We start from the raw sequence: 57,671 nt of genomic DNA, 5'->3' as shown, positions 1-57,671 counted from the left end.
AACCTTGATGATTGATGAAGATACTCACGGTTTAGTTGAGGTGACATCGGTGCAACAGTTATTGGAGAAGTATGTATGAATACCGAACCAAGACCAATTTATGGTGACGGTAACCCAGAAACGCATCCATTAACTTGGCGTTTAAGCAAGCAAGAGCACGTGCGTAATGCAGATGATTACGAAGCGCTAGAAGGTTATGCGGGCTTTAAGAAAGCGATTTCTATGCCGCCTAAAGATGTGCTTGAAGTCATTAAAGCTGCGACAGTAAAAGGTCGTGGTGGTGCAGGCTTCCCTGCAGGGATCAAATGGTCACTGATGGCGCCAAATGACAATTCTGGTCCACGTTACCTGATTTGTAATGCCGATGAGATGGAACCAGGTACTTTCAAAGACCGTTTGCTGATGGAAAAACTTCCACACCAACTGATTGAAGGTATGCTGATTGCTGCTTATACGCTTGAAGCAACACACGGTTATATCTTTATTCGTGGCGAATATATCGAAGCTGCACAGTACTTAAATGAAGCGATTGAGCAAATTCGAGCCAAAGGTTATTTGGGCGAAAACATTTTAGGTACAGGTTGGGGCTTTGAGCTATACGTGCACACAGGCGCTGGTCGTTATATCTGTGGTGAAGAAACTGCATTGATTAACTCGCTTGAAGGCCGTCGTGCTAACCCACGTACTAAACCACCATTCCCGCAAGTTGCAGGGGCATGGGGGCGTCCAACGATTGTCAACAACGTAGAAACCTATAACAACTTACCTGCAATTATGTTGCGTGGTGCAGAGTGGTATATCGGTTTATCTGCAGGCAAATCGAAAGATCCTGGCACAAAAATTTACGGTGCGTCAGGTAAGGTGAAATTCCCTGGTCTATGGGAACTTCCATTTGGTACGACTGCACGTGAAGTGATTGAAGACTATGCGGGTGGCATGCGTGATGGCTTGAAGCTAAAAGCATGGTTACCGGGTGGTGCGTCTACCGACTTCTTGGCGGCAGAACACATTGACTTGCCAATGGATGCAGAGAGCATCATGAAAGCAGGTTCACGTTTAGGTACGTGTTTGCTCATGGTAGTCGATGAAACTCAATGTATGGTTTCTGCAACCCGTAACTTAGAAGAATTCTTTGCGCGCGAATCATGTGGTTTCTGTACGCCATGTCGTGATGGCTTACCATGGGCTGTAAAAGCACTCAAAGCAATTGAAAATGGCGAAGGAAAAGAAGAAGACATTCAACATCTTCAAGAACTCACCAAAAAATTGTGGATTGGTAAGACCTTCTGTGCTCACGCACCAGGTGCGATGGAGCCATTAATGGGCGCACTCAAATATTTCCGTAGCGAGTTTGAAGCAAAAGTGGCAAATAGCCGTCCTGCTGCTCAAGCTAGCAACGTAGAACAAGCTTAAGGAATTCGACTATGGCTACAATTCATGTCGATGGAAAATCGTACGAAGTCAATGGCTCGGAAAACTTGCTGCAAGCATGTTTGAGCCTTGGGATCGACATTCCGTACTTTTGTTGGCATCCATCCTTAGGTTCTGTCGGTTCTTGCCGTCAATGTGCCGTGACCCAATATGCGAACCCTGAAGATACTCGTGGTCGCTTGGTGATGTCATGTATGACACCTGCTGCTGACAATACCTATATCTCTATTGAAGACAAGGAAGCGACTGAGTTCCGTGCTTCAATTGTAGAGTTCTTGATGACGAACCACCCACACGACTGCCCTGTCTGTGAAGAAGGTGGTCACTGTCATTTACAAGATATGACTGTAATGACGCAGCATGACCGTCGTCGTTACCGCTTCACCAAACGTACACACTATAACCAAGAGCTAGGTTCGTTCATTGCACATGAAATGAACCGTTGTATCGCATGTTATCGTTGTGTGCGTTACTACAAAGACTATGCAGGCGGTACAGACTTTGGCGTTTATGCCAACGCATCACGTGTGTACTTTGGTCGTCCTGAGTCGGGTACTTTAGAATCTGAATTCTCTGGCAACTTGACTGAAGTATGTCCAACAGGTGTATTTACCGACAAAACGCACTCTGCACGTTATAACCGTAAGTGGGATATGCAATATGCGCCAAGCGTATGCCAAGGCTGTTCTTCTGGCTGTAACATCTCTCCGGGTGAGCGTTATGGCGAATTACGTCGTGTAGAAAACCGCTTTAACGGTGAAGTTAACCAATACTTCCTGTGCGACAAAGGTCGTTTCGGTACAGGTTATGTGAACCGTGAAGATCGTCCACGTCAGCCACAGTTCCGTAATGGTGCGAGTGTAGAAACCATTTCTGTAGATACTGCACTTGATACGATTATTGCCAAAGTTCAAGGCAAAAAAGTTTTGGGTATTGGTTCGCCACGTGCATCGCTTGAATCAAACTTTGCTTTGCGTGAGTTAGTGGGTCAAGACAACTACTCAACAGGTTTATCGCAAAAAGAGCAAAACTTGGTAGAGCTTGCAGCTTCAATCATGCAAACCGAAGGTATTTACAACCCAGGTATGCGTGAAATTGAAGATTACGATGCTGTGTTAATTTTGGGTGAAGATTTAACCCAAACTGCACCACGTATGGCCTTGTCTGTTCGCCAAGCGGCGAAAAACAAAGCCAAAGAAATGGCTGCAGAGCGTCGTACCCCAGACTGGCTGGCTGAACCTGTACAACGTATCGCACAAGATGCAAAATCACCAATTTACATTTTGGCTGCAACGCAAACGCGTTTAGCCGATGTAGCAACCGGTGAAGTGGTTGCATCTCCAAACGACATCGCACGTTTAGGTTTTGCGATTGCAGCTGCAGTAGCAGGCGATGTAATCACTGGTTTAGATGACGATGCCAAAGCATTTGCACAAACTATTGCCGACACGTTAAAAGCTGCGAAAAAGCCATTGGTGATTTCAGGTACAAGCTTACAAGAAGCTGCCATTATGGAAGCGGCTGCACAAGTGGCACAAAACTTGGGTGAGAACGCAGGTTTAACCCTAACTGTGCCAGAAGTGAACTCAATGGGCTTGGCAATTTTAGGTGGTCAAAGCTTAGAGCAAGCATTTGCACAAGATTATGATGCTGTGATTGTGGTTGAAAATGACTTATACCGTCGTTTACCTGCGGCACAAGTTGATGCCGCTTTGGCAAAAGCACAAGATGTAATCGTGCTTGATCATGCTGAAACAGCAACAGTGCAAAAAGCCAACATCGTACTTTCTGCAGCAAGCTTTGCTGAAGGTGATGGTACTGTAGTGAGCCAAGAAGGCCGTGCTCAACGCTTCTTCCAAGTGTATGACCCAAGCTACTACAAACCTGAACTAGCAATCAAAGAATCTTGGCGCTGGTTACACGCACTTGAAACAGGCTTAAAAGGTAAAGCAATTTCTTGGACTGTTTTAGATGACGTGATTGAATCTGTTGCGAAAAATATTCCAGCACTTGAAGCAATTCAGGATGTTGCACCAGATGCAGGTTTCCGTGTACATGGCTTGAAAGTTGCGCGTGAACCACGTCGTTACTCAGGTCGTACTGCAATGCGTGCGCCGTTATCTATTCACGAGCCGAAACAACCGACCGATGTCGATTCTGCATTAACTTTCTCTATGGAAGGTTATGTTGGTAACCAAACACCATCGGCACTTGTACCATTTGCATGGTCTGCAGGTTGGAACTCACCACAAGCTTGGAACAAATTCCAAGACAATGTGGGCGGTCACTTAAAAGGTGGTGATTCAGGCATTCGTTTATTCGATCGCTTAGCAAAACGTCCTGCACGTAGCTATGTGGCACCAGCACCTGTGCTAGCTAATCCTGAAAGCTTCCGTTTAATTCCAATGCATCACATTTTTGCATCGGGTGAATTTACGGTGAAAACACCTGCAATGGAAACGCGTATTCCTGAAGCTGTATTTGCTGTAGGCACTCAAGATGCGCAGCGTTTGAATGTACAAGATGGTCAAACAATTACCGTACAAGCAGGTGAAACGTCTATCGTACTGCCAGTACAAGTGATTGAATATTTACCTACAGGTTATATTGGCTACCCAATTGGTCTTGCACCAACGGTATCTCTTGCAGAGCCTGTTTCAGTCGCGGTAGGAGTGTAATTCATGCAACAAGAATTAATCCGTCAGACGCCGCTGTGGGCTGAGAACTGGCCAATTGCCTATTCAGTCATTCAAGCGATTGTCATCTTACTGGTTGTAGTATTGATTGCTGCGCTCATGTCTTTTATTGAGCGTCGTTTACTGGGCTTATGGCAAGACCGTTATGGTCCGAACCGTGTAGGTCCAGGTGGTATGTTCCAGATTGTAGCCGACATGCTTAAAATCATGTTCAAAGAAGACTGGACACCTAAATTTGCCGACAAACTAACCTTCCGTATGGCACCAGCAGTTGCAATGGCAACTGCGGTACTGTCGTTCATGGTTATTCCTGTATCACCTTATTTAGGTGTTGCAGACATGAGCATTGGCCTGTTGTTCTTTATGGCAATGGCTGGTATTGCAGTCTATGCGGTGTTATTTGGTGGTTGGTCATCAAACAACAAATACGCATTGCTTGGTGGTCTACGTTCAGCAGCTCAAACCATTTCGTATGAAGTGTTCTTGGGTATTTCACTTATGGGTGTGGTTGCAATTGCAGGCTCATTCAACATGCGTGAAATTGTTGAAGCGCAACGTGATGTTTGGTTTGTGATTCCACAATTCTTAGGTTTCTTGATTTTCGTGGTTGCTGGTGTTGCGGTAACACACCGTCACCCATTTGACCAACCAGAAGCAGAACAAGAATTGGCAGAAGGTTATCACGTAGAATATGGCGGTATGAAATGGGGTATGTTCTTCGTTGCAGAATATGTCAACGTGGTACTGATCTCTGCGCTTATCGTGACTTTATTCTTCGGTGGATGGCTTGCGCCGTTTAACCTTGAAATTCCATTCATTCCAGCAGCTTTCTGGTTCATTATCAAAACAGCATTCTTTGTAATGATGTTTGTCTTGGCACGTGGTTCTTTAATGCGTCCACGTTATGACCAAGTGATGAACTTTGGTTGGAAAATTTGCTTGCCATTGGCGCTTGTTAACCTTTTGGTAACTGGTGCTGTGATTCTTATGAATCATTCGGCCTAAGACAGCAGGGAGAACAATATGTTTAAGTTTCTAGCTGGGTTTGGGTCAATTGTACGTTCACTGTGGATGGTTTTCTCACACGTGACACGTAAACGTGACACCATTTTGTATCCGGAAGTACCAGCCGAAGAAATTGTACCTCCACGCTTCCGTGGTCGTATTGTGTTAACACGCGATCCAGATGGCGAAGAGCGTTGTGTTGCATGTAACCTCTGTGCAGTTGCATGCCCAGTGGGTTGTATTTCACTACAAAAAGCAGAACAGGAAGATGGTCGTTGGTATCCGGAGTTTTTCCGTATCAACTTCTCACGCTGTATTTTCTGCGGTATGTGTGAAGAAGCATGTCCAACGACTGCAATTCAATTAACGCCTGACTTCGAGTTAGGTGAATATGTGCGTCAAGACTTGGTCTATGAGAAAGAAAACTTACTCATTTCAGGTCCTGGTAAATATCCTGACTACAACTTCTACCGTGTAACGGGTATGGCTGTTACAGGTAAAGACAAAGGTCAAGCGCAACGTGAAAGCGCACCTGTTGATGTACGGAGTCTATTACCATGATGTGGCCGTTTTATTTGATGGCACTAGTGGCCATTGTCTCTACGGTTCGTGTAGTCACTAACGCGAACCCAGTACATGCTTTATTAAGCTTGATCGTGTCATTGCTTGCAGTTGCAGGCATGTTCATGATCGTGGGTGCTCCATTTGCTGGCGCCTTGGAAATCATTGTTTATGCGGGTGCGATCATGGTCTTGTTCGTATTCGTAGTAATGATGCTAAACCTTGGTCAGCAAACCGTTGAACAAGAGCGTAAATGGTTGACTTCATCTGCTTGGGCATATCCAGCTTTGATGAGCTTCCTAATTGGTTTGGTTTTAGTGTGGTCATTAAGCTCAAACTACACCACACCAAGCGCTTTAATGGGCACTGAAATGGTTGGTCCAAAAGCGGTTGGTCAAGCACTCTTTACTCAGTACTTATTATTGGTTGAAGTTGCCGCAATGTTATTACTTGCAGCTTTAGTTGCAGGCTTCCACATCGGTAAACGTGAACCAAGTGCAGAAGAGGAAAAAGAATAATGGGCAACATCCCTTTAGAACATGGTTTGATTGTCGCGACCATTCTTTTTGCACTCGGTTTTTACGGTGTGATGGTGCGACGCAACCTACTATTTATTTTAATGGGCCTTGAAATCATGATGAACGCTGCGGCACTGGCGTTTGTTTTGGCTGGTAGTGCATGGGTACAACCAGATGGTCAGATCATGTTTATCTTGATCTTGACACTTGCTGCGGCAGAGGCGTGTATCGGTCTTGCGATCGTCCTTCAGTTCTATCATCGCTTCCATCATTTGGATGTGGATGCTGCTAGTGAGATGCGCGGATGAGTTATTTATATCTAACAGTATTGTTTCCGCTCATTGGTTTTATCCTTTTAGCGGCAGGGCGTAACAACTTACCTGAAAAAGTTGCTGCGATTATTGGCGTTGGCTCAGTGGGGCTGTCTGCATTATTCGCTTTAATTGCAGGCATGGACTTTGTGAACAATGGTTCGGTTGCAACAACTCAACACTTATGGACTTGGTTCAATGTAGGTGGTTTTGCGCCAGCAATTAGTTTGCACCTAGATGGTTTATCTTTACTCATGCTTGGCATGATTACGGGTGTGGGTTTCTTAATTCACATCTTTGCCTCATGGTACATGCGTGGTGAAGAAGACTTTGCACGTTTCTTCTCTTACTTCAACCTGTTCGTTGCGAGCATGTTGCTGTTGGTTTTAGGCGATAACTTAGCGTTATTGTTCTTAGGTTGGGAAGGTGTAGGTCTGTGCTCTTACTTGCTGATTGGTTATTACTACCAAAACCCTGCAAATGGTTTTGCGGCAATCAAAGCATTTACCGTAACACGTGTGGGTGACGTTTTCTTACTGATTGCATTGTTCTTGCTGTATCAACAATTCGGCACCTTGAATACGCAATACATCGTAGAAAATGCAGCCAATGTAATGACTCAAAGCTCATCCATCACCATTTGGACAGCGTTAATGTTGTTCTTAGGTGCTGCGGGTAAATCTGCACAAATTCCATTGCAAACTTGGTTAGCTGACGCGATGGCAGGTCCAACACCTGTATCTGCATTGATCCACGCTGCAACAATGGTAACTGCAGGTGTTTACTTATGCTGTCGTATGTTCAGCGTATTTGAACTAGCACCAGAAGTGATGTTGTTCATTTCTATTACAGGTGCGGTGACCTTACTAGTTGCTGGTTTTGCTGCATTGGTTCAAACCGACATCAAACGTATTTTGGCTTACTCAACTATGAGTCAGCTCGGTTATATGTTTATGGCGGTAGGTGCTGAAGCGTATCAGGCTGGTCTATTCCACATGCTAACTCACGCATTCTTCAAGGCATTATTATTCTTGTCTTCTGGTGCGGTGATTTTGGCTTACCATCACGAACAAAACATTTTCAAAATGGGCGGCTTGTTCTACAAGAACAAATTCCTATTTGCATGTTTCGCAATTGGTGGCGGTGCATTGGCAGCGATTCCATTCTTGACCATTGGTTTCTTCTCAAAAGACGCTATTTTGGCAGCAGTTTGGACGCAAAGTCATATTGCAGGTATTCCGTTATATAACACCTTATATTGGGTGGGTGTAGCTGGTGCATTCTTAACTTCAATTTATACATTCCGTTTAATTTGGGTTGTATTCTTTGGTAAAGAAAACACGCCATATCACGAAATCAAAGGCGCAACTTACTGGTTCCCATTGGCAGTGCTTGCAGTACTTTCAACTGGTTTAGCGATTGTATTAAAAGCGCCAGTGATGAGCATTCTTGATGCTGCAAAAATCCCAGCATTTGTGATTCCTGAAGCATTAGAAGCAGGCGCACATGGTGCAGAGTATGTTGCAATTGGTGTGGCTTTGGCTGGTTTAGCCGTAGGCGTGGTGTTATTTGCCTTCGCTTATAATGCTGTAAAAGGTTTTGCGCAAACTTCATTGGGTGCGGGCCTTGCCAACATTTGCCGTAATGCACTTGGTTTCGATGCGTTGTATGACATCGTATTTGTAAAACCATTCTTGCTGATTGCCAAACTATTAGGTCGTGATCCAGTTGATGGCATGTGGTTAGTACTGCCTGCACTGGTGAAAGGTGGTCATAGCTTCACAAGTTCACGTCAAACAGGTTCATTACGTGAGTACGCATCGAGTATGGCACTTGGTGTTGTGGTCTTACTAATGATCTTGATCGTGATTCAGGTCGTGGGGAAATAAGATGGACGCTCCAAACAATTTAATTCTACCCGCGCTGATCCTTGTTCCGTTCATTGCAGGTTTTATTTGCTGGTTGGTCGATAAACTCGACGATAAATTACCGCGTTACATTGCTTTAGTGGGTATGCTCGTAACTTTGGGCTTAACTATCGCATTGTGGCAAGGTGCCAGCTATAACTACGAATTAGGCGCTCAAGTTCCAACTTGGTCGGCTGAATTTATGTTGCCTTGGATTCAAACCCTAGGCATCAACATCCACTTAGCGGTGGATGGCTTATCTTTACTTATGGTCGGCTTAACTGCATTACTGGGTGTTTTGGCAGTAGGCTGTTCATTTGGTGAGATTCAAAAGAACGTTGGTTTCTTCCACCTTAACCTTTTATGGTCTTTGGGTGGTGTAATTGGTGTATTCCTTGCAATTGACTTGTTCCTGTTCTTCTTCTTTTGGGAGATGATGCTTGTACCAATCTACTTCCTGATTGCGTTATGGGGTCATAAAGGTTCAAATGGTCGTTCACGTGTTTATGCTGCAACCAAATTCTTTATCTACACGCAAGTTGCTGGTTTAATCATGTTGGTGGGTATCTTAGGTCTAGTGATCTATGGATACATGATGTCAGGTACGATTTCGTTCAACTACAACTATTTATTGGCTGTAGCGAATACGCTTGATGCACAGTTACCAGCAGTTGCTTATGCCTTCATGATCTGCTTATTCATCGGTTTTGCGGTAAAACTTCCTGTTTTCCCATTACACGGTTGGTTACCAGATGCGCATGCACAAGCGCCTACAGCGGGTTCTGTCGACCTTGCAGGTATTTTGATTAAAACTGCAGCGTACGGTTTACTACGTTTCGTAATTCCATTCTTCCCAGCGGCATCTGCTCAATTTGCAGACATTGCCATTATTTTGGGTTTAATTGGTGTGTTCTACGGTGCGTGGTGTGCTTTCCAGCAAACCGACATGAAGCGTTTACTAGCTTATACCTCTATTTCGCACATGGGCTTCGTATTACTTGCAATTTATGCAGGTAATATCCTGACTTACCAAGGCTTAATGATCATGATGTTAGCACATGGCTTGTCATCTGCAGCATTGTTCATTATGTGTGGCCAAATTTATGAGCGCGTACACACACGTGACATGCGTTTAATGGGCGGTATCCGTGGTCAATTCCAATACCTTTCATTCTTCCTTATGTTCTTTGTGGCAGCGTTAGTTGGTATTCCTGGTTTAGGTAACTTTATTGGTGAATTCCTGATTCTCATGGGTTCATTCGAGCAGTTCCCAGCCTTCACAATTATTGCGGCAGTGAGCTTGGTCTTTGCAGGTGTATACGGTTTAATCCTGATTCACAAAGCTTTGTTTGGTGTGCCAAATGAAGAGCAAAAACAGCACTATGCAAATCCGTTAAAAGATTTAAATGCACGTGAAGTTGTGATTCTTTTAATCTGTGCACTGGGTCTAGTATGGCTTGGTCTGTATCCACAAACCTTCCTTGATATTTCAAACTCAAGTATGGCGTGGTTAGCGAATAGCTACATCCCAGTTCAAGAAGTAGTTGAAGTTACTCATGAAGTAACAACTCAACTCGAAAATGTGGAGATCCAATAAGCCATGAACTTCACAATGTCATTTTCTGAGCTTATGCCTTTAGCTCCTGTGATGATCGTGGCCTTAACTGCGATTGTCGTGATGATTCTTACTGCAATTAAGCGTAATCATAACTTAATTGCAACGGCATCAGTTGTGGGTTTGAACCTTGCTGCTGCTTACCTTTTACTCATGATGTTTGGTGGGAATTTTGCGCCTGCCAGCGTGATGGGTATGTTTATGATTGATCCGTTCACCTTGTTGTATCAACTGGTGATTCTGATTGCAGCGTTGGCGTGTTCGACTTTATCTCATGCTTATATTGAGACCTATAAAGACAACCGTGAAGAACTTTACATCTTAATGTTGTGTTCGGTTACGGGTGCCATGTTAATGGTGTCAAGCTCGCACTATGCGTCGTTCTTCATTAGCCTTGAGTTAATGTCAATTCCTGTTTATGGCTTATTGGCATACACTCACCAACGTTCTAAATCTTTAGAAGCAGGCGTGAAGTACTTAGTCTTGTCTGCAACTGCATCTGCAATGTTGCTCATGGGTATGGCGTACATTTATGCATACACTGGTTCATTGTCTTTCTATGACTCTGTACAAGCATTAATGCAAAATATCCAACAGCCATTGGTAGTTTTAGGTCTAGGCTTAATTGTCTTTGCTGTTGCATTTAAATTGTCGTTGGCACCATTCCACAAATGGACGCCAGACGTTTATGACGGTGCGCCTGCACCAATCGCAACCTTTCTTGCGACTGCAGCAAAAGTAGCAACCATTGGTTTGTTTGTACGTTACATTTTGGGTTCAGGTGCAATCCTGATCGACTCAATTGTAACCATCATGACCATTATTGCTGTGCTTTCAATTTTGGTGGGTAACTTCCTTGCTGTACGTCAAGTTAACTTGAAGCGTATTTTGGCTTACTCATCTATTGCGCACTTTGGTTATTTGTTGATTGGTTTAATCAGCATGACCTATGCAAGTTTGGGCAATGTCAGCGTATATGTGATCACTTATGTATTGACCACCATTGGTGCGTTCGGTGCAGTGGCATTAATGTCTAGCCCGTATAACAACGTAGCTGAAGCAGAAAGCTTAGCAGACTACCGTGGTTTGTTCTGGCGTCGTCCTGTATTGACTGCTGTATTAACTGTCATGATGCTTTCTCTAGCAGGTATTCCACTCACTGCAGGCTTCATTGGTAAGTTCTTGGTGGTGATGGCTGCTGTTACGACTCAGCACTGGTTCTTGGCTACTATGATCATTGTGGGTTCAGGTATTGGTTTGTACTATTACTTACGTGTAATGGTGGTGATGTACATGACGCCACCAGACGAACCAAAAATGGATGCGGTCGATCACTGGGGTCAAAAAGTGGGTGGTATTATGGTTTTAGCTGCTGCATTGGCGGTATTGGTGATTGGTGTATATCCAGATCCAATTATCAAAATTGCGCTTGAAGCTGAAATTCTATCTCCAATCCATTTCATGCTGACTCAGCAATAATTTAAAAGAAGTTTAATCTTCAGTCAAAAAGCCTCCATAAATTGGGGGCTTTTTGGTTTAAATACCGTATAAAAACAGCATATAATAAAAAGCTATTTGCTTTTATTTCCTTTTAGGTGTTCTCCCGTGGCTATTCATGAAATTCGTCATCCACTTATTCGTCATAAATTAGGGCTGTTACGTCGTGCCGACATCAGCACCAAGAACTTCCGTGAATTGGCGCAGGAAGTCACCATGTTACTGACTTATGAAGCAACCAAAGATTTACCAATGGTTGAGCATGAAATTTCAGGTTGGAATGGGGCAGTCACTGTAGACCGTATTGCAGGTAAAAAGATCACAGTTGTGCCAATTTTACGTGCGGGTATTGGTATGTTGGATGGTTTCTTAAACCTGATTCCAAGTGCCAAAGTGTCGGTTCTAGGTTTAGAGCGTGATGAAGAAACTTTAGAAGCACGTACTTACTACAAAAAATTAGTACCCGATGTGCAAAACCGTATTGCGATGATTATTGACCCAATGCTGGCAACGGGTTCATCATTAGTGGCAGCTATTGATTTATTGAAAGCCAGTGGTTGTAAAGACATTCGTGTGATGGTGTTGGTTGCTGCGCCTGAGGGGATTCAGCGTGTTGAAGCTGCCCATCCAGATGTCATTATTTTCACTGCCTCTGTAGATCAGGGCTTAAACCAAGATGGCTATATTGTGCCGGGTTTGGGCGATGCGGGCGATAAGATTTTTGGTTCAGTACAAAAAGATTAACCTAAAATACAGCTTAGATTCTCAAATAAAAAAGAGGTATGGATAGCCTCTTTTTTTTATGTGCACTGTTCTAGCTTAAGCATACTAATGATTCGTTAAACAGCACATTCGAGTGATATACCTGAATCAAAAAGAGATAATAGTTTGGTTGATAAAACTACAATGCACAAGCAGATAAAATGACATCATTGATAAGGCATGGGCAGATCAACAACCCATGCCATAAGCGATTTAATTAATTGAATCATCTAAGTTTGGTGCTAACCAACGCTTGGCTTCATCTAAACTCCAACCTTTACGCTGTGCATAATCTTCAAGCTGATCTAGAGATATTTTACCTGCGTTAAAGTATTCTGAAGCAGGGTTGGCATAGTAGAAGCCACTGACAGAAGAAGGTGGCCACATTGCAAAGCTACTGGTGAGCTGTGTGCCAATCTTTTCAGTTGAACCTAACCAGTTAAACAAGGTAGCTTTTTCTGAGTGCTCAGGGCAAGCAGGGTAGCCTGGTGCAGGACGAATCCCTACATATTTCTCTTTAATTAACTCTTCATTGCTAAGTTGTTCGGTCGGTTGATAGCCCCAGAACTCTTTACGAATGCGCTCATGCAAATGTTCTGCAAACGCTTCTGCAAAACGGTCACCCAACGACTGTACCAAAATGGCAGAATAATCATCACCTTTGGCTTTAAACTCATTGGCCATTTCTTCTGCACCAAAAATGGATACGGTAAAGCCGCCCAAATAATCTTGTGCTTGGTCTGCAGTTGCTACAAAGTCTGCCAAAGACAAGTTTGGTTTGCCAGTCACTTTGTCTGACTGTTGGCGAATATGGTGGAATGTATGCGTCACTTGATCACGTGCTGCATCATAAACCTGTACCGAATCTGCCGCAGAACGGTTAGCTGGGTAGATACCAAATACCGCACGTGCATCAAAACGATTGTTGGCAATAATATCTTTGAGCATGGCTTGCGCTTGGTTATACAAATCAGTCGCAGCTTCACCCACTACTTCATCTTCCAGAATTTTCGGGAATTTGCCCGCTAAGCTCCAAGAAATAAAGAATGGTGTCCAGTCAAAATATGGCAACAAGGTTTCAAGAGGGTAGTTGGTAAGCACTTGCGTACCAATGAAATTTGGCACCGCAGGTGTATAGTTGGCCCAGTCAATTTTTAAACCATTGTCGATGGCTTCAGCATAAGACAATTTTGCGGCTTTCGGTTGCTTGTTGGCGATACGTTCACGAATTTTAGAGTATTCTGCACGATGCTCTGCAACAAAGGCCGGTTTCATTTCTGGAGAGAGCAAGGTTGTTGCAACACCCACGGCACGCGAAGCATCGGCAACGTAAATCACTGCATCATTTGAGAACTGTGGATCAATTTTAACTGCTGTATGTGCTTTAGATGTGGTCGCACCACCAATCAATAATGGAATATTAAAGCCTTTACGCTGCATTTCTTTGGCAACAAAAACCATTTCATCTAAAGATGGGGTAATCAGGCCAGACAAACCAATAATATCGACTTTTTCGTCAATAGCCGTTTGCAGGATTTTTTCTGCAGGTACCATCACGCCTAAATCGACAATATCGTAACCATTACAGCCTAACACCACGCCCACAATGTTTTTACCAATGTCGTGAACGTCACCTTTTACCGTTGCCATCAAAACTTTACCTTTAGACTGACCTTCGGTTTTTTCAGCTTCAATGTACGGGTTGAGCCATGCAACGGCTTGTTTCATCACACGGGCAGATTTCACAACTTGAGGCAGGAACATTTTACCTGCACCAAACAAGTCACCCACAACGTTCATGCCGTCCATTAATGGGCCTTCAATTACATCTAAAGGACGTTTGGCTTTCAGGCGTGCTTCTTCGGTATCTTCATTAATGAAGGTGGTGATGCCTTTGACTAAGGCATATTCAAGACGTTTTTCGACAGATTCATTACGCCATTCCAAGTTTTCTTCAGCTTTTTGCGCACCTGCTTGACCACGATATTTTTCGGCCACTTCCAGCAGTTTTTCTGTGGCGTCCTGACCAGTTTCACCTTGGTTTAGGTTCAAAATAACGGCTTCAACCGCTTCTTTAAGTTCTTTTGGAATGTCATCGTAAATGGCCAACTGACCTGCGTTGACAATCCCCATGGTCATGCCTTGCTGAATTGCGTGGTAGAGGAATACAGCGTGAATGGCTTCACGTACAGGTTCGTTACCACGGAAAGAGAAGGATACGTTCGACACACCACCCGAAATCATGGCGTGTGGCAAGTTTTGTTTAATCCAGCCTGTGGCTTCAATGAAATCAACAGCGTAGTTGTTGTGTTCTTCAATACCAGTAGCAACTGCAAACACGTTCGGGTCAAAAATAATGTCTTCGGCAGGGAAGCCAACATCATTGACCAACACATCATAAGAGCGTTTACAAATTTCACGTTTACGTGCTGCTGTGTCGGCTTGTCCTACTTCGTCAAAAGCCATCACAATAACGGCTGCACCGTATTGGCGACAGAGGCGGGCTTTTTCGACAAACTCATCATATCCTTCTTTTAAGGAAATGGAGTTAACAACGGCTTTACCTTGTACACATTTTAAGCCTGCTTCAATGATTTCCCATTTAGATGAGTCAATCATGATGGGTACGCGAGAAATATCAGGCTCAGAAGCCACCAAATTCAGGAAGTGCACCATCGCACCTTCTGAATCGAGCATGCCTTCATCCATGTTGATGTCGATGATTTGTGCGCCACTTTCGACTTGCTGACGTGCAACATCCAAAGCTTCGGCAAAATTTTCTTCACGAATTAAACGTAGGAATTTTTTAGAGCCTGTGACGTTGGTACGCTCACCCACGTTCACAAATAAAGAGTCGTCATAAATGTTAAATGGTTCTAAACCACTTAAACGACAGGCAGGTTTAATTTCTGGAATTTTACGTGGTGGAATGTCTTTTACTGCATTGTAAATTGCACGAATGTGGTCAGGCGTTGTACCACAGCAACCACCTGTAATATTGATGAGACCACTTTCTGCAAATTCTTTTAAGAAGGCTGCAGTTTGTTCAGGGGTTTCATCATAACCACCAAAGGCATTTGGCAAGCCTGCGTTCGGGTGGGCTGAAACAAATACATCGGCCACGTCTGAAACAGTTTTGACGTGCGGACGCATGGTATCTGCACCCAAAGCACAGTTAAAACCAATTGAAAGTAAATCACCATGACGTACCGAGTTCCAGAACGCTTCTGCAGTTTGACCCGTTAAGGTACGGCCTGAAGCATCAGTGATGGTGCCAGAAATCATTAATGGCAACTCACGACCGAGTTGTTTGAATACTTCTTTAACCGCAAAAATGGCAGCTTTACAGTTTAAGGTATCAAACACAGTTTCAATGAGCAGAATATCTGCACCACCTTCAATTAAGGCATGCGCAGCTTCAATATAATTTTCTTTGAGTGCATCAAACGTAATGTTACGGAATGCAGGGTCATTTACATTGGGTGAAATTGAACAAGTACGAGATGTCGGGCCGAGTACACCTGCCACAAAACGTGGTTTGTCTGGGGTTGAATATTTTTCGCAGGCCGCTTTGGCCAAACGTGCTGCTTCACGGTTAATTTCAGGAACTAAATCTTCCATGTGGTAGTCAGACATAGAAACCCGAGTGCCGTTAAAGCTGTTGGTTTCAATAATGTCTGCGCCTGCATCTAAATAGGCTTCGTGAATGCCCTGAATAATTTGCGGTTGGGTCAGTACCAATAAGTCATTGTTACCTTTAAGGTCATGTGCCCAATCTGCAAAGCGTTCACCACGATAATCGGCTTCTTCCAATTGATGGCGTTGAATCATAGTACCCATGGCACCATCGATAATTAAAATTCTTTGGGCAAGAAGCGCTTTCAGGGTGGTAAGCGTGGACATAAAAAACCCTTTATGACTGAATCCGAAATGAGCGCTATTTTAGCAGAGTTCGCTACGCTTTCGTGCACTTGAAACAGATACAGAGACAGGAAGTCTGAAAAATTGTGTATAAAGCAGTGATTTTGCAATTTTGCTTGGCTTTGAATTTGAAATACTTGAATAAAAGTGTTGATGAATCGCATTCCAATTTAGATTTCGTATTGAATCGTCATGGATTTGTCATATTGCTCAGGCAAAATTGGCTCACCATGAAATTTGTCTGAATTTTTAGACAAATATGACAACCGTGTAACAATCTAAATTAGAGGGAATGTCATAAGAAAAGTAGGTTTATTTAGTCTAAGTGTTTAAATTTAAATATTTATTTTATATTTATACACAAAAAACACAGTTTAAAATGTGAAAATAAAGTATGAAAGTTGCTTTATATAGCAGCTCTTTGTCATATAATTGTCACAATTTAATTGAACAATAAGGGGATTTTAAATCCTCTTTTCTGCTTGCATGAATTCTAATCCAACTCCTGTAGATTCAGCACACAAGTCGACCACTAAATCGACCAATGTTCATGTGCCTACACCGAAATTTTTTATGCCGGTGTTTTTAACGATCATCGTTTCTACCCTTATTTATATTGGTTTCCAATTGTCTGCGGACTTATCCCATGTACCTGCGTTAAGCATGTACTCGGTGATTTTATTGGCAACCGCTTTATTCATTGCTTTAGGCTTTGAATTTGTGAATGGTTTCCATGACACAGCCAACGCTGTAGCAACAGTTATTTATACCAATGCCTTATCTGCACCTGTGGCAGTAATGTGGGCAGGTTTCTGTAACTTCCTTGGGGTTATGGTGGCCAGTGGGGCAGTTGCCTACGGTATTATTGCTTTACTTCCAGTCGAGCTGATTATGAATGTCGGTTCGGGTGCAGGTTTTGCCATGGTGTTCGCCATGTTGATTGCTGCAATTGTTTGGAACTTGGGTACGTGGTTCTTTGGTATTCCTGCGTCAAGTTCACACACTTTAATTGGTTCGATTTTAGGTGTGGGTATTATGAACTACTTGCTCAATTCAGGAGCGGGTGCCAGTGGCGTAGACATGGAACAAGTGATGAAAGTCGGTAAGGCTTTATTGTTCTCGCCATTAATTGGTTTTGCCTTTGCTGCGATTTTGTTCTTCTTGGTGAAAAAAATCTTCAAGAAACAAATGGAATTGTTCCAGCCGCCTGAAGGCAATAAACCACCACCACCACTAATTCGTGCCATTCTTATTTTTACCTGTACAGGGGTAAGTTTTGCGCATGGTTCAAACGATGGTCAAAAGGGCATGGGTTTAATCATGTTGATTTTGATCGGGATTGTACCTTTGGCTTACTCGTTGAATAAAGAGTTAGACCAAAACCACATTCAATCGTTCCAACAGCTTTCAACTCAAACGGCCGATGTGATTTATACACAGCATGCAGATATGCCAGATGAGAAAGCACGTCAGATTATCACCAGTTATATTCAGACCAAAGAAATCACGCCTGAAGTGGTGCCTGCTTTGGCAAGCTTAACTGATCACTTGGGTGAGCGTGTTGGTCAGTACGGTAACTTAAAAGATGTGCCTGAAGCTGAAGTGGCAGAAATGCGTAATGACATGTATTTAAGTACCACTTCGTTCAAACGTTTAGACAAAGCCAATGCTTTGCCTGAAATGACTGATGAACAAAAGAAAGTGGTTAAAAGCTATCGCAGTCACTTAGATTCATTCTTACAGTACATTCCAACGTGGGTTAAAGTTGCAGTTGCTTTGGCACTGGGTCTAGGTACGATGGTTGGTTGGAAACGTATTGTGGTCACTGTGGGTGAGCGTATTGGTAAGCAACACATGACTTATGGTCAGGGGATGTCTGCCGAGCTTGTTGCAATGTCTACCATTGCTGCTGCAGATGGTTTGGGTATGCCAGTTTCGACAACACACGTATTGAACAGTGCGGTTGCAGGTACAATGGTTGCCAATAAATCAGGTCTGAATTTCCAAATGGTTCGCACCATTCTTTCTGCATGGATTTTCACGCTACCTGCAACGATTTGCTTATCGGGTAGCTTGTTCTGGTTATTCCTAAAAGTGTTTAACTAATATCAAACATTTGAGTGTTAAAAAAGCGCTGTAACGATACAGCGCTTTTTTTGTGCTTACAGATCAATTAAATGAAATATCTACAAGCAAGTTTTTAAAGTGAGGTCTCTGCTTTACTTTTTAAACTTAGCGATGACTTTGTCTAGCGGTAATTTATCTGCAGCAAAACCATATAGCGCAGCAAAAGGCAGTGCAGTGCGGGCTAAATATGCCACACGCCATAATCCACCGTGGTTAGCACCTTCCATCATCAATTGAAGAGGATGCTCAAGTTGCACAGCAGGGTTAGCCGCTGAATCCGGATTACGCAAGTCATGAATCCATAAGGCTGCCATAATGGCATTGGTGGTTTCAGGGCTAAACGCTTCTACATCAAACAAACTAGCACCGCTAAATGCAGCTTTCAGTAATGGATTTTTGGTGACTGAATGTGTGGTGGTTGAAGGTGCAATATTGATGCTGACACGCTGACCGTTATGACGGGATAAGATTGCGCGCCATTGTTGGATGCGTTTAGCTAAGGCATAGTTTGGGCCTTGTTCAACCACCAAACAGTCTGCAATGCCATAATGCTGCCCGTTGTCTGAAGCAATTAAATTGTGCAGATTTTTTTGGAAGAAATGACTGCGTGATATAGTGGAAATACTTTTGGTCAGTAATTTTTGCCCTTGAGAGCGTTGCTTAAACTTCTCTGCCGATGCGCTAACCACTTCTTCAGGCACAGCATAGACATCGGTTGGGGTGCACATAAACATCAGGCTGGTATCAGGCTTTTGTGCACTGACGTATTGCATTATAGCATCCATTGCCATGGCAACACGCACGTGTTTTTCACCATCTAAATAAGCAATCGCAGCAAGATCGAGTGTTTCAGATTTTTGCGCTAACCAATGCGCAATTTCTGGAGTTTGGGTTAGTAAGTTTGCCCCCAGTTTTTCCTGTAAAATATTCAACGGACTATCTGTTGGCAATGGCTCGGAACTAGGTGCATACAAGGTGGCATTACCTTGCTGAACCGTGGTTAAAATTTTGTTCCATACACGGCTATTGGGTAAATCGACCGCAATGATATTGGCTTTCCATTTGGCTAACCATGTCAGTGGGCCAGCTTCAGAAGCTGCACCAAATAGCACCGTATTACGGTCTGACAAATCAAACCATTCGGGATGCGCCACAGCTGCATTTAACGCAGCAGCATGACTTGGTTCAATAATCCCTGCAGCCAACCACGCTGCAATTTGATCCAACAAGGCTTGACCTTGTAATTTCTGCCCATGATAAGGCACATACCATTCAGGCTCAGCCTGACTAGTCCCTTGTAATTTAAAGGTATGCAAATTTTCAGTAGGCAGTTGCATGGCATCTTTCAGCACATGTTTTTGGCCATGACGATAAAACTCAAAACTTTGATGTGCTTTTCTTAAACCATCTTCTGCAATTTGAATAGGGTTGTGCTGGCTACGAATACCATGCTCGACCAAAGCTTTAAAATATTGCGGGTAGTGTTTACGCCAGTTTTTTTCAGCCAAAGCTTTGTTTGAACTTTCATGATCTACCGTGGCTAATGCTTCGGCAATAATTTGCTTACCAGTGCCTGATGTACTGGGTTTGTGATTTTCAGGATGAATTGGGAACTGTAGGCCATCGTAAGAAGTGGACATGCAAAAACTCGCAAACTAAATTGAAATTAATATACAGATGTATACATTATCTATGCCAAATTGCGAGTTTGGGTGGCATAAACTACCAAAATTGTATGAATTCTAAAGTAAAATTTGCATAAAAAACCTTCGTGGAAACGAAGGTTTTTAGCGAAGAACTTTTGGAAAAGTAGTAGTTTTTGAAGAAATGGCAGATTGCTTCAGCAAATTAACAGCGTCCTTTTTTAGCCTGACCAGGTGGGCAGAAGTCACCATTTGTATGTGGATGGCGGTGCGGAGAATAGCCTTTCGGATAAACGCTCCGATCTGGATCGACCACAATACTCCCTTCAGGGGTATGTACCGCACAGGCGCCTAAACTTAAACTGAGTAATATACTGCTCAGAAGTGCAATTTTTTTCATGCCACACTCCTTTTTTGTTTTATGTGTATTCAGTATAGGCTGAGGCTGGGTTACAGCGTGTTATTGCTTATCAGTATTATTGTGCAAAGAATGATCGGTTTATTTTGCGTAAAAAGCGACTCAATGCATATACATAGAGCCGCTGTATGCTGCGATGTGAGGTGACTAGAAAGGCAATTGAGCCAATTTATTCAAGAAATGTGGCAAGATGCGAGGCTCAATTAAAATAGTGACAACCACACCATAAGCTGCGCCCCATAAATGCGCACTGTGGTTAATATTAGAATTGCCTCGTTTACCTGACCAAATGCTATATGCCACGTACAGCACTGCAAAAATAATAGCCGGAACTGGAATGAAGAACACAAAAATCAACTTCCATGGCTCAAATAAAATATAGGCAAATAGCACTGCAGATACCGCACCCGAAGCGCCTAAACTGGCCCAGCGATGGTCATTTTTGTGTTTTAAATAGCTTGGAATAATTGCAGCAATTAAGCCGCCTAAATAGAACAGCACAAAGCCTAGATCATACAAATATTGACGATAAAAGCTTTCAATAATGCTCCCGAAGAAAAACAGCGTGATCATATTGAACAGCAAATGCGTACCATCGGCATGCACAAAGCCATGCGTGATAAAGCGGTCATATTGCCCACGTTGCATGGCAGGTGGCCAAAAGATCAGTCGGTTCATCAATTCTTGTTTGGAAAATGCCAGCAATGAGACAATGACCGTAATGATGATCAGAGTTACGGTATGATTAATGGGTAAATCGAGCATAAACGCCTATTCTTTTAATTGAATTCTGCTGTAATAATGCATCAAAACCAAGTTTGAGTCGAACTTTGTGAATAAATCCGACAATTTTGGTTGATTTTTTTTTATTACCCCGCATCTTCAGTTAAAATAGCCACTTCAGCTTGAGGAAATTATTGTTATGTCGACTGAGAACAGCAGCACAGCAGTTGTAGATGAAATTCCAAACTTATTGATTACGCCAACTGCTCAAGAGTATTTGAAGGATTTATTGGCAAAGCAAAACACACCGGGTATTGGTGTACGTGTTTTTGTGGAAAATCCTGGTACACCGCGTGCTGAATGTTGCATGGCTTATAGTGCACCTGATGAAGTTGTACCAACAGATTACAAACAGGAATACCCAGACTTTCCTGCATTTATTGACACACCGTCTATTCCATATTTATTGGATGCTGTGATTGATTACAACAAAGACCGTTTTGGCGGTCAGTTGACGTTTCGTGCACCGAATTCAAAAGTGCCACGTGTTGGCCCAGATGCTTCGGTAGAAGAACGTATTACTTATGTTTTACAGTCTGAAATTAATCCGGGCTTAGCAGGGCATGGCGGTAATTGTGCTTTGGTAGAAGTTGTGGAAGATGGAGAACATGGTTTAACAGCAGTGTTGAAATTTGGTGGCGGTTGCCAAGGCTGTTCAGCAATTGATGTGACTTTAAAGCAAGGTGTTGAAACTACTTTGAAGCAGCATGTACCAGAATTAATGCGAGTTGTGGATCAAACCGACCATAGCCAGTCTGACGGTGCTTACTTTAAATAAGTTGCTGATTTGAAAATAAAATAACCTCCTAAAACAGGAGGTTATTTTTTTATCTGAAATTAGAATTTAATTTGGTTGATCGGTTGGAAGGTTTAAAATTTGTTGTGCTTTTTCAGAATAATAAAACTTTTCTAAATAGTGACGTGCACGTTGTCTTAAATATTGCTCTGCAATCATTTTTTGAATAATTGGATACAGTAGGTTTTGCAATTGCTGCTGCACCAAAGCTTCATCAATATTCAAATCACGTAATAACAAGTCAAAAGGGCGAGCCTGATTGCGGACATACCATGCATAAACGCCGTCATGTACTTGTTGTTTTAAGTAATCACTTTGACGCAAATGATCCCAGATTTCATGCCCAAGATTCACGGTTTGGGGGAGGTCTTGAATCTCGATATAATTTTTTAAGGTCGAAAGTGGTAAATCTTTAATTTTATGCCATAAATTTGCCTGAAAATGATACAGCTTTTCATCATCAAAATGCTGATTAAGCACTGACTCACTCATTTGTGTCAGTTTTTGCACATTTTTTTGCAAATAATGCTGAATAGCATGATCCAAATTGGTATCGGTCACACTTTCTAAAACAGATTTACCCATTTTCATAAAGCGCGAAACACCAGGAACATTTTTGGCAATTACAGAGTTATCCAAATAGTCCTGAATTGAGTGCTGAATGAGTTGGGTAATCATGGCGGCAAAGGCAGGATTATTTACCACAGTTTTAATTAGGCGTTGGCGATGCCCACTTTTACTGGCAACGTATTGGGCAATTTTATCTATGGTCAAAACTGGGATGACATCGGAAATTTTGCTGTTGTCATTCGCAGGGTGTACCAAGGCAAAGCGGATATGCTCTGCAATTTGTTCAATTAAAAATGAGCTAGCTGGGGTATTTAAAATTTGTTGTTGAATAAGTGCGTAAATTGCTTCCGAGCGCCATAAGTCCTGTAATGTTTGTTTGCGGAACCATTGGTAAAATTGCACAAATTCCATTTGCACAGTTTCGGCTTGAGCAAATTCCTGATCCAAAAAATCTAGGTGAGCATCAATCAGTTGCTCAATCATCGAATGTTTTTGCATGATGGTTGATATAATAATTAATTTAAAGGAATCAGTTTATCAGCAAGTGGGTTTTTTAGGTTCTGTGTTTTAGACAGAAACGGCAAATAATATTGTGCTACTTGTTTTTCTGCTTCCAGTAAAGGCATGTGCCCGACATTATTCAAAATAACAGGTGTTTCCGCACGTTTTAATAATGATTGTAATTCTTTGGCCACTTCAACATTAATGATGCGATCTTGCTTACCCCACAAAATTAGGGTGGGTGCTTCGATAGATGCCGTTAAACGGGCAAAAGAGTCGGGGGTATAAATGCGGTTGAGTTTGACAATTTGCTCAATTGCTTTACGGGTTTGCGCTGAGCGAGAAATCAACACTTCTTCTTGTGCATGCTGAATTTGTGATGACATTGCAGGCGGGTTTTGCATGACTTGTCTGGCAACATCAGCTAAGTCCCCATGCTTGCTCACAATTAAATCATTTAAAGATAAAGGATTTTTGGCATAAGGCGTATTGGCATGTTTATAAATGCCTGCACTGTTGAGTAAAAATAGGCTTTGCGTGTCAAAAGGGTATTGTGCTGCGTAGACTGTTGCAATGGAGCCACCTAAAGAATGACCCGCAACGTGTAAGTTTTCTTCACAATCAATCGCTTCAATAAACTGACGTAATTGCGAGGTGACGTTGGGTACAGAATTGTCAAAATGTGATGGGGTTTTGGTGTCACCGCTATTGGGTAAATCTGGAATAATCACATGATAATCTGGGGTTAAAAATTGTGCCACACGGTTCCAATTGTCACGTGTGCCAGCTAAACCATGAATCAGTAAAATGGTCGGTTTGCTGCGTGAACCGCCCTCGTTATAGCTCCAGACCACATCGCCCACGCGAATATTTTTAGCGGTGAGCCCAGCTTGTTTACGCTGTTGCTGAAAGTGTTGCTGTAGCAATTGTAATTCGGTGCTGTTGGCACTGATTGAATTGTTGGTATTTACAGGAATGTTTTTATTTTGATTGGCACTTTGAGCGAAGCAGGACGCGCTTAGACCCAAAGTGAGCAAAGCCACTTGTAGATAGCGTGATCGTAAAAACTGCAACATGAAAAGTCTTCCCCTGACGAACCCAAACAGGCTCCAATGATTAAGGCATTAGATCTTAGGTCTAATTGCGAAAGATTATTGCTTTTATTGTAGATATTTCACCTAGAAAGTCACCCCTTACTTTTTTGATGGTATGGAAACAAATGGTAGAAAATGTGATACATCTCAAGAAAAATGGAAAAAATTTATAACAAAAATCATGAAATAAAAAAGCATAAGCTAATTTTTTGGCAAGTGACATTCACCCAGTCTGGCTTTAGAATATTGCAACTTCAAAGATCGGTGGTAAATCAAGAATGCTAACAGCTCAAGAAGCTTTAGAACGTCTTAAACAAGGAAACCAACGTTTTGTTTCTGGTGACACCAAACATCCTAAACAATTGTCGCACCAACAGCGTGCAGAAATGGCAGAAGACCAAAATCCATTCGCGATTGTTTTAGGTTGTTCAGACTCACGTGTACCAGCAGAAATGGTATTTGACCAAGGACTGGGTGATCTTTTTGTAATTCGTGTTGCGGGTAACGTGGTTGCGCCATCACAAGTGGGTAGCGTTGAGTTCGCAGCAGAGCGCTATGACTGTGCGGTTGTCGTGGTTTTAGGACACAGTCATTGTGGTGCGATTCAAGCCACAATTGATACTTTAATGTGCCCAGATTGTCCACCATCGGCAAATTTAATGTCGATTGTAAACCGTGTTCGTCCTTCAGTTGAAACCTTAATGCAGACTGAACTGAAAAATGACTTAGCAAAATTATCTAAGCATGCTGTACGTTCTAATGTGTTCGCATCGGTGAATCAATTACGTCATGGTTCAGCAGTTTTAGAAAATTTGATTGAACAAGGTCAGCTCAAAGTAGTGGGTGCAGAATATTCACTCGAAACAGGTGAAGTGGTCTTTTTTGATTTTTAATTAAAGCATCACAGCAAACAGATTGTTCTCAAAGGCGCTTACAAAGCGCCTTTGATATATGGATAAGCATTTTTGAGTAATATTGGCTGAGCTTTGGCATTAGGATGAATTAAGTCTTTTTGCATCAACAGTTTATTTCCTGCAACACCCTCTAAGAAAAACGGCAGTAGTTTGATTTTATACTGCTGACTGACCACTTTATAGTTGTTTTCAAAAGCCTTGCCATAGGCTGTGCCATAGTTTGGTGGCATCTTCATGCCAAAAATCACCACTTTTGCCTTAGCTTTTTGGCTGTGCTGAATCAGACTGGCTAAATTTTTTTGAATCATTTGTGGTGGCTGTCCACGCAAGCCATCATTACCGCCTAACTCAATCACCACAACGTCTGGACGATGGGTCTGCAGCAATTTAGGCAGGCGAGCCAAAGCGCCACTGGTGGTTTCGCCACTGACACTTGCATTGACCACTTTATGCTGTTTCGGATACTGTTGGTCTAAACGTTTTTGCAATAAGTGAACCCAACCTTGTTGTGGTTGTATGCCGTAACCTGCACTTAAACTGTCGCCCACAATCATAATGGTTTTTGCAGACAGCGTGAGCGGACTTAAGCATAGCCCAAGTAGTAGCACACGAGAAAGAACACGACTGTTTAGATTGCGATTTTGCATAATGGGAAACGTATGACTCAAAATACCGAAGAATCTAATATCATGCCACAAACCATCATTTCTGCCCAAAATTTGACACAAAAGATACAACTTGCACAAAAACAATTGACCATTTTTGAGAATTTAAACCTTGATATTCAGGCAGGCGAACAAGTGGCCATTACAGGTCGTTCAGGTTCAGGAAAATCAACCTTATTGGGTATTTTGGCAACATTAGATCAGGCCAGCAGTGGAAAATTGGTGGTGTGTGGCGAGTCGATTGCTGAGTTAAATGAAGAACAACGTGCACTTGTGCGTTTAAAGCATATTGGTTTTGTGTTCCAGTCATTTCAGTTATTGCCGCATTTGACAGCATTGGAAAATGTGATGTTGCCGCTACGTTTGCAGGAAAAATTTAAATATGCAGAAGCCGAACAAAAAGCCCTCAACTTGCTTAAACGTGTGGGTTTAGAACGACAGGCACAGCAAACACCGAAAGTACTCTCGGGTGGAGAGCAGCAACGTGTTGCCATTGCGCGTGCTTTAATTCGTGAACCCAAAATCATTTTTGCTGATGAACCAACTGGCAACCTTGATGGTGAAACTGCAACTGAAATTGAACAATTGTTATTTGAGTTGAACCGTGAATTGGGCACCACTTTGGTTTTGGTGACGCATGACCCTAAACTTGCTGCACAATGTCAGCGTCACTATGCCTTGATAGATGGTCAATTAATTGACCAGTCGGGAGGATGAAATGAATGCGCTGTTTCATCCTTTACTCAAGCAAAGCTTTAAAAGCAGCGGTGTGTATTTACTGATTATTGCACTGACTTTAGCTATTAGTGCGACGACTGCTTTAAAATTTAGTAATGAACAAATTCAAAATGCGGTGGCTTTACAGGCTGCTGAAATGTTGGCGGGTGATTTAGTCCTGAGTGACAATGAACCGATTGCACAAGACTGGCAAGATCAGGCCACAGCACAACGCTTACAACAATCGCATGTAACTGTTTTTAGTTCGATGGCACATACCCAAGACCAATTTGTGATGGTGAATGTAAAAGCCATTGATTCGAGCTTTCCGTTACGTGGTGAGTTAAGGGTGAGTCCTGCATCGGGCAAAATTCAGTCGGGTGAAATTTGGCTAAGTCAGCGCGCTATGGATTTGCTACAGGTCAAATTGGGTGAAACTGTAAATATTGCCGATGCTAGTTTTATCATCACTGCAAAAATTGAACATGACTCCAATCAGGAATTGGGCTTTTCAGGTTTTTCACCTACAGTAATTATTACACAGGCAGATGTGGCACGTACCAATGCAATACAAGTGGGTAGTCGTATTGATTACCGTTTGTTATTGGCAGGTGCAGCCCAAGATACCCAGCGGTTTGAACAGTATTTTAAAGCACATTCAGAACAAGCAGATCAGAACGAGCAGATTGAAAATACTGCTCAAAATATGGAAGAACCGAGCAGCTTAAGATTGCGTAATGCCAGTGAAGGCAACACCCGTTTAATGCGTCCAATTGCCAATTTAGATACCTTTTTGCAATTGGCCAATATCCTCACTATTTTACTGTGCGGCATTGCAATTGGTTTGACTAGTCAGCGCTATGTGCAACAAAATCAGGATCATATAGCCTTGTTACGTTGTATTGGTGCGAGTAAAAAGCAAATTTTAACAGCATATCTAGCTTTGCTTGGTTTGGTCTTACTTATTGCAATAGGTATTGGTAGCGGCTTGGGCATCGCTTTGGGTTATACTTTGCTGCAATTGATGTTGCAACTGATTCCACATTTACAGATTCAATTTTCTGCTTTGGCGATGTTGCTAGGACCATTGCCGATTGCCATGCTAACCAGTGCCGTCGTGCTGTTTGGTTTTGTTTTACCAAATTTACTGCAATTACTGAATACTGCACCAATACGGGTGATTCGTCAGCAAGACAAAAATATGCGTGCATGGTGGTGGATGCTGCTTACAGGCACACTCAGCCTGATTGTATTCTGTGTGGTGCTGACCGAGAGTTTATTGCTGAGCGCATGGGTGATTGGGGCAATTATTGGTTTGTGTATCCTGTTATATGCAGTGGTATGGGGAGTGTTAAAACTGCTGCGTAGTAGTAAGGGCAAAATAGCGGCTTATATTCGTGCACCTGCGACAACAGCATTTCAAATTACTGCATTGGCATTAGGACTCAGCTTGATTACGGTACTAGCGGTGTTACGTACCGATTTGCTCGATCGCTGGCAGCAACAGTTACCTGAAGGCACCCCAAATCAGTTTGTTTACGGTTTACCGCCTTTTGATATGCCTGAGCTAAAACAACAATTAGAGCAGCATCAATGGCACAGTACACCATTGTATCCAAATGTGCGTGGGCGTTTGGTCGCCAAAAATGATCAACCTTTTGCCGAAGCATTAATTCAACAGAGCAATACCTTAAGACGTGAACTGAACTTGACCCAATCAGACAGCTATCCTGCCGACAATATCATTGTAGACGGGCAGGCAGATTTCAGTGCTGTCGGACAGGTGTCGGTCGAGGCCAATACTGCAGCAGAACTTGGCATCCAAATTGGTGATCAGCTCAGTTTTAATTTGCCTGAAGGTATCCTACAAGCCAAAGTCATTAATCTGCGCACGGTGGAATGGGAAAGTTTTAGCCCTAACTTTTTCTTTATTTTTTCACCACATAGCATGGATGAAAATGCAGGTAGTTATTTGGGCAGCTTTTATGTGCCCGAGGCCGATAAGCCTAAACTGATTCAATTGATTCAGCAGTTTGCCAATACAGTTTTTATTGATGTCAGTTTAATTTTGGATGAAATCAAACGTATTGTGAATGTGTTGGTACAGATCATCACGATTTTAGCAATTTTGGTGAGTGTGTCCGGGCTGTTGGTTCTGGTGGCTTGCTTAAATTTACTGATGGATGAACGCAAACGCGAAGTTGCTTTGCTACGTTCTTTTGGTAGTTCTAAACAAAAACTGAAACGTATGCTGAGTTTGGAAATTGGCTTTATGGGCTTTATTGCGGGAATTGTAGCGTGTTTATTTGCCGAAGTGATTAGTGCCGTTGCCAGTTACCGTATGGATTTAATGCTACAACCACACTGGGAAATCTGGCTAATTTTACCTGTATTTATGACTGTGCTTTGTGCTGTGATTGGACGCTATCGTTTAAGTTATTTATGTGATATTCCACCACTGCAAAGTTTGAGGGAGATGAATCAGTCCTGATTCATCTCTTATTTGCCATTTCAGATTGCAATGTCGCTTATGTTGAACCTAAGCTGCGCTGCATCATGCTAAGCAACTCTTGCCAAAGTGGTTGAAGCGGGTCAATCAATTGTTGGCAATACCAATAAAAGACAGCACAAGCCACGAAGGCAATCAACATGCCAAATACTGTAAAGAATGTATTCTGTTGAGTACGTTGCCCCATGTGCCAAAGCAATGCCATTGCTGCGCCCATGAGCATGCCACCAATATGGGCAGCATTATTAATGCCGCTAATCATAAAGCCCATGCCTAAGTTCAGTGCCATCACGATGACCAAAGTTTTACGATCTAGCAAAAACTTTTGCCGTGGTAATTTTGGCAGTAAAGCGAATATAGTGAGTGCTGCTCCAAGCCCCATGACTGCACCAGAAGCACCTGCACCTACGCTAGGTAAAAGTTTAGGATTGGCAACACCTTGTTCAAGCAGGGTGTAACTGTCTTGAATACTGACATAGCCACTGAGCAGACTACCCATCAGCCCTGCGCAGAGATATAAAACTACGAAATAGGCACGCCCAAATAACTGTTCGCTGACGCTGCCAAAAATATACAACGCCCACATGTTTAACATTAAATGTACTAAACCAAAATGAAAAAACATACTGCTGAACAGGCGAATGGGTTCCGCCAAAAAGGTTAAAGGTGCATAATCAGCACCCCAGCGTATTGCATCTTGCGGGCTTGGATTGCTAATGTTCATACCGTTGAACACTTGCCATGCAAACAAAGCCACATTGACTGCAATCAGCAGTGCGGTAAACCACCACAAATGAATTTCAGGTTTATGCCGTACAGCAATCGGGGGATGTTGGGACATAGGCTTAAATAGGCTGTCAATAATTCTAAGCTTAACACGAAAAAATCACGCTTCAGGAGCAATGCACTGACATGAAAGCTTTTTTGATACGAACTTTGTTAATTCTTGTCAGCGTGGTGCTTTTGGTTCAATTATGGATTTTTACCAGCTTGGCATGGTGGCGTACACAGCCAGTGCAATCGACCATGATGATGCGCTTGGATTATTGGGCTGAACCAAGTAAACCGATCAAACACGAATGGCGTGACTATGACCAGCTCAGTGATAATTTAAAACGTGCTGTGGTGACTGCAGAAGATGGTAAGTTTATGCAGCATCATGGCTTTGACTGGGAAGGTATTCAGACTGCATTAGAGCGCAACAAAGACGAAGGTAAAGTTGTTGCGGGTGGATCGACTATTTCGCAGCAGTTGTCTAAAAATTTATTTTTATACAACAAGCGCTCTTTTTTGCGTAAAGGGCAAGAAGTGGTAGCCACTTGGATGATGGAACGTATGTGGTCAAAGCAGCGAATTTTGGAAGTTTATTTAAATTCGGTAGAATTTGGCGATAATATTTATGGTGCTGAAGCTGCGGCACAGCATTATTTTGGAAAAAGTGCCAAAAGTTTAAGTCGTGATCAGGCAATTTTCTTGGCGGCTATTTTAACCAATCCTAAATATTTTCAGGAACACCGAAATGCAGGTGCGCTAAAAGCCCGCAAACGTATGGTACAACGCTATATGCGCTATGCGGAAATTCCTTAAACAGCTCACCATTCAAATATAAATTGTGAAAATATCTATAAAGCCTAATTTTTTAGGCTTTTTTTATGAAAATGTCACAAAATTGAAGCATACTTGTAGCAATGCCAAACATTTTATAAAAGCATAGGTGGGTATGAATACGGCAACTGGCGCGACTCCTGCGCAAACAGAATATACATATAATGATCGCTACATTAACCGCGAACTTTCTATTTTAGACTTCCATTTGCGTGTGCTTGAGCAAGCTGTAGATCCATTGCATCCATTATTGGAGCGCATGAACTTCCTGTTGATTTTTTCGCGCAACCTAGATGAATTCTTTGAAATTCGTGTAGCTGGGGTCATGGAACAATTGGATTTGGGCAATGAAAGCCGTAGTCCAGATGGTTTAACACCAAAGCAGGTGTTAGATCAAATTTCTAAAACCGCACATGCTGCCATTGAGCACCAGTACCGTATTTTAAATCAGGAAATTTTGCCAAAATTACGTGAAGAAGATATTTGTTTCTTGCGTCGTGGTGAGTTAACCCCAGCACAATCGGCTTGGGTGAAAAAATATTTCCAAGAACAAGTTGCGCCTGTACTGACTCCAATTAGCCTAGACCCAGCCCACCCATTCCCACGTTTGGTCAATAAAAGCCTGAACTTTATTGTGACGCTTGAAGGGAAAGATGCGTTTGGTCGTCAAATTGATTTAGCGGTTGTGCCTGCGCCACGTTCATTACCACGTGTTGTACGCTTGCCAGATGAACTTACAGGCGGTAAAGAGCATCACGTGATGCTTTCTGCGATCATTCATGAACATGTGTCAGACTTGTTCCCGGGCATGACAGCAACAGGTTGCTATCAGTTCCGTGTGACACGTAATGCAGATTTGGCTTTAAATGAAGATGTTGAAGACTTGGCCAAAGCTTTAAAAGGTGAATTGAACTCACGTCGTTTTGGTCGTGCGGTGCGTTTGGAAGTCACACACAACTGCCCGAAACCAATTTACGAATACTTGCTGAATGAATTCGATCTTGAAGAAGAGCAACTCTATAAGGTCGATGGCCCAGTGAATTTGGCACGTTTACTGTCTAATTTTAAACGCCCACATTTACGTTATGATTCACATACACCTGCCATTCCAAAGGTGCTAAAAAAGTCTGAAAATATTTTTTCAGCAATGCAAAAACAGGACATCCTGCTACATCATCCGTTTGAATCTTTTGCACCAGTGATTAACTTGCTGCGTGAAGCCGCACGTGACCCTCAAGTACTAGCGATCAAACAAACCTTATACCGTAGTGGAGCAGACTCAGAAATTGTGCAAGTCCTTGCAGAAGCTGCACGTAATGGTAAAGAGGTTACTGCGGTGATTGAGTTACGTGCACGTTTTGATGAAGAATCTAACATTGCCGTGGCCAATGTACTCCAAGAAGCGGGTGCTGTTGTGGTATATGGCATTGTGGGCTATAAGACTCACGCCAAAATGATTTTGGTGGTGCGCCGTGAAAACAACAAATTGGTGCGTTATGTGCATTTAGGCACAGGTAACTACCATGCAGGCAATGCGCGTATCTATACAGACTATGGCTTACTGACCACAGACAAAGAGCTGTGTGAAGATGTGCATCGTATTTTCCAAGAGCTGACAGGCATGGGCAAAATGGCAAAACTGAAAAAGTTATTGCACGCACCATTTACCCTGCATGCACAATTGGTCAATTATATTGATGAAGAAATTGCCAACGCCAAAGCGGGCAAACCTGCACAGATTATTGTGAAAGTGAATGCATTGACCGAAATGCAACTGATCAATAAGTTATACGAAGCGTCTCAGGCGGGTGTGCAGATTGATTTAATTATTCGTTCAATTTGCTGTTTGCGTCCAGGTTTACCAGGGCTTTCTGAAAATATTCGTGTGCGTTCAATTGTGGGGCGCTTCCTTGAACATACCCGTGTATATTATTTCTCAAATAATGGTAATCCACGTATTTATTGCTCAAGTGCGGACTGGATGGATCGCAACCTCTTTAACCGTGTCGAAGCATGTTTCCCGATAGAAGATCCTGCATTGAAAAAGCGTATTTATGAACAAGGTTTGCTGACCTATATGCAGGATAATCAACAGGCATGGTTATTACAAGGCGATGGTACTTGGGTGCGTGCTCAACCTGCAGAAGGTGAAACGCCTCACAATGCGCAGCGCTTACTCACTGACAGTATTGTTTAATTCAAAACTTTAAATCAAAATCTGTAAAAAGAGCGATGTTGAACATCGCTCTTTTTTGATCTGAAATTATTTTTATTGGCTCTAGTAAATTGATCTACATTTCAAATATAAGTTTAAGCAAAACAGCAAGTGGCATCATCCACGTTCATGATTTTACGATAAATGCTTTTGACGTAACCATGCACTAATTGTTCTGAGGCATTTAAATTTTCTGCCACTTGTTGTGAGGGCATACCCTGACCAGAAAGCGCTAAAATATCATGCTCAGTTTTAGACAGTGCTAGGGAATGACCCAGAGAAATGATGTGCTGTTCGCATGCTAAGATTTCATTTGCAAGGGTGCGATCAAGCGGAGAGCCGCCCCGTAAGATGGTACGAATCTGCATTTGCATTTCTGCAAAACTCTGATCACAAAAGACATAGGCAGAAATACCTAAGTGAATCGCCTGTAACAATTGTTTGGGCATATTCGAGGGTAATACGGCAACCACTAATGTGTCTTTACGAAAGTGTTTTAAGTTTTGAATAAACTCAATATCTGCTTTTGACCAATCTTGCAGATTAATAAACACAATATTGGGTAAGTGATGCTGCACCATGAGAGTTGCATGCTGTAAAGAAGTACTGCTTAACAGTAATTCTTCTGGGTAGCCAAAATTCATTAAAATATCGCTTAAGTCGTTTAACTGCTCGACGGAATGATCAATCAGTAAAACAGGCACAGGCAAAATCAGATCTCTATGAATCATTGCAAGTACTCCTGTTTTGCTCAATGAAAAAATCTTGATTCTTAATTAACGCTATTTTGCAAAATATTAGGGAGTCTGAATATCCTTGAATATAGTGATTTTTAGCAAAAAAGGTAAATATAAATAATTGTTGTTGCGTATGTTTTTCTAAATATTGTAATTATGTGAGTTGTGTAACAATAATAGGATTCCTTTTAAAGATTTGCACCTAAATATGCAAAAATCAATAAAACAGCAATTTTTTATTTTATTTATATTTTTAAATCACTTAAATCCATAAAAAGGATTGGTGTTTGATAGGTATTATAACGAAGAATAAAAAAGGAGCCGTTTAGGCTCCTTGATTACAACAGCATTTTTATATTGTAGTTTGAGTGATCTTTTGTAAAATTTGTAGCAAAACGTCAAACTCACTGTGTAACGGTGTGCTTTTACGTGTTACCAAAGCTAAAGTACGGCTTGGTGCGGCTTCAATGCTTTTGATTTGTAAATCTGGATTCGATTTAATCATGGCATTATGAATTGCAATTTCAGGTAATAGGGTAAAACCTAAATTTGCAGATACCATTTCAACCAAGGTTGGTAAAGAGCTGGCTTTTAAACGGTGATCATTTTTGCGCTCACCAATTGGGCAGGCACTTAAAGTGTGGTCACGTAAGCAATGGCCTTCTTCAAGCAACATGAGGCGTGATAAATCCAGATCATCTAAAGAATTGGCCTGAGCTGATTTTTGGTCACCCTTGTGATAAACCAAGAATAAGTCTTCTTTCGAAATTTCAGCGACTTTTAAACCACGCGTATCGAATGGTAGTGCTAACACCACCATATCTAAATTGCCATGTTCCAGTTTTTCGACAATTTTCTCGCTTTGAGCTTCGTGCAAATGTAGCTGAATTTTAGGCAGTTGTTTATGCACTTCATCTAACAACTGCGCCAAAATAAACGGAGCAATGGTTGGAATTACACCGAGGTGTAAATCACCCGTGAGGGGTTCACTCATTTCACGGCTTAAACGCATTAAGTCCTGTGCATCTGCGAGCAGAACACGGGCGCGTGCTACGACTTGTTCACCCAATGGGGTTAAACGTACATTCTGTCGATCACGTTCAACTAAAACGCCGCCAAGAAGGCGCTCTAGTTCCATGATCCCGCCCGACAAAGTCGACTGAGTTACAAAAGAACGGCGAGCCGCTTCTGTGAAATGTAACGTTTCAGACAGTGTAACGAGGTATGACAGCTGTCTTAAAGATGGTAATGCAGCCATAGTGTCCTAATGATTATGATTTAAAGTGGTGAGCAAACAGTCCACTAAGATGAGGAATAAAGTGTGGGGGAATATCATGCCCCATTCCTTTAATTAACTCAAACTTAGCGCCCGGAATCGCTTTCGCAACAGCTTTACCATGCCCTGGTGGGAGCAAACGATCCTGCGAACCATGTACCACAAGGGTAGGGTGCTGAATTTGTTTGTCCAGTTGTAGCAACGAGCCTGTACATAATATTGCTAAAAACTGTTGAAGTACACCCGCTGGATAATAACTTCGTTGATATAATTTACGTGCGGTTTGCATGGCTTCGAGTTGGTTCACGTAGCCAGGTGAGCCTATCACCTTAAATAGTTTCAAACTATGATCAACAATACCATTTTCATCCTGCGATTTTGGTCTTTCTAGCAGACTGAACAGTTGTTTAGGAAAGGGTGGTGGTAAAAAAGGCTGATTGTTGCTGGTAAATAATAAGCCTAAATTATTCACTTTATCTGAATATTTTGCTGCAAGGATTTGCGCAATCATGCCGCCCATTGAAGCACCGATGACATCAGTCTTTTCAATGCCCAAGCGCTCTAAAAGTAGCGCTGCATCTTCCGCCATGTCATATAAATTATAAGGCGCGCCTTGGTTTTGTAGCCCTAAGCTAAAACGCCCCATCATTTTATAGGTATTTAGGCGTGGGCCTTTGTGGCGAATTTTAGATGACAGGCCAATATCACGGTTGTCATAGCGGATCACCCGATAACCCTGATCAATCAGAGATTTACAGAAAAAATCGGGCCAATACAACATTTGCGCACCTAGCCCCATGATCAGTAAAATTGGCGGATCTTCAGTTTTACCGCCAATTTCGACATGCAACTCAATTCCATTGCCTAAATCGACCTTGGTTTCGTGCATAAATGCCGTATAAGGCGAAGTATTAAACTGAAGTGCGCTATTCATGTTGTTGTCCTCATTCAAGGCAAAGCCGAAGCCTTGCCCTTATTATTATTTTATTCTGTTATTGGCAATAAGTCTGGCACTAATTTAGTCAAACTCAAGCGTTGTTTAGCCGCAGTTGCTCCTAAAAGTACAAAGCCACGCAGGGTGTCAGTTTGGTCATAAGCTCTAGCAATCATGCCATCATCAAACTCTTCAGTATGCCAGTTCACATCTACCCCAAGTGGTGCAGGTAAAACAGTGAGTGGTGCTGCTGGTGTTTTAACCGCAACAGGCATGGCAGGGTAGTGCACCTGTGTGGTTTCACCATTTAAGGTTTTAGCTAAGGCACGTGCCTGCTGCATAATTGGCATTACATATGGCAAAAGAATTCCATTCACTTCGGCACAGTCACCCACTGCATAGATATCAGCTTGGCTGGTTTCGAGTTGTGCATTGGTCAATACACCACGGCTGGTTTCAATGCCTGCAGTTTTTGCCAGTGCAATATTCGGTTGTAAGCCAATTGCAGACAGAACGACATCGGCAATTAAAGATTGACCGCTGGTAATCGTCACTAAATAGTCGTCATTTTTAATTTTTGAAACTTTTTCAACAGTTGTGCCAAGTACAAAGTGAATGCCTGTTTCTTCTAAATTTTGTTTAAATGCGCTGGCAACATAATCAGGTAGTAAACGCCCAAGAGGTTGGGGCGCAAGGTCAATCACCGTGACTTGATGACCTGTTTGCTGTAAGTCGTTGGCAAATTCACAGCCAATTAAGCCTGCGCCTAAAATCACGACACGTTTGTCTTGGCGTTGTTCGAGCTGTTGGCGGAATGCTGTGTAATCACTTAAGTTATTTACAACATGAATGTCATCGCTGCCATCACCTGCAATGGCTAAACGTACAGGGTTAGCGCCCACTGCTAAAATCAGTTTGGAATAAGGCTGACGGCTGCTTACACCATCTTTTTCAATTTCGAGTACATGTGCTTCTGCATCAATCGCTTTTACCCAAGTCTGCGTTGCAATGCGCATATTGAGTTGGCTTGCCATTTTCTCTGCATCGCCCAAGGCAATTTGTGCAGGTGCTTTATTGCCTGCCAAAGCATTAGACAAGGTTGGTTTCGCATAGTTGGTGGCATCGTCTGCGCAGATCATGAGTAATTCATGTTCTGTATTGAGTTTACGGAATTCGCGAGCAACAGTATAACCTGCCATGCCTGAACCAATAATAACGATAGGATGCATAGGGTGTACTCCAAATTAGGGCATAGAAATAGGCGTTAAAAAAAGACCATGCGGCATGGTCTTTTAATGGTCTTAAACTTCAATCATTTCAAAGTCAGCTTTTGAAACGCCGCAGTCTGGGCAAGTCCAGTCATCAGGGATATCTTCCCACAATGTACCTGCCACAATACCGTCTTGAGGCCAGCCTTCTGCTTCGTCATAAATCCATCCACAAACGATGCATTGATATTTTTTCATTCAATTCTCCATAAACCGATCTTTAAATTTCTAGATCAGCAAAAACTTATCTACGACCAGATACATGATATGACTTTTAGTATATCTATTTGATTAAATTTTTACGCAGTTATACGGCTAAAGTAAAGTAAATAAGCGATTTTAATGTGCTGCACAGCAGATTGAATAGCAGCTGAGGACAAAACTCGACTGAAAAAGCCTGACTTACCTTATTTTCTACAATGAATCAGGGGGGTATCGTGGAAAATTCATCTTATTCGGATTTTTGTGGCTATTTAAGACCTTGGTCGTACAGAATATTAAGCGTAATTTTGATATTTTATAATAGAATTTCTATATGTTTAAATCTTTAAAACAATATATATCTAATTAAATCAATAATTTGTTTCTTTGTTTGGTGCTGTGAGTGCTTGTCTTGCCGATTTGATCACTAGCCTTAATTGAAAATAAACGTTAAAATTCAACCATTCTTTAGTCACATTTCTGATCTTCCATGAGCAATTTGTCTACTTTTTTGTGGTCGCATATTCGTACTGTTCCTCATTTCCCAAAACCAGGCATTGATTTTTATGATTTAACGCCGTTGTTTATGAATAATTTGGATTCATTAACAGATGCGTTAATTGCCAGTATTCCTGCAGAACAATTGGCCGAAGTTGAAAGCTTTATTGCAGTTGAAGCACGTGGTTTTGTGTTGGCAAGTTTGTTGGCACAACGTACAGGTAAAGGTTTAGTACTTGTACGTAAAGCGGGTAAATTGCCGCCTCCAGTGGTAGGTGTAGGTTATAGCTTAGAATACGGTTTAGACCGTTTAGAAATGGCTGCCGATGTAAAATCACAAAAAGTGATTATTGTAGATGACGTACTGGCGACTGGTGGTACTTTAAAAGCAGTAAAACAATTGGCAGAAAAATGTAAGCATCAAGTATTGGGTGCAAGCATTTTCCTAGATTTACCAGATTTGCATAAAGATTTAGGTTTAGAGATTTGGTCTGTGTTAGACAACAAATCTAAACCTGAGCAAGCGGTGGCGTAATAGAAATAAGCATCGCTGCATTTTTTAAGTCATACCGTACTTAAAATGACAGAAAAAAGCCTGATCACTTTATTGGATCAGGCTTTTTTATGGAATCAATGAATAAAAAAGTTATAGCAAAACTATTTGCCCAAATAAGCTTGCTCAATTTGCTGAATACAAGGGTTGATATTTTCTGGATGCAATAAACGATGATGCCCTGACTCGAAGGTAGAGGTCTGCATATAGTTTTCTAAAAATTCTTGTGCTGCGTGCATATCCAGAATTTCATCGCCCAATTCCAAATAAGCCACTTGCGGAATATCGTGTTGTAAATCTGCATCGGAAATTGCAGGGTAATCATCACGAAAGCTTGGCGCTAAACTTGGATTAGCCACCACGCAAGGGATGTGATGGAACAAGGACATTTTGAGTGCCCAGTAGCCCCCTAAACTATGCCCAACCAGAATTTCAGGTTTAATTTTTTGGATGATGTTGTGGTAAAAATCTGCCACTGTTTGATAATTCAGGTTGCGATAATCGACGTTGATGCAAAATTTTTGTTCTGCATCAATGGCATGGAATTTAGTCGATTCCCGAGAGGAATCTAACCCATGTAAAAACAAGACTTTTAAAGCACATGTATTCATTGCCAGATTCACATAGTCGATTATTTTCATAGAACAGATTTCGTAGTACAGATCGTGATTTTTAACTCGGTTTGGCTGAAACTAAAAATAGCGACCAAAAACGATCTTTTTCATCTATTTTCTGATCAATATTGTAGTGCGCTCGGGCAAAGAAAGAAGTTAGCTTTTGGTCTAAGTCAACAAAAAGCTATAAAAGCAAGGGGCAATTAAAAAAATATATAGACCGAGTTAGAGAAGGCATACGAAATCGTGTCTAAATCTGCTATTCTATTGAACTTCTTTTTTTAGTAATTATTCGAGGCAGAGATGACGCAACATAACGCTCAATCGACTTCTGAACCCATTATTTCCGAAAACGATTTAATTGCGCAGCGTCATGCCAAGTTAAAGCAAATTCAAGAACAAGCGCAGGCGAAGGGTACTAGTCCTTGGCCAAATACATTCAAGCGCGAACATTATGCAGAAGACTTACAGGCCCAATTTGCAGAAATTTCTAAAGAAGAAATTGAAGCAGGTGAAAAAGTTTATGTGTCTGTAGCGGGTCGTGTGATGCTGAACCGTGGTTCATTCATCGTGATTCAGGACATGACTGGACGTATTCAGTTGTATGTGGCACGTAAAGAACTCAGTGCTGAAACCTTAGAGACTATTAAAAGTTTAGACCTTGGCGATATTATTGCAGTCAAAGGCTATATTGGTCGTTCAGGTAAAGGTGATTTATATGTTCATATCGAACATTTTGAATTGCTTACCAAATCATTACGCCCACTTCCAGACAAATACCACGGTCTAAGCGATACTGAAGCAAAATACCGTAAGCGTTATTTAGACTTGATCGTAAATGAAGATACACGTAAGACTTTTGAAATTCGTGCCAAAGTGGTTTCGGGTATTCGTGCATTCTTAACCGAACAGCGTTTTATGGAAGTTGAAACGCCAATGATGCATGTGATTCCAGGCGGTGCATCTGCGCGTCCATTTGAAACGCATCATAATGCTTTAGATATGCCATTATTCTTGCGTATTGCACCTGAACTATATTTAAAGCGTTTAGTGGTTGGTGGCTTTGAGCGTGTGTTTGAAATTAACCGTAACTTCCGTAATGAAGGGGTGTCTACGCGTCATAACCCTGAATTTACCATGATCGAATTCTATCAAGCTTATGCTGACTATAAAGACTTGATGGCATTGACTGAGCAAATGCTCGAAAAGTTAGCTTTGGATATTTTGGGTACTACAGATGTGCCATATGGCGAAGAAGTGTATAGCTTCAAAGGTCCATTCAAGAAAATTTCTATGTTTGATGCCATTCTTGAGCATAACCCTCAGTTTACGCCAGACAATGTCAATGACCGTGAATTCTTGGCAAAATTTGTGCAGGAAGAATTAAAAGAGCAAGTGAAACCAGGTTTTGGTTTGGGTAAACTGCAAACCATCGTGTTTGAAGAAACGGTGGAAACACAATTACGTCAGCCGACTTTCATTACTGAATATCCTGCAGAAACTTCGCCTTTGGCACGTCGTAATGATGATAATCCACACATTACCGACCGTTTTGAGTTCTTCATTGGTGGTCGTGAATTGGCAAATGGTTTTTCTGAGTTAAATGACCCGATTGACCAAGCTGAGCGTTTCCAAGCACAGGTTGCAGAAAAAGACGCTGGTGATGATGAAGCAATGCACTACGATGCAGACTTCGTTGAAGCATTGGAATACGGCTTACCACCAACAGCGGGTGAAGGGATCGGGATTGACCGTTTGGTTATGTTGTTTGCCAACGCTGCCAGTATTCGTGATGTGATTTTATTCCCGCACATGCGTCATAAAAACTAAGTCTTAGAGTGTTCTTGTCCAGATAAAAAATAACCTGCTGAAAAGCAGGTTATTTTTTGATTACAACTTAATAATTAAGCGCTTGCCACCAATTTTTTAATCGTAGGGCGTTGACGTTGGCTTGCAAGCCATAAATCATGCTGCATTTGTAAATTCAGCCAAAACTCTGGTGAGGTTTCTAAAGCTTCACTTAAACGAAGGGCCATATCTGCAGAAATTCCAGTATGACCATTCAAAATACGAGATAGGTTTGCACGCGTCACTCCAAGTGCTTGAGCCACCTCAGTCACAGAAGTTTCACCAATATATTCGCGTAACATTTCACCTGGATGAGGTGCATTAAACATCATATTCATCTTTGTACTCCTGCGCTAGAAGCTTAGTGATAATCCAAATAATCTACGATGTAGACATCACCATCTTCAAATTTAAAAATTACTCGCCAATTACCATTTACTGTTAGTGACCACTGATCTTGTAGATTCCCACTCAATTTATGTAAACGCCAATTGGGTGGGGTGCGCAAATCATTCACTGTAGATGCAGCATGTAATGCTGCAAGTATTAAACGTAATTTTGTAGAATGCGCTGCTTGAATACCTGCTGTTGAACCAGTTTGGAAAAAAGCCTGAAGACCTTTATGTTTAAAACTCTTAATCAAGCCTTAGTATCCAAGTGTATTATGTATATGCACAGTATACATTAATTCCGAGTTTAATCAACCAACCTGTTCAGGGCGGTCTTGGTGTACTGTGAGTGATGTGCAGAATTTTAAAGTGAAGAGGCTTATAATAGTGCCGTCTGAATCCGTACTTTCATGTCTAAAGCTTGTTGCAAAATATGCGCTTTCATCCAAGCCACTTGTTCGCCCATGGGGTTGATTTTCATGGCTGTGTTTAAAAAGTCGAGTTTCTGCTGCGTAAATAATTGCGTTTCAATGGCTTGGTATAGTTCTGCTGTGGTCGCATTTAAAGGCATTTCCACCAAATAAAACCCTTTAGGGTAATTATAAAAAGCATAGATCAGGTTAAAGGCTTTTTGGTCGGCCTTTAAATTACCTGCACCAATTTCATAACTGCGATCTTGGTTACTGTGCGTGATACCCAATAAAAAGGAAAGCTTATCTGCATGGCAGCGTAAACCAAATTGTAGGCCAATTTGATCTGCGCTGAGTTCGTGTTGCACAAACACGTTGAGCATGGAACCATCATCATTCAGTGGTTCCTGAAAAATCAAAAGCTCAGGGCTGTGCTGATAGAAAAAACCAGCCAATTTTGCCTGTTCAAGTTTGGATTTAATGGGTTCAATATGCGGCATGGGAGAATCTTAAAACTAAAAATATGGCTTTACTTTAAGCATTTTTTTAGCGGGGTAGAAGCGTTAGATTAGATGAATAATCTATTAACTTATTGGAAAAAGTGAGGCTAAAAAGTATAAAATTGACTGTGTTAATTTATTTCATTGGCATTAAAATTTGTGGCCATAAAAGAATAAATTACTGATTAAATAAAACTTATACTGCTTATTGGTTTTCTTTTATATGAGCTTTTTGCATATAAATATAATAAAACAAGCAATAGTTAGCATAACTAAATCACTATAATCAAGATCAAATTTTATCTGTGTTATTTGGACACAAGTTTAAGTATATCCGGTGTGATCAATGTCAATAAATCAGGAACGACTTACTCATCTTAAACAGCTTGAAGCTGAGAGTATTCATATTATCCGTGAGGTTGCAGCTGAATTTGAAAATCCAGTCATGCTGTATTCGATTGGTAAAGATTCTGCGGTAATGCTGCATTTGGCTTTAAAAGCATTCTACCCTGCAAAACTCCCATTTCCACTGTTGCATGTCGATACAGGCTGGAAATTCAAAGACATGATCACTTTCCGTGACAACATGGCAAAACAGCACGGTTTTGATTTAATTGTCCATCAAAACCAAGAAGGGGTAGATGCCAACATCAACCCATTCGATCATGGCAGTTCTAAATATACCGACATTATGAAAACCCAAGGCTTAAAACAGGCATTGGATAAATATGGTTTCGATGCCGCTTTTGGTGGTGCGCGTCGTGATGAAGAAAAATCACGTGCCAAAGAGCGTGTTTATTCATTCCGTGATGCCAAACACCGTTGGGACCCTAAAAACCAGCGTCCTGAGCTATGGAATTTGTATAACGGTAAAGTCAACAAAGGCGAGAGCATTCGTGTGTTCCCATTGTCTAACTGGACTGAATTAGACATCTGGCAATACATTTACCTAGAAAGCATTCCTTTAGTGCCATTGTACTTGGCTTCAGAACGCCCTGTGGTTGAGCGTAGTGGTACTTTAATTATGGTTGATGATGAACGTATGCCTTTACTCGAAGGCGAAGTTCCACAAATGAAATCGGTACGTTTCCGTACTCTGGGCTGTTATCCGCTTACGGGTGCAGTCGAATCAGCAGCAAATACCTTGCCTGAAATTATTCAGGAAATGCTATTGGCAACCAGTTCAGAACGTCAGGGTCGTATGATTGACCACGATGAAGCTGGCTCGATGGAAAAGAAAAAACAGGAAGGCTACTTCTAATTCATCTCTCTTCAAGAAATCCTCCTTTCATAGCAGGAGGATTGAGCGAGATGAAAAACTGGTTTCTAAAGAATATGTGGAGCTTTGAGCAATGTCTCATCAATCGAATTTAATTAGCCAAGACATTTTGGCGTACTTAAAACAACACGAAAACAAAGATCTACTGCGCTTTTTAACTTGCGGTAACGTAGATGATGGTAAATCGACCTTGATTGGTCGTTTGTTGTATGACTCGAAATTGATTTATGAAGATCAATTGCAAGCGGTAACCCGTGACTCGAAAAAAGTTGGTACTACGGGCGATGCTCCTGACTTGGCCTTACTGGTCGATGGCTTGCAAGCCGAGCGTGAGCAGGGCATTACCATTGATGTCGCTTACCGTTATTTCTCAACTGAAAAACGTAAGTTTATTATTGCCGATACTCCAGGGCATGAGCAGTACACTCGCAATATGGCGACAGGTGCATCGACCTGTGATTTGGCGATTATTCTGATTGATGCGCGTTATGGTGTGCAAACCCAAACCCGTCGTCATACCTATATTTCTAGTTTATTGGGTATTCACAACATTGTGGTTGCCATTAATAAAATGGATTTAGTGGATTACTCAGAAGCACGCTTTAATGAAATTCAGGCGGAATATGCCAATTTTGTGAATCAATTGGGTGACCGTAAACCATCGAATATTATCTTTACACCTATTTCTGCCTTAAATGGCGACAACGTGGTGAACAGATCGGAACATACGCCGTGGTATGCGGGCGACACCTTAATGGGTACCTTAGAGTCGGTAGAAATTAACCGTAACACGGCACACAACGATTTCCGTTTCCCGGTGCAATATGTGAACCGTCCAAACTTAGATTTCCGTGGATTCTGCGGTACGATTGCTTTGGGTGATATTCATGTTGGTGACCGCATTGTGGCTTTACCATCGGGCAAAAGCTCAACCGTGAAAGAGATTGTGACCTTTGATGGTAACCTAGAACATGCCATTGCAGGACAGGCTGTTACCCTGACCTTAAACGATGAAATTGATATTTCACGTGGTAATGTGTTGGTGCGTGAAGATCAGGCACGTCCTGAAATTTCACGTGCTGTAAATGCCACAGTGGTGTGGATGGCCGACCAGCCTTTATCTATTGGTAAGTTGTATAACTTAAAAGTGGGTACGCAAACTGTGCCTGCGAAAGTCACTGCAATTCATTACCGCACCAATGTGAATACTTTGGAACAGGTACAGGTTGAACAACTTGAACTGAATGCAATTGCTAATGTAACGATCGAATTTGATGCACCAGTCGTATTTGACCGTTATCAAGACAGCCGTTATACAGGTTCATTTATTTTCATTGACCGTCTTAATAACGTGACCATTGGTGCAGGTATGGTTGAAGCTTGTGTAGAATGGTCTGCACACAGCGCGCCAGTCACTGCAGAAGATCGTGCTGCACGTTTAGGTCAGAAGCCTGCTGCAGTCAGCGTTTCAAGTCAGATTTTAGCGCAGGCTCAGGCCATTGAAAGCTTGTTGATTCAGCAAGGTATTGTTGCAATTGCTAAAGCAAGCTTAGATGCTGCGCAAGTTGCGTTGCTGCGTGAAACAGGCATTGTGGTGATTAGTGATGTAGAAAGCGGTGCCGATGCGCAGTTAAGTGCAGACAGCATTGAAGAATTGGCAGAAAAAATTATTGCGCTAGTTCGTTTATAAAATCAGATTCATTTGTAAAACGTAGCTGCAATACAGATGAACCCGCTTTCAAATAAAAGCGGGTTTTTTTATGGGGTAAAAACGGTAAGATTGTTGTGCTCAAGATTGCTCTAATCGCTCTGTATTAAGATGTTTGAGCATGGGGGTGAAATGCCCATAATTAATTTTTTGTGGTTGAATTTCAAAATCGTATTTTTGATAAAACATCAGCGCAGTTTGTGTGCTAAACACACTGATTTGCGATACATTTTTAGACCGTAAATGAGCAATAGCTTCAAATAACAAGGCTTGACCAATACCACGCTGTTGCACTTCGGGTGCAATCGCATGTTGTAAAATTTGCCCGCGATCACTCATCATAATAAAGCCAACCACCACATGCTGTAGGACATAGACCCAACAATTGTTGTAGTGCAACAGCATTAAAATATTTTCATAGTTTTTCGTTTCAAGCCATGCCTGAATTTTGGCTTCATTACGTTGATGATCTTGAATACAAGACCGAATACTGGCGTGTAATACCGCAACCAAATCGGAGACATCTTGAATTTGTGCAGTTCTAATCATCTAAGCTTATAGTTATAGATAAAAACAAGGCTCTATTGGACGGGAAAACACCTGCAAGAAATAGCAGAAATTTGTTGTGTTTTGCTTCATTATGATGAAGCTCAAGTCATATTTTTGAGTAAAAGCGTAGTATTGTGTAATTCAAGCATGCCTAATTGAATTTAAGCATAAGACTCTTATTTGTGTATCTGTTGATGATCTTTAGCAGCATCGGTTTAGGTTTAATCCGTTGCTAAGGATGTGTTCGCACAGTACACAGAATAGACGCTAAGCGCTGAAATCGTTATACTTTATTCAAGCGCCTGAATAAGAGCGAAGACCAAGATGGCAAAACTATTGTTGTGGATTTTGTTCTTCATTGCAGTCTATGCAGTGTGGAAAGTCTGGTTCAAAATAAAAATTAATCGTAGCTTTCAGCAAAGCTGTCAAGATATGGCCAATATCGTACAAGACCCAATTACCCACAAAGCACCACGTGCTGTAGAAGAAGTGGTTGAAGAAGTCGCCGAATACGAACAGCAATTATTTGACGATGTCGCAGCGTTATTTTTAAGCCTAAAAGTTTCTACTTCCGACCCTGATGATGCCACAACCATACAGCAAGAATTACTCAATAAAATGCCTGCTAAAGCTCAAACGCAGATTCGTCAGTTAGATTTAGGTGAGTGGTCTATTTATTGGAGTTTTTATCAACAATCTTTGGAGTATTATGTGGGTAAATATGGTGTTTTTATTACCCATGTAGACCGTTTTGGACAAGAACATAAATATAATCATACAGATGTGTAAAGCCAATTTTATTGGGTGTTTATTTTTATTGTTTTGACTTAGTGCTTAAATCAGTCTGAGTTTGAGCAGTATTACAGAAACAAGGTATCATGCATTTTTCTTTTACATAGGCTGCATCAATGTCGGTTTTAGAAATAATTGCTGTATTGATCAGTGTCTTAGGCGTGACGTTAACCATCAAACGGCATATTGCTTGTTGGGTGGTAAATTTTATTGCCTGTTTGCTGTATGCCTATTTATTCTTTGAATATCAATTGTATGGCGAAACAGTATTGCAAACTCTATTTATGGGAATGGCAATTTACGGTTTTTACCAGTGGAAAACTGCACAGCAAGACACTCAAGCTATCGTGATTCAGACCTTATCACAAAATAAAATGCTGCAGCAGCTTGTACTTAGTATGGGTTTGGGGCTTATTTTTGGTCTAAGTTTAATGCAGTGGACGCAGGCATCTGTACCGTTATTAGATGCACAACTTGCAGCTTTGAGTCTGTTGGCAACCTATTGGACCAGTCGTAAATATTTGGCCACATGGCTGCTTTGGATTGTGGTCGATCTACTCTACGTAGGCATGTTTATTTATAAAGCTTTATTTTTAACCGCAGCACTTTATGTTGGATTTGTGGTATTGGCTTATTTAGGATGGCGTGAATGGAGCAAAATATGTCAGCAACAACATGTGCAAGCTTTGCCTTAAAGGATAAGCATGAGTAACCTGATCCATTTTAAACAGGCACAGCTTGCTCAGTTTGATCATCTTGCACAAAATATTCTGTCTAATCCTGAACGTTATTTACAGTTCGATTCAATTGCAGATTTTTATCAGGCCCAATGGTTGGATGATTTTCCCCAAGGCACCACTTGGTATGCCACAGGATTGGATGATGGGGCAGAGCATTTTTATGCCAAAATTGAATTTTGTGGGCATTATCTCACTCTGTATAGCCATGATATTTATGCAGCTGAATTTGGCATCCTACACACAGATTTGAACAATTAGAGTCAATGACAGCAGGTGGAAAAAATACTTTAATAGCCTGAAAATAAAGTTGTATTTAGGATATAAAACAACTTATACCCGTTGAGCATCAGCCAAATTATATTGCACGATGATGCTAGACCTACTCCATCAATAAACAAAATAAAAGGAACTCAAATGGCTCATCAATTTACTGTTAATGCCACCATTCATGGCGTTTCAATTGACGAATTTAAGCGTTTAGTGGCAGATATTGCGTTACATGAAGCGGTGTGTAAACGTATACCAGGTGAAAATTTAGAAATTTTAGAATCAAAAAAGAATGGTGATATTTACACCCTGCGTCGTGCTTATAACTTGGATGTGAATATTCCAGATATGGCAAAAAAACTATTAAAAGATGCATTTCGTTTAAAACGTAATGATGTGACCAACTTATCAGCACTTACTTCTACAGTTGAGTTGGGCGCTAACTTACCTTTGGAAGCCAAAGGCGAGCGTACCGTTACAGGTAATCAAGAAAAAATTGAAATTCAGTTGGACTGGACCATTAAAGTTAAAGTTCCATTGATTGGTGGTATGTTAGAAAAACATGCAGAAGGTGAAATCCGTCGTTTCAGTGAGCTAGAAATTAGCATTGTAGAAGATGAGCTTAAGAAAAATTTAGCCGCTTAAACTGTTTATTTAAAACACGAATGCTTAATTTGTATTTAGCGCTGCCTATTGGGTGGCGCTTTGTTTTTTTGTAGCTGGGATGGCTGCACTTGGTCATTTGCAGCACTGGTTTTTAAGTCAATTGTAGATGCGAAGCATAATATATTAATTATTTAAATATATTATATTTATTATGCTACTATTTTAATCACATCTAAATTGACTCTGAGATCAACCATGAAATTGATTAAGCTGTTGTGTCTGTCTTTATTCCTGAGCTTTGCAAGTCTATCGCCTGCTATGGCAGAGAATAACAAAGATCCGCTATTTGTATTGCTCACCAGTAATGATGCACACCGTACCAAAATGGCAATTGGCATGAGCAATAACCAGTTTGGCAAAGGTCATCCACTGACCATTTACTTGGTTGATCAGGGTGTGATGTTGGCATCTAACCGTTTTGAACATAAATATGCTGAGCATCAAAAAATGCTAAAAAGCATTATGGCCAAAGGTGGTGAGGTCTATATTTGCAAAATGTGTATGGATCAGTATGGTGTTGCCGAGGGTGATTTAATCAAAGGTTTAAAATATTCAAATCCAGATGTGATGGGTGAAGCGATTTTCCGCCCAGGCACACAGACCCTGAGTTGGTAATATTGCTGCTTTAAAGTGCAAAAGCCTTGTTGAAAAACAAGGCTTTTTTTATTGAAGGAAGTTTTAACGCATGGCGTATTTTTTTAAACGATAATCCAGTGCGGCACGTGAAATTCCCAATAAGCGGGCAGCTTCAGATACATTCTGTTTGGCTTTTTGCATGGCGGTCATAATCAATTGTTGCTCATGCTGTTCTAAGTCAAAACCTTCGGTGACCAATCTGTCTAAATCTGTGCTGTCTTGCACATCTTCAGCATCGTGTTCATGCTTTTGTGGGAATAACGCATTCAGTTTAATCATTTGTTGCGCTTCGGTGAGCAGTACTGCACGCTCCAACAAGTTTTCCAGTTCACGAATGTTGCCTGGCCAAGCATAACTTTGCATAAAGGCGGTGGCTTTTTCACTTACTCCCTGAATTTGTTTGTCGTACATTTTTTCAAAGCGTTTTAAAAAGTGCTCAACTAAAAGGGGGATATCTTCACGGCGTTCTCTGAGCGGTGGAATCTGCACGGGAAAAATATTCAGGCGATAATACAAATCGGCACGGAAACGTCCTGCTTTAACTGCCTGTTCTAAATCTTCATTAGTGGCGGTAATCACACGGACATCTAAATGCCGTGTTTGCGAATCACCGACACGTTCAAACTCACCTTCCTGCAAAATCCGCAGCAAAGCGGCTTGCGCACGTGGCGAAAGCTCAATCACTTCATCTAAAAAAATAGTGCCATTATGTGCGCGTTCAAACTTACCCAAACGTGATTGATGTGCACCTGTAAAGGCACCTTTTTCTACCCCAAACAGTTCAGATTCAATTAGTTCTGGTGGAATTGCAGCACAGTTCACCGCCACAAAAGCATATTCTTTACGTTGGCTTAATTCATGTACACCACGGGCAAAGGCTTCTTTACCTACACCAGTTTCACCTTGTAGTAAAATCGAAACTTTGGCACCAGCGGCTTTTTTCAGCAGGTCACAGACCCGTTGATAGGCAGCTGATTGCCCCACCGAGCTGAACATACTGTAGTCATTTTTACTGGTGCTATAAATGGATTTTTTGAGCTCAAATAATTCAGACTGTAAGGCAATCAGTTCTTTTTCAATTGGTTCAGGTGACATGAACTGGATCAGTTCATCGGCATTTTCCCATTCACTGAGTGGTTTACCAATAATGCGGCAGTTTGCATGTCCGCAGGTTTTACATTCCACTTCCTGATAAATAATGGTCATGCCTGTGGCAAAGCTACTATAACCGCAGGCATAGCCCAGCAGCATCCAGCAAGAGGGTTCGTGGCTTAGCCCAAACTGTTCAATATGTACATCTGCTTCAAAAGAGTTGTACCAGTTTAAATCGGCATAAAACAGTTTTTTTTGATGATTCAGAATGAGCTGATTGGCTTCGACCTTGACCATGCCCCGAATACCATGCATTTGTGGCCCAGCCATAAAGGCCTGTTCTTCATTTAGGCCAGGGCGCATTTTGGTGGTCACTTCGGCATCTTTCAGTCCTGCTTGATAGCCCAAACGAATGAAAAAGCGTTTGGTACGCTGCATGCCAATCATGTTGGCCAAGTCTTTACGCAAATAGCCCATGATGCTGGTATGCATCAGCAACATGCGATATTCATCAAACCAGAGTTGTCCACGCTCAGTGTCAAAATGCAGTTTTGAAAGCAAGTCGTGAATTTCTTGAGGATGACCTGCGTATTTGCCACTGCTGTCGTATTTTACTCGTACCATGCGCCGTGTTTAATCCATTAAATGCGATGCGTTTTAGCCATCTTATGCAAGTTTGTGTCAATTCAATAATACCTAAACAGCATTAAGCCAAACCTTAAAGGTATCATGTTGTATCTATCTGTTTTTATTATTTTTATTTAACTTTAATCATAAGCGAATTGAGTGAATTGCAAGGGTAACTTTTTGTATCTGATTTGGGGGAATTTCATCAAATCATGAAATCTTAAATTTTTAAAAAATCAAAATTCATCAAATCATGAAATTGAAATTCTTATAAAAATACTCTGATTTTTTAAGTTGTTGTTTTTCATTGTTTTTATAAGGTTGGCACGCTTGTTGTAATAGTAAGAGCAAGAAACAGATGCATGAAGCAACTGAAACAAGCACTGAATGATTCAGGTCTTGTAGGAGAACACCATGAAGGATGCAACAGGCACATTGCCTCTAATCAAATACATTCGGGTAACGGGCGATATTGATGCCGCATTTGTCGAGTTCGACTTTGCCATTCACGATCCAACTTTATATGTGGAGTTGGTCTTGCCCCAGCAAGCATTCCGTGAGTTTTGTGCCACCAATCAGGTGGTGGAAATGAGCGAGCAGCAACAGGCTGTGAATGATGCAGAAGAAGATAAATGGCGTTATGGCGTCGAACACGACACTTTGGTCGGTGCACAGCGATACAACATTGATCATGAAGATCAACACTGAATGCTTAAGGAGATAAGCGATGACTTTAGAAATCAAAACAGCGGGTATTGAGCCAATTCGTCAAAACTATGCCTATATTGAGCGCCGTTTTGGCAACAAGCCTGCAACCCGTTATCAGGAAGTAAGTTTTGATATTCAGGCGGAAACCAACTTTCACTATCGTCCGCTGTGGAAACCTGAAAAAACCTTAAATGACAAAACCCACACTGCTATTGAAATGCAGGACTGGTATGCATTTAAAGACCCACGTCAGTTTTATTATGGGACGTATGTGCAGCATCGTGCACGTTTGCAAGATATTGCTGAAAGTAACTTTAGCTTTTTTGAAAAGCGTCAGTTGGCAGAACATATTTCTGAAGAAGTGAAAGCCAAAGTCATTGCCTTGTTTTTACCGTTGCGTCATATCGAACAAACAGCAAACCTACACATGATGTCGGGCAGTGCTTATGGTTACGGTACGGTACTGACCCAAGCCTGTATTTATGCCGCGATGGATCGTTTAGGCATGGCGCAGTACATCTCACGTGTCGGTTTGGCGCTGGATGGCAATACTGGTGAATCTTTAATTCCAGCCAAACAAGCGTGGATGCAGGATGAAGCTTGGCAAGGACTGCGCAAACTGTGTGAAACAAGCTTGACTGAACAAGACTATTTCAAACTGTTTTTATTACAAAACTTGGTGATTGACAGCTTTATGAGTGAATTGGTCTACACCCAGTTTGATCAGTGGTTGGCACAGCATCAGGCGCGTGATTTGGCCATGCTGATGGAATTCATGCAGGAAGCGTTGTCTGATTTACGCAAATGGTCTGACAGCGTATTTAAAACTGCTGCTGCAGAATCTGAGCACAACAAACAATTGCTGAGCCAATGGTTGGCAGAATATTTACCTGAAGTTAAAGCGGCATTTGCACCATGGACTGCGCAGGCATTGTCTGCAGAGGCTGTAGATGTGGCTGAGCAAAAACTGCTGGAGCGCAGTAAAAAACTGGGTATTCAACTTGAACAAGTGACACAGGCTTAAGGAGAAGCAGCATGTCTAAGGTTTATCTCGCACTACAAGACAACGACACTTCACGCTACATCATTGAAGCGATTGAAGAAGACAATCCAGAAGCCACCATTCAATACCTACCCGCCATGATTCGGGTAGAAAGTGAAACAGACTTGATTGTCAAAGCAGAAACGGTCTCTGAAAAGCTGGGACAAGATTGGGATATTCAGTCTTTACAACTCAACATGATTACCTTGGGCGGCAATGTCGAAGAAGATGACGACAGCTTCCGCTTGCACTGGAACTAGAAATGAAGATGTGCACTGAGTGAAGTTACAGCACAGTGCCACCAGAACATATTGCTGCATAGATTGCTGCTAAAAAATTTAAGGATGATGAGCATGAATTCACAAGTTAAAACTCCAGCAAAAAAACTGAATGCCAAAGATCGCTATCGCGCACTCACTCGTGATCTGGATTGGGACTTTTCTTATGCCGACCGCAAAGAAGCCTTTCCATACGAAGAATTTGAAGGCATTAAAATTACAGACTGGTCTAAATGGGAAGACCCATTCCGTTTAACTATGGATGCCTACTGGAAATATCAGGCCGAAAAAGAGAAAAAACTTTACGCGATTTTTGATGCTTTTGCACAAAACAACGGTCAAATGAATGTAACCAATGAGCGTTATTTAAATGCCATCAAACTGTTTTTGACTGCGGTGACTCCGCTTGAATATCAGGCGTTCCAAGGCTATGCGCATGTTGGTCGTCAGTTTAGTGGTGTGGGCGCACGCATTGCATCGCAAATGCAGTCGATTGATGAGTTGCGTCACGTACAGACGCAAATTCATGCCATGAGCCATTACAACAAATTCTTTGATGGTTTTCAGGACTGGTCACACATGCATGACCGTGTTTGGTACTTGTCTGTACCAAAATCTTTCTTTGAAGATGCACGCTCTGCAGGGCCGTTTGAGTTTTTGTTGGCCATCAGTTTTGCCTTTGAATATGTGTTGACCAACTTGTTGTTCGTACCGTTCATGTCGGGTGCGGCACACAATGGTGATATGGCAACCGTAACCTTTGGTTTTAGTGCGCAGTCCGATGAAGCACGTCACATGACTTTAGGTCTGGAAATCGTGAAGTTCTTGCTTGAACAACATGAAGACAACGTGCCAATCGTACAGGAATGGATTGATAAGTGGTTCTGGCGTGGGACGCGTTTGTTATCCATTGTGGGCATGATGATGGACTACATGCTGCCAAACAAAGTCATGTCTTGGAAAGAAGCATGGGAAACTTACTTTGAAGAAGCAGGCGGTGCGTTATTTAAAGACCTGAGCCGTTACGGTATCCGTATGCCGAAATATTCAGAAGTGATTACCAAAGAAAAAGAACACGTGTCGCATCAGGCATGGTGGATTTTCTATAACTTTGGTCATGCTGCAGGTTTCCACACATGGATTCCAACCGATCAGGAAATGGATTGGTTATCTGAAAAATACCCAGACACTTTTGACAAATACTACCGTCCACGTTGGGAGCTGGCACGCAAGATGGAAGCAGAAGGCAAGCGTTTCTACAGCGCAGGCTTGCCACAATTGTGTCAGATTTGCCAAGTACCAATGACCTTTACCGACATGGAAAATGATCCAACCATGTTCACCTATCGTGAGTCGATTTATAAAGGCGAGCGTTACCACACTTGTTCAGATGGCTGTCACGATATTTTTGAACGTGAACCTGAAAAATATGTGCAGGCTTGGTTGCCAGTCAACCAAATTCTACAAGGGAATTGTGGTGGCTTAGACCTAGAAAATATGTTGCGTGAATATTACCGCTTCAATGTTGGTGCAGATAACTTGGATATTGAAGGTTCACCAGATCAGCAACGCTGGAAAAAATGGAAAGGTGAAAAAGGTGATGCCGCTTAAAGCGCATAGCCTATCTAAAAATTAGTTATATCAAGATTTAAATTTAAAAGGATTTTGGTTTGAGCCATTTGCGCTCAAACCACCCCAATACGGAGAATGACCATGTCAGTACGCGCTATTCGCCCAGATTATGACTTTGAACCACGCGACCTACAAAAACACTATGGCGACAACATTTTGATTTATGTGGGTTGGGATCACCACACTCTATATTGTGCTGCACATGCCATGTTGGTTTCGCCGCAGCAAACTTTTCAGGAATTTTTAGATCAGCAAATGCAGGCAGGTTTTCATCAACATCCTGACTTTGAAAGAATTAACTGGGAAGAGGTGCAATTTACCCTGAACAAACAAGCTATTCAGCCACGCGCTGAACAGACTTTGGCAGAACTTGGTTTTGATCAGAAATCACTGCTTCGCTTTGTGACTCCAGGATTGAAGGGTTACCAAGGCGCACACGTTTAAAACATCAAAACAAGACAGTAAAAAGACAGCAAAGCACAGACAGCAAAAGTAAGACAGGAGGTCGCAGATGAGCTATCAAGTCACAATTGAACCCATTGGCACAACCATTGAAGTTGAAGAAGATCAAACCATTTTAGATGCCGCGTTACGTCAGGGCGTGTGGTTGCCATTTGCGTGTGGGCATGGCACCTGCGGCACATGCAAAGTCCAAGTCACCGATGGTTATTATGATGTCGGTGAAGCATCGCCATTTGCGTTGATGGATTTAGAGCGTGAAGAACATAAAGTCTTGGCGTGTTGCTGTAAGCCTGAATCGGACATGACCATTGAAGCTGATGTTGATGAAGACCCTGATTTTTTAGGCTATCTGGTACAGGATTATCAGGCCAAAGTTATTGAAGTACGTGATTTATCTCCAACCATTAAAGGCGTACGTTTGCAGTTAGACCGTGCAATGGATTTTCAGGCAGGGCAGTATATTAACGTGCAATTCCCGAGCATTGAAGGCACACGTGCGTTCTCAATTGCCAATGCACCAAGTGAGCTTGGCATTATTGAATTACATATTCGTCATGTGGTGGGCGGCAGCGCAACGACTTATGTGCATGAGCAGCTAGCAGCAGGCGATGAACTAGAAATTTCAGGGCCATACGGACAATTCTTTGTGCGTAAATCGGATGAACAGGATGCGATCTTTATTGCAGGTGGTTCAGGTTTGTCTAGCCCGCAATCTATGATTTTAGACCTGCTTGAATCGGGCGATACCCGCACCATCTACCTGTTCCAAGGGGCACGTGATGTTGCAGAATTATATAACCGAGAACTGTTTGAGCAGTTAGTTAAAGACTATCCGAACTTCCGCTACATTCCTGCCTTAAATGCGCCTAAAGCAGAAGATCACTGGACAGGTTTTACAGGCTATGTGCATGAAGCGGTTGCTGACTATTTTGAGCAGCGCTGCGGTGGGCATAAAGCCTATTTATGTGGCCCACCCTTGATGATTGATGCAGCAATTTCAACCCTGATGCAAAGCCGTTTATTTGAACGTGACATTCATACCGAGCGCTTCTTAAGTGCTGCCGATGGGGCAAGCGGTCAGTCACGTTCAGCATTGTTTAAACATATTTAAAAACAGATTAGAAAAACCTTAAGGACATCGTTCAGTGCTGAAGCAAACCGCTTTGGCACTGACTTAAACCAACACTGGAAGGCAGTGTCAAAAGCCAAAAATAGCACTGTTCAATTCTACAGTGCCAAAATAGCCAAGGAGCATTACATGGACCGTCAACAAATTGATACTTTAGTGAAAGAAATGAACGTCGACACCGCGACAGGCCCTGTCGATCAGCGTGTGCAGCAAATTGTAGTACGTTTGGTGGCAGACTTATTTCAAGCCATTGAAGATTTAGACATCCAGCCTTCTGAAGTTTGGAAAGGTCTGGAATACATTACCGATGCAGGCAAAGTCAATGAGCTCGGTTTACTTGCAGCAGGTTTAGGTCTTGAACATTATCTAGATTTACGTGCCGATGAAGCCGATGCCAAAGCAGGCGTAACAGGTGGTACACCACGTACCATTGAAGGGCCACTGTATGTTGCAGGTGCACCTGAATCAGTCGGTTTTGCGCGTATGGATGACGGTTCAGAATCAGACCATTTAGATACCTTAATTATTGAAGGTACGGTCACTGACACACAAGGCAACATTATTGAAAATGCTAAAGTCGAAGTTTGGCATGCAAATGGTTTGGGCAATTATTCATTCTTTGACAAAACCCAGTCTGACTTTAACTTACGCCGTACCATTTTCAGTGATGCTGCAGGTAAATATGTAGCGCAAACCACCATGCCTGTTGGTTATGGCTGCCCACCAGACGGCACGACTCAAGCTTTATTAAACAAACTGGGTCGTCATGGTAACCGCCCATCTCACGTACATTACTTTATTTCTGCACCAGGTTTCCGTAAATTGACCACTCAATTTAACATCGAAGGCGACCAATATCTTTGGGATGACTTCGCCTTTGCTACCCGTGAAGGTCTTGTTGCCACAGCAGTAGATGTGACTGATCCTGCAGAAATCCAGCGCCGTGGTTTAGATAAGCCATTTAAACACATCACCTTTAACTTTGAATTGGTCAAAGACGCAAACAACGCACCATCAACCGAGGTGGAACGTCGCCGCGCAAGCGCATAAATTTCCTTCCCTAACGCTGACTTTCCAAACTTTCCACAGCGTATTCCAGCATCATCAAGCCATTTGGTGATGCTGCTCTCTTCAGTTTCAAGCCAAGGTATGAATGATTCAACATGGCCAGCAAACTTCATCAAAACTTGCATTGAATAGGATGTTCTATGAAAAACAAAATTTGGGCATTCATGTTATTGAGTGGCATGGCAACGCACGTCTGTGCAACTGAAAACGGTTTAGACTCGTTTGCACTGGGTGCAGAAGGCATTGCAGCAGGTGCTTTGCCACCACCTGGGGTGTATTTGCTGAACTACTACCAAAATTACCATGCCAGTGAGTTTAAAGATGGCCCCGACAATTTCCATGTCGATGTGAATGCTTTTATTCCACGTCTGGTATGGATGACCCCTCAACAAATTGCAGGCGGGCAATTAGGGGTATATGCAGCACAGCCTTTGGTCAATTTACGTTTAAATGTGATGGGTGCTTCAGATTCTAACAGTGGTCTGGGCGATTTAATGATAGGTGCTATGCTCGGTTGGCATAAAGGTAACCATCACAGTATTGCAGCTCTGGAAGGTGTTTTGGCTACTGGTGATTATGATAATGCCAATCCACAACGTCCTGTAATTGCGAATTTAGGCAAGAATTATCACACCATTCGACCAATTTTGGCTTACTCGTATTTGCAGCCACAAGGTTGGGAGTTTTCGACCAAACTGTCTTATAGCTTCAATACTGAAAATGACGATACTAACTATCAATCGGGTGATTATTTTGCTGGGGATTATGCAATCGGTTATCAATTGAATGATCAACTCAAACTTGCGCTAGAAGGCTATGTGTTTAAACAAACCACAGATGATGAAGTGAACGGTGCCAGTATTGGCAATAAAGGACAGGCGTTGGCATTTGGCCCTGCAATTCAATATAATAGGACTTACGCACTATTATTTATAGATTCTCTGTGGTAGCAGATGATTTTTATCGAGAATAAAGTCATCAATGAAG

54 protein-coding genes (1 of these 54 running past the window's edge) are annotated in these 57,671 nt (G+C 41.9%); 35 read left to right on the top strand and 19 right to left on the bottom strand.

Annotation, left to right across the window (positions count from 1 at the left end):
* The 11 genes from nuoE to upp all read left to right on the top strand — a co-directional run.
* Window positions 1–79, top strand: partial view of an NADH-quinone oxidoreductase subunit NuoE gene (nuoE, locus tag HHA42_RS00270; protein ID WP_004975451.1) — the 3' end only. It extends 431 nt beyond the left edge of the window; 79 of the gene's 510 nt are visible here — the last part of the coding sequence; the start codon falls outside the window, past its left edge; its stop codon occupies window positions 77–79.
* Entirely contained in the window at window positions 76–1,413 is a 1,338-nt protein-coding gene (gene nuoF, locus HHA42_RS00265; protein WP_104852364.1) for an NADH-quinone oxidoreductase subunit NuoF, read from the top strand. Before nuoE ends, nuoF begins: the two co-directional genes overlap by 4 nt.
* A gap of 11 nt (window positions 1,414–1,424) precedes the next feature.
* Window positions 1,425–4,109 (top strand): NADH-quinone oxidoreductase subunit NuoG, encoded by a 2,685-nt coding sequence (gene nuoG / locus HHA42_RS00260; protein WP_168418691.1) that lies wholly within the window; start codon window positions 1,425–1,427, stop codon window positions 4,107–4,109.
* Window positions 4,110–4,112: 3 nt separating this feature from the next.
* A complete protein-coding gene (gene nuoH, locus HHA42_RS00255; protein WP_004975457.1) occupies window positions 4,113–5,132 on the top strand; it encodes an NADH-quinone oxidoreductase subunit NuoH in 1,020 nt (339 codons plus the stop codon).
* A gap of 18 nt (window positions 5,133–5,150) precedes the next feature.
* Entirely contained in the window at window positions 5,151–5,693 is a 543-nt protein-coding gene (nuoI, locus tag HHA42_RS00250) for an NADH-quinone oxidoreductase subunit NuoI (RefSeq protein ID WP_104852362.1), read from the top strand.
* The gene (nuoJ, locus tag HHA42_RS00245) at window positions 5,693–6,211 is read left to right on the top strand and encodes an NADH-quinone oxidoreductase subunit J (RefSeq protein ID WP_171501122.1); all 519 of its coding nucleotides are present in this window, start codon (window positions 5,693–5,695) and stop codon (window positions 6,209–6,211) included. Before nuoI ends, nuoJ begins: the two co-directional genes overlap by 1 nt.
* Entirely contained in the window at window positions 6,211–6,519 is a 309-nt protein-coding gene (gene nuoK, locus HHA42_RS00240) for an NADH-quinone oxidoreductase subunit NuoK (RefSeq protein ID WP_004975463.1), read from the top strand. The genes nuoJ and nuoK overlap by 1 nt, the downstream gene beginning before the upstream one ends.
* Window positions 6,516–8,411 (top strand): NADH-quinone oxidoreductase subunit L, encoded by a 1,896-nt coding sequence (gene nuoL, locus HHA42_RS00235; protein WP_168461369.1) that lies wholly within the window; start codon window positions 6,516–6,518, stop codon window positions 8,409–8,411. Before nuoK ends, nuoL begins: the two co-directional genes overlap by 4 nt.
* Window position 8,412: 1 nt before the next feature.
* A complete protein-coding gene (nuoM, locus tag HHA42_RS00230) occupies window positions 8,413–10,026 on the top strand; it encodes an NADH-quinone oxidoreductase subunit M (RefSeq protein ID WP_167846183.1) in 1,614 nt (537 codons plus the stop codon).
* 3 nt (window positions 10,027–10,029) lie between these two features.
* Window positions 10,030–11,523 (top strand): NADH-quinone oxidoreductase subunit NuoN, encoded by a 1,494-nt coding sequence (nuoN, locus tag HHA42_RS00225; RefSeq protein WP_168524997.1) that lies wholly within the window; start codon window positions 10,030–10,032, stop codon window positions 11,521–11,523.
* A 126-nt stretch (window positions 11,524–11,649) separates the two neighbouring features.
* A complete protein-coding gene (upp, locus tag HHA42_RS00220; RefSeq protein ID WP_168418694.1) occupies window positions 11,650–12,285 on the top strand; it encodes a uracil phosphoribosyltransferase in 636 nt (211 codons plus the stop codon).
* A 231-nt stretch (window positions 12,286–12,516) separates the two neighbouring features.
* Here the strand turns inward: upp and metH are convergent, their stop codons facing one another.
* Window positions 12,517–16,206, bottom strand: coding sequence for a methionine synthase (metH, locus tag HHA42_RS00215; RefSeq protein ID WP_168524995.1), 3,690 nt, complete (start codon window positions 16,204–16,206; stop codon window positions 12,517–12,519).
* A gap of 504 nt (window positions 16,207–16,710) precedes the next feature.
* Between metH and HHA42_RS00210 the strand changes: the two genes are divergently transcribed.
* Window positions 16,711–18,330 carry an inorganic phosphate transporter gene (locus tag HHA42_RS00210; RefSeq protein WP_168418696.1) on the top strand — a complete coding sequence of 540 codons (1,620 nt, stop codon included), beginning with the start codon at window positions 16,711–16,713 and terminating at the stop codon, window positions 18,328–18,330.
* Between the two features lie 113 nt (window positions 18,331–18,443).
* Here HHA42_RS00210 and HHA42_RS00205 read toward each other — a convergent pair whose 3' ends face one another.
* The 3 genes from HHA42_RS00205 to HHA42_RS00195 form a co-directional block, all read right to left on the bottom strand.
* Entirely contained in the window at window positions 18,444–19,991 is a 1,548-nt protein-coding gene (locus HHA42_RS00205; protein WP_168461372.1) for a hypothetical protein, read from the bottom strand.
* 208 nt (window positions 19,992–20,199) lie between these two features.
* Window positions 20,200–20,394: a hypothetical protein gene (locus HHA42_RS00200; protein WP_168461374.1), complete on the bottom strand. Its 195-nt coding sequence runs from the start codon at window positions 20,392–20,394 to the stop codon at window positions 20,200–20,202.
* A 165-nt stretch (window positions 20,395–20,559) separates the two neighbouring features.
* Window positions 20,560–21,177 carry a rhomboid family intramembrane serine protease gene (locus HHA42_RS00195; RefSeq protein ID WP_136144417.1) on the bottom strand — a complete coding sequence of 206 codons (618 nt, stop codon included), beginning with the start codon at window positions 21,175–21,177 and terminating at the stop codon, window positions 20,560–20,562.
* Window positions 21,178–21,334: 157 nt separating this feature from the next.
* On the opposite strand from HHA42_RS00195, the gene nfuA reads away from it, so the two are divergent.
* On the top strand, window positions 21,335–21,973 hold the full coding sequence (gene nfuA / locus HHA42_RS00190) for a Fe-S biogenesis protein NfuA (protein ID WP_168524992.1): 639 nt from the start codon (window positions 21,335–21,337) through the stop codon (window positions 21,971–21,973).
* A gap of 66 nt (window positions 21,974–22,039) precedes the next feature.
* Here the strand turns inward: nfuA and HHA42_RS00185 are convergent, their stop codons facing one another.
* Together HHA42_RS00185 and HHA42_RS00180 are read right to left on the bottom strand one after the other, a co-directional pair.
* Complete coding sequence (locus HHA42_RS00185) at window positions 22,040–23,059, bottom strand: hypothetical protein (RefSeq protein ID WP_168418700.1); 1,020 nt, start codon at window positions 23,057–23,059, stop codon at window positions 22,040–22,042.
* Between the two features lie 17 nt (window positions 23,060–23,076).
* Complete coding sequence (locus HHA42_RS00180; protein WP_168418701.1) at window positions 23,077–24,138, bottom strand: alpha/beta hydrolase; 1,062 nt, start codon at window positions 24,136–24,138, stop codon at window positions 23,077–23,079.
* Between the two features lie 296 nt (window positions 24,139–24,434).
* Between HHA42_RS00180 and HHA42_RS00175 the strand changes: the two genes are divergently transcribed.
* On the top strand, window positions 24,435–25,049 hold the full coding sequence (locus HHA42_RS00175; RefSeq protein ID WP_168418702.1) for a carbonic anhydrase: 615 nt from the start codon (window positions 24,435–24,437) through the stop codon (window positions 25,047–25,049).
* Window positions 25,050–25,087: 38 nt separating this feature from the next.
* Here the strand turns inward: HHA42_RS00175 and HHA42_RS00170 are convergent, their stop codons facing one another.
* Window positions 25,088–25,717, bottom strand: a complete 630-nt coding sequence (locus HHA42_RS00170) for an arylesterase (protein ID WP_168418703.1) — start codon at window positions 25,715–25,717, stop codon at window positions 25,088–25,090.
* Window positions 25,718–25,729: 12 nt separating this feature from the next.
* Here HHA42_RS00170 and HHA42_RS00165 point away from each other — a divergent pair, with 12 nt between their 5' ends.
* Window positions 25,730–26,452 carry an ABC transporter ATP-binding protein gene (locus HHA42_RS00165; RefSeq protein WP_168418704.1) on the top strand — a complete coding sequence of 241 codons (723 nt, stop codon included), beginning with the start codon at window positions 25,730–25,732 and terminating at the stop codon, window positions 26,450–26,452.
* Window position 26,453: 1 nt separating this feature from the next.
* Window positions 26,454–28,943, top strand: coding sequence for an FtsX-like permease family protein (locus HHA42_RS00160; protein WP_168524990.1), 2,490 nt, complete (start codon window positions 26,454–26,456; stop codon window positions 28,941–28,943).
* Between the two features lie 37 nt (window positions 28,944–28,980).
* On the opposite strand, the gene HHA42_RS00155 is transcribed toward HHA42_RS00160, so the two are convergent.
* Window positions 28,981–29,802 (bottom strand): rhomboid family intramembrane serine protease, encoded by an 822-nt coding sequence (locus HHA42_RS00155; protein WP_168418706.1) that lies wholly within the window; start codon window positions 29,800–29,802, stop codon window positions 28,981–28,983.
* A gap of 71 nt (window positions 29,803–29,873) precedes the next feature.
* On the opposite strand from HHA42_RS00155, the gene mtgA reads away from it, so the two are divergent.
* A complete protein-coding gene (mtgA, locus tag HHA42_RS00150) occupies window positions 29,874–30,548 on the top strand; it encodes a monofunctional biosynthetic peptidoglycan transglycosylase (RefSeq protein WP_168418707.1) in 675 nt (224 codons plus the stop codon).
* Window positions 30,549–30,681: 133 nt separating this feature from the next.
* Window positions 30,682–32,763 carry a polyphosphate kinase 1 gene (gene ppk1, locus HHA42_RS00145; protein WP_168461790.1) on the top strand — a complete coding sequence of 694 codons (2,082 nt, stop codon included), beginning with the start codon at window positions 30,682–30,684 and terminating at the stop codon, window positions 32,761–32,763.
* 113 nt (window positions 32,764–32,876) lie between these two features.
* Here ppk1 and HHA42_RS00140 read toward each other — a convergent pair whose 3' ends face one another.
* The 5 genes from HHA42_RS00140 to rubA all read right to left on the bottom strand — a co-directional run bounded on the left by HHA42_RS00140 (window position 32,877) and on the right by rubA (window position 37,194).
* Complete coding sequence (locus HHA42_RS00140; protein WP_168524989.1) at window positions 32,877–33,512, bottom strand: LuxR C-terminal-related transcriptional regulator; 636 nt, start codon at window positions 33,510–33,512, stop codon at window positions 32,877–32,879.
* Window positions 33,513–33,870: 358 nt separating this feature from the next.
* Entirely contained in the window at window positions 33,871–34,776 is a 906-nt protein-coding gene (oxyR, locus tag HHA42_RS00135; protein ID WP_168524988.1) for a LysR family transcriptional regulator OxyR, read from the bottom strand.
* A gap of 13 nt (window positions 34,777–34,789) precedes the next feature.
* Complete coding sequence (gene estB / locus HHA42_RS00130) at window positions 34,790–35,728, bottom strand: esterase EstB (protein ID WP_216075476.1); 939 nt, start codon at window positions 35,726–35,728, stop codon at window positions 34,790–34,792.
* Between the two features lie 50 nt (window positions 35,729–35,778).
* Window positions 35,779–36,957: an FAD-dependent oxidoreductase gene (locus HHA42_RS00125; protein WP_168419321.1), complete on the bottom strand. Its 1,179-nt coding sequence runs from the start codon at window positions 36,955–36,957 to the stop codon at window positions 35,779–35,781.
* A gap of 72 nt (window positions 36,958–37,029) precedes the next feature.
* Window positions 37,030–37,194 carry a rubredoxin RubA gene (rubA, locus tag HHA42_RS00120; protein ID WP_004972007.1) on the bottom strand — a complete coding sequence of 55 codons (165 nt, stop codon included), beginning with the start codon at window positions 37,192–37,194 and terminating at the stop codon, window positions 37,030–37,032.
* A 493-nt stretch (window positions 37,195–37,687) separates the two neighbouring features.
* On the opposite strand from rubA, the gene HHA42_RS00115 reads away from it, so the two are divergent.
* Window positions 37,688–38,230, top strand: coding sequence for an adenine phosphoribosyltransferase (locus tag HHA42_RS00115; protein ID WP_168419322.1), 543 nt, complete (start codon window positions 37,688–37,690; stop codon window positions 38,228–38,230).
* A 122-nt stretch (window positions 38,231–38,352) separates the two neighbouring features.
* Here HHA42_RS00115 and HHA42_RS00110 read toward each other — a convergent pair whose 3' ends face one another.
* A complete protein-coding gene (locus tag HHA42_RS00110; RefSeq protein WP_168419329.1) occupies window positions 38,353–38,859 on the bottom strand; it encodes a YqiA/YcfP family alpha/beta fold hydrolase in 507 nt (168 codons plus the stop codon).
* Window positions 38,860–39,165: 306 nt separating this feature from the next.
* Between HHA42_RS00110 and lysS the strand changes: the two genes are divergently transcribed.
* Window positions 39,166–40,692 carry a lysine--tRNA ligase gene (gene lysS / locus HHA42_RS00105; RefSeq protein WP_168461791.1) on the top strand — a complete coding sequence of 509 codons (1,527 nt, stop codon included), beginning with the start codon at window positions 39,166–39,168 and terminating at the stop codon, window positions 40,690–40,692.
* A 74-nt stretch (window positions 40,693–40,766) separates the two neighbouring features.
* On the opposite strand, the gene HHA42_RS00100 is transcribed toward lysS, so the two are convergent.
* The 3 genes from HHA42_RS00100 to HHA42_RS00090 all read right to left on the bottom strand — a co-directional run bounded on the left by HHA42_RS00100 (window position 40,767) and on the right by HHA42_RS00090 (window position 42,009).
* A complete protein-coding gene (locus HHA42_RS00100) occupies window positions 40,767–41,048 on the bottom strand; it encodes a HigA family addiction module antitoxin (protein ID WP_136144789.1) in 282 nt (93 codons plus the stop codon).
* A gap of 23 nt (window positions 41,049–41,071) precedes the next feature.
* On the bottom strand, window positions 41,072–41,353 hold the full coding sequence (locus HHA42_RS00095; RefSeq protein ID WP_168419323.1) for a type II toxin-antitoxin system RelE/ParE family toxin: 282 nt from the start codon (window positions 41,351–41,353) through the stop codon (window positions 41,072–41,074).
* Between the two features lie 125 nt (window positions 41,354–41,478).
* Window positions 41,479–42,009 (bottom strand): hypothetical protein, encoded by a 531-nt coding sequence (locus HHA42_RS00090; RefSeq protein WP_168524987.1) that lies wholly within the window; start codon window positions 42,007–42,009, stop codon window positions 41,479–41,481.
* Between the two features lie 352 nt (window positions 42,010–42,361).
* Between HHA42_RS00090 and cysD the strand changes: the two genes are divergently transcribed.
* Together cysD and cysN are read left to right on the top strand one after the other, a co-directional pair.
* Window positions 42,362–43,270 (top strand): sulfate adenylyltransferase subunit CysD, encoded by a 909-nt coding sequence (cysD, locus tag HHA42_RS00085; RefSeq protein ID WP_171525553.1) that lies wholly within the window; start codon window positions 42,362–42,364, stop codon window positions 43,268–43,270.
* 91 nt (window positions 43,271–43,361) lie between these two features.
* Window positions 43,362–44,978: a sulfate adenylyltransferase subunit CysN gene (cysN, locus tag HHA42_RS00080; protein WP_168524985.1), complete on the top strand. Its 1,617-nt coding sequence runs from the start codon at window positions 43,362–43,364 to the stop codon at window positions 44,976–44,978.
* Between the two features lie 99 nt (window positions 44,979–45,077).
* On the opposite strand, the gene HHA42_RS00075 is transcribed toward cysN, so the two are convergent.
* Complete coding sequence (locus HHA42_RS00075; protein WP_168524984.1) at window positions 45,078–45,545, bottom strand: GNAT family N-acetyltransferase; 468 nt, start codon at window positions 45,543–45,545, stop codon at window positions 45,078–45,080.
* 324 nt (window positions 45,546–45,869) lie between these two features.
* Here HHA42_RS00075 and HHA42_RS00070 point away from each other — a divergent pair, with 324 nt between their 5' ends.
* The 5 genes from HHA42_RS00070 to HHA42_RS00050 all read left to right on the top strand — a co-directional run bounded on the left by HHA42_RS00070 (window position 45,870) and on the right by HHA42_RS00050 (window position 48,625).
* Window positions 45,870–46,334 carry a hypothetical protein gene (locus HHA42_RS00070; RefSeq protein ID WP_168524982.1) on the top strand — a complete coding sequence of 155 codons (465 nt, stop codon included), beginning with the start codon at window positions 45,870–45,872 and terminating at the stop codon, window positions 46,332–46,334.
* 119 nt (window positions 46,335–46,453) lie between these two features.
* Window positions 46,454–47,032, top strand: a complete 579-nt coding sequence (gene pnuC / locus HHA42_RS00065; RefSeq protein WP_168524980.1) for a nicotinamide riboside transporter PnuC — start codon at window positions 46,454–46,456, stop codon at window positions 47,030–47,032.
* 9 nt (window positions 47,033–47,041) lie between these two features.
* Window positions 47,042–47,335, top strand: a complete 294-nt coding sequence (locus tag HHA42_RS00060) for a hypothetical protein (RefSeq protein ID WP_104488712.1) — start codon at window positions 47,042–47,044, stop codon at window positions 47,333–47,335.
* Window positions 47,336–47,491: 156 nt separating this feature from the next.
* Window positions 47,492–47,989: a DUF2505 domain-containing protein gene (locus HHA42_RS00055; protein WP_104488713.1), complete on the top strand. Its 498-nt coding sequence runs from the start codon at window positions 47,492–47,494 to the stop codon at window positions 47,987–47,989.
* A gap of 216 nt (window positions 47,990–48,205) precedes the next feature.
* A complete protein-coding gene (locus tag HHA42_RS00050; RefSeq protein WP_104505546.1) occupies window positions 48,206–48,625 on the top strand; it encodes a DsrE family protein in 420 nt (139 codons plus the stop codon).
* Window positions 48,626–48,688: 63 nt separating this feature from the next.
* On the opposite strand, the gene mobR is transcribed toward HHA42_RS00050, so the two are convergent.
* Window positions 48,689–50,362, bottom strand: coding sequence for a phenol degradation transcriptional regulator MobR (mobR, locus tag HHA42_RS00045; protein ID WP_168524979.1), 1,674 nt, complete (start codon window positions 50,360–50,362; stop codon window positions 48,689–48,691).
* Between the two features lie 417 nt (window positions 50,363–50,779).
* Here mobR and HHA42_RS00040 point away from each other — a divergent pair, with 417 nt between their 5' ends.
* The 8 genes from HHA42_RS00040 to HHA42_RS00005 all read left to right on the top strand — a co-directional run bounded on the left by HHA42_RS00040 (window position 50,780) and on the right by HHA42_RS00005 (window position 57,634).
* Window positions 50,780–51,073 carry a phenol hydroxylase subunit gene (locus HHA42_RS00040; RefSeq protein WP_104222200.1) on the top strand — a complete coding sequence of 98 codons (294 nt, stop codon included), beginning with the start codon at window positions 50,780–50,782 and terminating at the stop codon, window positions 51,071–51,073.
* Between the two features lie 19 nt (window positions 51,074–51,092).
* Window positions 51,093–52,097: an aromatic/alkene monooxygenase hydroxylase subunit beta gene (locus HHA42_RS00035; RefSeq protein WP_168524978.1), complete on the top strand. Its 1,005-nt coding sequence runs from the start codon at window positions 51,093–51,095 to the stop codon at window positions 52,095–52,097.
* An 11-nt stretch (window positions 52,098–52,108) separates the two neighbouring features.
* Window positions 52,109–52,375 (top strand): MmoB/DmpM family protein, encoded by a 267-nt coding sequence (locus tag HHA42_RS00030; protein ID WP_168524977.1) that lies wholly within the window; start codon window positions 52,109–52,111, stop codon window positions 52,373–52,375.
* Between the two features lie 93 nt (window positions 52,376–52,468).
* Window positions 52,469–54,004, top strand: coding sequence for an aromatic/alkene/methane monooxygenase hydroxylase/oxygenase subunit alpha (locus HHA42_RS00025; RefSeq protein ID WP_119879445.1), 1,536 nt, complete (start codon window positions 52,469–52,471; stop codon window positions 54,002–54,004).
* Between the two features lie 102 nt (window positions 54,005–54,106).
* Window positions 54,107–54,469 (top strand): phenol hydroxylase subunit P4, encoded by a 363-nt coding sequence (locus tag HHA42_RS00020; RefSeq protein WP_168524976.1) that lies wholly within the window; start codon window positions 54,107–54,109, stop codon window positions 54,467–54,469.
* A 67-nt stretch (window positions 54,470–54,536) separates the two neighbouring features.
* Window positions 54,537–55,598 carry a phenol 2-monooxygenase domain-containing protein gene (locus HHA42_RS00015; RefSeq protein ID WP_168524975.1) on the top strand — a complete coding sequence of 354 codons (1,062 nt, stop codon included), beginning with the start codon at window positions 54,537–54,539 and terminating at the stop codon, window positions 55,596–55,598.
* 147 nt (window positions 55,599–55,745) lie between these two features.
* The gene (gene catA, locus HHA42_RS00010; RefSeq protein ID WP_168524974.1) at window positions 55,746–56,666 is read left to right on the top strand and encodes a catechol 1,2-dioxygenase; all 921 of its coding nucleotides are present in this window, start codon (window positions 55,746–55,748) and stop codon (window positions 56,664–56,666) included.
* A gap of 158 nt (window positions 56,667–56,824) precedes the next feature.
* A complete protein-coding gene (locus tag HHA42_RS00005; protein WP_252726284.1) occupies window positions 56,825–57,634 on the top strand; it encodes a transporter in 810 nt (269 codons plus the stop codon).
* Window positions 57,635–57,671: the final 37 nt, after the last annotated feature.

Origin of the sequence: Acinetobacter sp. A3 (genome assembly GCF_012371415.1) — a bacterium.
Lineage (GTDB): Bacteria > Pseudomonadota > Gammaproteobacteria > Pseudomonadales > Moraxellaceae > Acinetobacter.
This window is presented reverse-complemented; position numbering and strand designations above follow the sequence as displayed.

Coding starts and splice junctions, on each gene's coding strand:
- nuoI (WP_104852362.1), top strand. CDS start 5,151: ATGTTTAAGTTTCTAGCTGGGTTTGGGTCAATTGTACGTTCACTGTGG.
- lysS (WP_168461791.1), top strand. CDS start 39,166: ATGACGCAACATAACGCTCAATCGACTTCTGAACCCATTATTTCCGAA.
- HHA42_RS00040 (WP_104222200.1), top strand. CDS start 50,780: ATGAAGGATGCAACAGGCACATTGCCTCTAATCAAATACATTCGGGTA.
- HHA42_RS00155 (WP_168418706.1), bottom strand. CDS start 29,802: ATGTCCCAACATCCCCCGATTGCTGTACGGCATAAACCTGAAATTCAT.
- HHA42_RS00015 (WP_168524975.1), top strand. CDS start 54,537: ATGAGCTATCAAGTCACAATTGAACCCATTGGCACAACCATTGAAGTT.
- HHA42_RS00090 (WP_168524987.1), bottom strand. CDS start 42,009: ATGCCGCATATTGAACCCATTAAATCCAAACTTGAACAGGCAAAATTG.
- HHA42_RS00005 (WP_252726284.1), top strand. CDS start 56,825: ATGAAAAACAAAATTTGGGCATTCATGTTATTGAGTGGCATGGCAACG.
- HHA42_RS00175 (WP_168418702.1), top strand. CDS start 24,435: ATGCTAACAGCTCAAGAAGCTTTAGAACGTCTTAAACAAGGAAACCAA.
- HHA42_RS00205 (WP_168461372.1), bottom strand. CDS start 19,991: ATGTCCACTTCTTACGATGGCCTACAGTTCCCAATTCATCCTGAAAAT.
- HHA42_RS00050 (WP_104505546.1), top strand. CDS start 48,206: ATGAAATTGATTAAGCTGTTGTGTCTGTCTTTATTCCTGAGCTTTGCA.
- HHA42_RS00025 (WP_119879445.1), top strand. CDS start 52,469: ATGAATTCACAAGTTAAAACTCCAGCAAAAAAACTGAATGCCAAAGAT.
- nuoJ (WP_171501122.1), top strand. CDS start 5,693: ATGTGGCCGTTTTATTTGATGGCACTAGTGGCCATTGTCTCTACGGTT.
- HHA42_RS00100 (WP_136144789.1), bottom strand. CDS start 41,048: ATGAATATGATGTTTAATGCACCTCATCCAGGTGAAATGTTACGCGAA.
- HHA42_RS00185 (WP_168418700.1), bottom strand. CDS start 23,059: ATGCAAAAACATTCGATGATTGAGCAACTGATTGATGCTCACCTAGAT.
- HHA42_RS00020 (WP_168524976.1), top strand. CDS start 54,107: ATGTCAGTACGCGCTATTCGCCCAGATTATGACTTTGAACCACGCGAC.
- HHA42_RS00055 (WP_104488713.1), top strand. CDS start 47,492: ATGGCTCATCAATTTACTGTTAATGCCACCATTCATGGCGTTTCAATT.
- nuoG (WP_168418691.1), top strand. CDS start 1,425: ATGGCTACAATTCATGTCGATGGAAAATCGTACGAAGTCAATGGCTCG.
- nuoF (WP_104852364.1), top strand. CDS start 76: ATGAATACCGAACCAAGACCAATTTATGGTGACGGTAACCCAGAAACG.
- oxyR (WP_168524988.1), bottom strand. CDS start 34,776: ATGGCTGCATTACCATCTTTAAGACAGCTGTCATACCTCGTTACACTG.
- HHA42_RS00170 (WP_168418703.1), bottom strand. CDS start 25,717: ATGCAAAATCGCAATCTAAACAGTCGTGTTCTTTCTCGTGTGCTACTA.
- cysN (WP_168524985.1), top strand. CDS start 43,362: ATGTCTCATCAATCGAATTTAATTAGCCAAGACATTTTGGCGTACTTA.
- HHA42_RS00160 (WP_168524990.1), top strand. CDS start 26,454: ATGAATGCGCTGTTTCATCCTTTACTCAAGCAAAGCTTTAAAAGCAGC.
- HHA42_RS00070 (WP_168524982.1), top strand. CDS start 45,870: ATGGCAAAACTATTGTTGTGGATTTTGTTCTTCATTGCAGTCTATGCA.
- HHA42_RS00075 (WP_168524984.1), bottom strand. CDS start 45,545: ATGATTAGAACTGCACAAATTCAAGATGTCTCCGATTTGGTTGCGGTA.
- catA (WP_168524974.1), top strand. CDS start 55,746: ATGGACCGTCAACAAATTGATACTTTAGTGAAAGAAATGAACGTCGAC.
- HHA42_RS00210 (WP_168418696.1), top strand. CDS start 16,711: ATGAATTCTAATCCAACTCCTGTAGATTCAGCACACAAGTCGACCACT.
- HHA42_RS00195 (WP_136144417.1), bottom strand. CDS start 21,177: ATGCTCGATTTACCCATTAATCATACCGTAACTCTGATCATCATTACG.
- HHA42_RS00110 (WP_168419329.1), bottom strand. CDS start 38,859: ATGAATACATGTGCTTTAAAAGTCTTGTTTTTACATGGGTTAGATTCC.
- estB (WP_216075476.1), bottom strand. CDS start 35,728: ATGAATAGCGCACTTCAGTTTAATACTTCGCCTTATACGGCATTTATG.
- mtgA (WP_168418707.1), top strand. CDS start 29,874: ATGAAAGCTTTTTTGATACGAACTTTGTTAATTCTTGTCAGCGTGGTG.
- ppk1 (WP_168461790.1), top strand. CDS start 30,682: ATGAATACGGCAACTGGCGCGACTCCTGCGCAAACAGAATATACATAT.
- rubA (WP_004972007.1), bottom strand. CDS start 37,194: ATGAAAAAATATCAATGCATCGTTTGTGGATGGATTTATGACGAAGCA.
- pnuC (WP_168524980.1), top strand. CDS start 46,454: ATGTCGGTTTTAGAAATAATTGCTGTATTGATCAGTGTCTTAGGCGTG.
- HHA42_RS00125 (WP_168419321.1), bottom strand. CDS start 36,957: ATGCATCCTATCGTTATTATTGGTTCAGGCATGGCAGGTTATACTGTT.
- HHA42_RS00165 (WP_168418704.1), top strand. CDS start 25,730: ATGACTCAAAATACCGAAGAATCTAATATCATGCCACAAACCATCATT.
- nuoM (WP_167846183.1), top strand. CDS start 8,413: ATGGACGCTCCAAACAATTTAATTCTACCCGCGCTGATCCTTGTTCCG.
- HHA42_RS00115 (WP_168419322.1), top strand. CDS start 37,688: ATGAGCAATTTGTCTACTTTTTTGTGGTCGCATATTCGTACTGTTCCT.
- HHA42_RS00140 (WP_168524989.1), bottom strand. CDS start 33,512: ATGATTCATAGAGATCTGATTTTGCCTGTGCCTGTTTTACTGATTGAT.
- HHA42_RS00180 (WP_168418701.1), bottom strand. CDS start 24,138: ATGTTGCAGTTTTTACGATCACGCTATCTACAAGTGGCTTTGCTCACT.
- nuoL (WP_168461369.1), top strand. CDS start 6,516: ATGAGTTATTTATATCTAACAGTATTGTTTCCGCTCATTGGTTTTATC.
- nfuA (WP_168524992.1), top strand. CDS start 21,335: ATGTCGACTGAGAACAGCAGCACAGCAGTTGTAGATGAAATTCCAAAC.
- metH (WP_168524995.1), bottom strand. CDS start 16,206: ATGTCCACGCTTACCACCCTGAAAGCGCTTCTTGCCCAAAGAATTTTA.
- nuoH (WP_004975457.1), top strand. CDS start 4,113: ATGCAACAAGAATTAATCCGTCAGACGCCGCTGTGGGCTGAGAACTGG.
- HHA42_RS00035 (WP_168524978.1), top strand. CDS start 51,093: ATGACTTTAGAAATCAAAACAGCGGGTATTGAGCCAATTCGTCAAAAC.
- nuoK (WP_004975463.1), top strand. CDS start 6,211: ATGGGCAACATCCCTTTAGAACATGGTTTGATTGTCGCGACCATTCTT.
- HHA42_RS00030 (WP_168524977.1), top strand. CDS start 52,109: ATGTCTAAGGTTTATCTCGCACTACAAGACAACGACACTTCACGCTAC.
- HHA42_RS00200 (WP_168461374.1), bottom strand. CDS start 20,394: ATGAAAAAAATTGCACTTCTGAGCAGTATATTACTCAGTTTAAGTTTA.
- nuoN (WP_168524997.1), top strand. CDS start 10,030: ATGAACTTCACAATGTCATTTTCTGAGCTTATGCCTTTAGCTCCTGTG.
- mobR (WP_168524979.1), bottom strand. CDS start 50,362: ATGGTACGAGTAAAATACGACAGCAGTGGCAAATACGCAGGTCATCCT.
- HHA42_RS00060 (WP_104488712.1), top strand. CDS start 47,042: ATGAGTAACCTGATCCATTTTAAACAGGCACAGCTTGCTCAGTTTGAT.